40 protein-coding genes and 1 pseudogene are annotated in these 43988 nt (G+C 65.3%); 17 read left to right on the forward strand and 24 right to left on the reverse strand.

Annotated features, from left to right (window positions below):
* Window positions 1–161: 161 nt before the first annotated feature.
* The 4 genes from EF294_RS20165 to EF294_RS20180 all read right to left on the reverse strand — a co-directional run bounded on the left by EF294_RS20165 (window position 162) and on the right by EF294_RS20180 (window position 3501).
* On the reverse strand, window positions 162–449 hold the full coding sequence (locus EF294_RS20165) for a YciI family protein (protein ID WP_123932832.1): 288 nt from the start codon (window positions 447–449) through the stop codon (window positions 162–164).
* Between the two features lie 47 nt (window positions 450–496).
* On the reverse strand, window positions 497–1069 hold the full coding sequence (locus EF294_RS20170; protein ID WP_123932834.1) for a TetR/AcrR family transcriptional regulator: 573 nt from the start codon (window positions 1067–1069) through the stop codon (window positions 497–499).
* A gap of 114 nt (window positions 1070–1183) precedes the next feature.
* A complete protein-coding gene (locus EF294_RS20175; protein WP_123932836.1) occupies window positions 1184–2320 on the reverse strand; it encodes a CaiB/BaiF CoA transferase family protein in 1137 nt (378 codons plus the stop codon).
* Window positions 2317–3501, reverse strand: coding sequence for an acyl-CoA dehydrogenase family protein (locus tag EF294_RS20180; protein WP_425459455.1), 1185 nt, complete (start codon window positions 3499–3501; stop codon window positions 2317–2319). Before EF294_RS20180 ends, EF294_RS20175 begins: the two co-directional genes overlap by 4 nt.
* Before the next feature lie 140 nt (window positions 3502–3641).
* Between EF294_RS20180 and EF294_RS20185 the strand changes: the two genes are divergently transcribed.
* Window positions 3642–4673, forward strand: coding sequence for a LacI family DNA-binding transcriptional regulator (locus tag EF294_RS20185; protein WP_123932840.1), 1032 nt, complete (start codon window positions 3642–3644; stop codon window positions 4671–4673).
* Here EF294_RS20185 and EF294_RS20190 read toward each other — a convergent pair.
* Window positions 4670–5434 (reverse strand): hypothetical protein, encoded by a 765-nt coding sequence (locus tag EF294_RS20190; RefSeq protein ID WP_123932842.1) that lies wholly within the window; start codon window positions 5432–5434, stop codon window positions 4670–4672. The two genes, EF294_RS20185 and EF294_RS20190, sit on opposite strands and share 4 nt — an antisense overlap.
* Before the next feature lie 131 nt (window positions 5435–5565).
* On the reverse strand, window positions 5566–6240 hold the full coding sequence (locus EF294_RS20195) for a carbonic anhydrase (protein WP_123932844.1): 675 nt from the start codon (window positions 6238–6240) through the stop codon (window positions 5566–5568).
* Between EF294_RS20195 and EF294_RS20200 the strand changes: the two genes are divergently transcribed.
* Window positions 6239–7201 carry an HhH-GPD family protein gene (locus tag EF294_RS20200; RefSeq protein ID WP_246007992.1) on the forward strand — a complete coding sequence of 321 codons (963 nt, stop codon included), beginning with the start codon at window positions 6239–6241 and terminating at the stop codon, window positions 7199–7201. The two genes, EF294_RS20195 and EF294_RS20200, sit on opposite strands and share 2 nt — an antisense overlap.
* A 54-nt stretch (window positions 7202–7255) precedes the next feature.
* Complete coding sequence (locus tag EF294_RS20205; protein ID WP_246007993.1) at window positions 7256–8296, forward strand: DUF2189 domain-containing protein; 1041 nt, start codon at window positions 7256–7258, stop codon at window positions 8294–8296.
* A 233-nt stretch (window positions 8297–8529) separates the two neighbouring features.
* On the opposite strand, the gene EF294_RS20210 is transcribed toward EF294_RS20205, so the two are convergent.
* Together EF294_RS20210 and EF294_RS20215 are read right to left on the reverse strand one after the other, a co-directional pair.
* Window positions 8530–9336, reverse strand: a complete 807-nt coding sequence (locus EF294_RS20210) for an alpha/beta fold hydrolase (RefSeq protein WP_123932904.1) — start codon at window positions 9334–9336, stop codon at window positions 8530–8532.
* Window positions 9337–9371: 35 nt separating this feature from the next.
* Window positions 9372–10145, reverse strand: a complete 774-nt coding sequence (locus EF294_RS20215) for a glucose 1-dehydrogenase (RefSeq protein ID WP_342774374.1) — start codon at window positions 10143–10145, stop codon at window positions 9372–9374.
* Between the two features lie 283 nt (window positions 10146–10428).
* On the opposite strand from EF294_RS20215, the gene mhuD reads away from it, so the two are divergent.
* The 3 genes from mhuD (at window position 10429) to EF294_RS20230 (ending at window position 13050) form a co-directional block, all read left to right on the forward strand.
* Complete coding sequence (mhuD, locus tag EF294_RS20220) at window positions 10429–10737, forward strand: mycobilin-forming heme oxygenase MhuD (RefSeq protein ID WP_123932848.1); 309 nt, start codon at window positions 10429–10431, stop codon at window positions 10735–10737.
* Between the two features lie 50 nt (window positions 10738–10787).
* Window positions 10788–11429: an LON peptidase substrate-binding domain-containing protein gene (locus EF294_RS20225; RefSeq protein WP_123932850.1), complete on the forward strand. Its 642-nt coding sequence runs from the start codon at window positions 10788–10790 to the stop codon at window positions 11427–11429.
* Between the two features lie 136 nt (window positions 11430–11565).
* A complete protein-coding gene (locus EF294_RS20230; RefSeq protein WP_123932852.1) occupies window positions 11566–13050 on the forward strand; it encodes an aldehyde dehydrogenase in 1485 nt (494 codons plus the stop codon).
* Window positions 13051–13083: 33 nt separating this feature from the next.
* Here the strand turns inward: EF294_RS20230 and EF294_RS20235 are convergent, their stop codons facing one another.
* The 13 genes from EF294_RS20235 to EF294_RS20295 all read right to left on the reverse strand — a co-directional run bounded on the left by EF294_RS20235 (window position 13084) and on the right by EF294_RS20295 (window position 25473).
* Window positions 13084–13638 (reverse strand): hypothetical protein, encoded by a 555-nt coding sequence (locus EF294_RS20235; RefSeq protein ID WP_123932854.1) that lies wholly within the window; start codon window positions 13636–13638, stop codon window positions 13084–13086.
* Window positions 13639–13656: 18 nt separating this feature from the next.
* The gene (locus tag EF294_RS20240; protein WP_185091175.1) at window positions 13657–14343 is read right to left on the reverse strand and encodes a hypothetical protein; all 687 of its coding nucleotides are present in this window, start codon (window positions 14341–14343) and stop codon (window positions 13657–13659) included.
* A complete protein-coding gene (locus tag EF294_RS20245; RefSeq protein ID WP_123932858.1) occupies window positions 14343–15146 on the reverse strand; it encodes a hypothetical protein in 804 nt (267 codons plus the stop codon). Before EF294_RS20245 ends, EF294_RS20240 begins: the two co-directional genes overlap by 1 nt.
* Window positions 15143–16573: an MCE family protein gene (locus EF294_RS20250; protein ID WP_123932860.1), complete on the reverse strand. Its 1431-nt coding sequence runs from the start codon at window positions 16571–16573 to the stop codon at window positions 15143–15145. The genes EF294_RS20245 and EF294_RS20250 overlap by 4 nt, the downstream gene beginning before the upstream one ends.
* Window positions 16573–17832 carry an MlaD family protein gene (locus tag EF294_RS20255; RefSeq protein ID WP_123932862.1) on the reverse strand — a complete coding sequence of 420 codons (1260 nt, stop codon included), beginning with the start codon at window positions 17830–17832 and terminating at the stop codon, window positions 16573–16575. The genes EF294_RS20250 and EF294_RS20255 overlap by 1 nt, the downstream gene beginning before the upstream one ends.
* Window positions 17832–19103: an MCE family protein gene (locus EF294_RS20260; RefSeq protein ID WP_123932864.1), complete on the reverse strand. Its 1272-nt coding sequence runs from the start codon at window positions 19101–19103 to the stop codon at window positions 17832–17834. Before EF294_RS20260 ends, EF294_RS20255 begins: the two co-directional genes overlap by 1 nt.
* A gap of 1 nt (window position 19104) precedes the next feature.
* Complete coding sequence (locus tag EF294_RS20265; protein WP_185091176.1) at window positions 19105–20352, reverse strand: MCE family protein; 1248 nt, start codon at window positions 20350–20352, stop codon at window positions 19105–19107.
* A complete protein-coding gene (locus tag EF294_RS20270) occupies window positions 20349–21410 on the reverse strand; it encodes an MCE family protein (RefSeq protein ID WP_123932868.1) in 1062 nt (353 codons plus the stop codon). Before EF294_RS20270 ends, EF294_RS20265 begins: the two co-directional genes overlap by 4 nt.
* The gene (locus tag EF294_RS20275; protein ID WP_123932870.1) at window positions 21403–22584 is read right to left on the reverse strand and encodes an MCE family protein; all 1182 of its coding nucleotides are present in this window, start codon (window positions 22582–22584) and stop codon (window positions 21403–21405) included. The genes EF294_RS20270 and EF294_RS20275 overlap by 8 nt, the downstream gene beginning before the upstream one ends.
* Window positions 22585–22587: 3 nt before the next feature.
* On the reverse strand, window positions 22588–23439 hold the full coding sequence (locus EF294_RS20280; RefSeq protein ID WP_123932872.1) for an MlaE family ABC transporter permease: 852 nt from the start codon (window positions 23437–23439) through the stop codon (window positions 22588–22590).
* A 4-nt stretch (window positions 23440–23443) separates the two neighbouring features.
* Window positions 23444–24208 carry an MlaE family ABC transporter permease gene (locus tag EF294_RS20285; RefSeq protein ID WP_006371995.1) on the reverse strand — a complete coding sequence of 255 codons (765 nt, stop codon included), beginning with the start codon at window positions 24206–24208 and terminating at the stop codon, window positions 23444–23446.
* A gap of 82 nt (window positions 24209–24290) precedes the next feature.
* Window positions 24291–25184: a 3-oxoacyl-ACP reductase gene (locus tag EF294_RS20290; protein ID WP_123932874.1), complete on the reverse strand. Its 894-nt coding sequence runs from the start codon at window positions 25182–25184 to the stop codon at window positions 24291–24293.
* Window positions 25185–25281: 97 nt separating this feature from the next.
* Window positions 25282–25473: a ferredoxin gene (locus EF294_RS20295; RefSeq protein ID WP_123932876.1), complete on the reverse strand. Its 192-nt coding sequence runs from the start codon at window positions 25471–25473 to the stop codon at window positions 25282–25284.
* A 113-nt stretch (window positions 25474–25586) separates the two neighbouring features.
* Here EF294_RS20295 and EF294_RS20300 point away from each other — a divergent pair, with 113 nt between their 5' ends.
* The 4 genes and pseudogenes from EF294_RS20300 to EF294_RS20315 all read left to right on the forward strand — a co-directional run.
* A complete protein-coding gene (locus EF294_RS20300; protein ID WP_123932878.1) occupies window positions 25587–26804 on the forward strand; it encodes an acyl-CoA dehydrogenase family protein in 1218 nt (405 codons plus the stop codon).
* A gap of 35 nt (window positions 26805–26839) precedes the next feature.
* Window positions 26840–27982 (forward strand): acyl-CoA dehydrogenase family protein, encoded by a 1143-nt coding sequence (locus EF294_RS20305; protein ID WP_123932880.1) that lies wholly within the window; start codon window positions 26840–26842, stop codon window positions 27980–27982.
* A 16-nt stretch (window positions 27983–27998) separates the two neighbouring features.
* Window positions 27999–29534 carry an AMP-binding protein gene (locus EF294_RS20310; protein ID WP_123932882.1) on the forward strand — a complete coding sequence of 512 codons (1536 nt, stop codon included), beginning with the start codon at window positions 27999–28001 and terminating at the stop codon, window positions 29532–29534.
* A 134-nt stretch (window positions 29535–29668) separates the two neighbouring features.
* Window positions 29669–29920: pseudogene (locus tag EF294_RS20315) on the forward strand (HNH endonuclease); the annotation flags it as partial.
* Window positions 29921–30229: 309 nt separating this feature from the next.
* On the opposite strand, the gene EF294_RS20320 reads toward EF294_RS20315, so the two are convergent.
* On the reverse strand, window positions 30230–31369 hold the full coding sequence (locus tag EF294_RS20320) for an NAD(P)H-dependent flavin oxidoreductase (RefSeq protein WP_123932884.1): 1140 nt from the start codon (window positions 31367–31369) through the stop codon (window positions 30230–30232).
* Window positions 31366–33030 (reverse strand): acyl-CoA synthetase, encoded by a 1665-nt coding sequence (locus tag EF294_RS20325; RefSeq protein WP_123932886.1) that lies wholly within the window; start codon window positions 33028–33030, stop codon window positions 31366–31368. The genes EF294_RS20320 and EF294_RS20325 overlap by 4 nt, the downstream gene beginning before the upstream one ends.
* A gap of 81 nt (window positions 33031–33111) precedes the next feature.
* Here EF294_RS20325 and EF294_RS20330 point away from each other — a divergent pair, with 81 nt between their 5' ends.
* Together EF294_RS20330 and EF294_RS20335 are read left to right on the forward strand one after the other, a co-directional pair.
* Window positions 33112–33933 (forward strand): crotonase/enoyl-CoA hydratase family protein, encoded by an 822-nt coding sequence (locus EF294_RS20330; protein WP_123932888.1) that lies wholly within the window; start codon window positions 33112–33114, stop codon window positions 33931–33933.
* A 75-nt stretch (window positions 33934–34008) separates the two neighbouring features.
* Window positions 34009–35424 (forward strand): cytochrome P450, encoded by a 1416-nt coding sequence (locus EF294_RS20335; protein WP_425459456.1) that lies wholly within the window; start codon window positions 34009–34011, stop codon window positions 35422–35424.
* 7 nt (window positions 35425–35431) lie between these two features.
* On the opposite strand, the gene EF294_RS20340 is transcribed toward EF294_RS20335, so the two are convergent.
* Window positions 35432–36469, reverse strand: coding sequence for an LLM class F420-dependent oxidoreductase (locus EF294_RS20340; RefSeq protein ID WP_123932892.1), 1038 nt, complete (start codon window positions 36467–36469; stop codon window positions 35432–35434).
* A 133-nt stretch (window positions 36470–36602) separates the two neighbouring features.
* Here EF294_RS20340 and EF294_RS20345 point away from each other — a divergent pair, with 133 nt between their 5' ends.
* From EF294_RS20345 to EF294_RS20365, 5 genes are all read left to right on the forward strand, one after another.
* Entirely contained in the window at window positions 36603–37592 is a 990-nt protein-coding gene (locus EF294_RS20345; RefSeq protein ID WP_123932906.1) for a Zn-ribbon domain-containing OB-fold protein, read from the forward strand.
* 40 nt (window positions 37593–37632) lie between these two features.
* Window positions 37633–38679, forward strand: a complete 1047-nt coding sequence (locus EF294_RS20350) for a thiolase domain-containing protein (protein WP_123932894.1) — start codon at window positions 37633–37635, stop codon at window positions 38677–38679.
* The gene (locus EF294_RS20355; RefSeq protein ID WP_123932896.1) at window positions 38679–39857 is read left to right on the forward strand and encodes a thiolase domain-containing protein; all 1179 of its coding nucleotides are present in this window, start codon (window positions 38679–38681) and stop codon (window positions 39855–39857) included. The genes EF294_RS20350 and EF294_RS20355 overlap by 1 nt, the downstream gene beginning before the upstream one ends.
* A gap of 382 nt (window positions 39858–40239) precedes the next feature.
* Window positions 40240–41085 (forward strand): hypothetical protein, encoded by an 846-nt coding sequence (locus tag EF294_RS21620; protein WP_185091178.1) that lies wholly within the window; start codon window positions 40240–40242, stop codon window positions 41083–41085.
* A 788-nt stretch (window positions 41086–41873) separates the two neighbouring features.
* Window positions 41874–42125, forward strand: coding sequence for a hypothetical protein (locus EF294_RS20365; RefSeq protein ID WP_123932898.1), 252 nt, complete (start codon window positions 41874–41876; stop codon window positions 42123–42125).
* Window positions 42126–43988 lie beyond the last annotated feature (1863 nt).

The following is a 43988-nucleotide window of genomic DNA, read 5'->3' on the forward strand; positions in this document are numbered from 1 at the left end:
CCGCAGAATCCATCATCGAGAAAGTCCAACGCGGACGCGACGCCCTCAACCAGATCAAATCCCAGACAGACCACTAGGGTGTGTCTCCCAATTCCCTTTGCGGGTCTTGGCGGCCCGTTTGCGCCAATCCCTCGCAGAAGAATTGGGAGACACACGATAGCTCACTGCGCGAGAAACGCCAGCCGCGGATCGGTCGTGTTCGGTTCGATGTCGATGATCTCGGCAGCGACGACGCCGTGAATGACGAAGGGGTCCTGGGCAACTCGCGCCTGGATCTGTTCGCGCGTACCACCGGCGGCAACCAGCGCGCCACCCAATCCAGGACGGATGCTGCCGACCAGCACGAAGATACCTTCGGCGACACCGCGTTGCACCCATGCCTGGTGCGCGGGCAGGTGGTCTGCGGCGGCGGACTTGTTGTCAGAGAAGCGGAGAATGATGACGAACATGCGAACTCCTTTGTTAAAGCAGCGGTCAGGCCAGCGGGCCGAATTGGTCAGGCCGCGGCGATCTCGTCGCTGAGCCATTGTTCGAATCGATCGACCTCGCGGCGAGTCCACGCCGGGTCGCGAAACGCGTGGGATACAACTGCTGTGCCCTGGCTGAACATCAGCGTGTGCAGCGCAAGGTCCTCAGCATCGGCTCCGCGGCCGAGTAGACCGAATTGCACTGCCAGCCAATCGCGGAACATCGCAAAGATACGCACCGCCTGCGGACGCGCCCGGTGGTCGAGCTTGCCCAACTCGCTCACGAGGGTTCCGGCGGGACATCCATGCTGGGTAATCGCAGCCTCGTTACGGATCACGATCTCCACGAATTGTCGAATGCGAACTGCCGGATCGGTTGACGCGGCTTCCCACTCGTCGAGCATGGCACGCGTTCGCGCGGCACGATGGTCGGTGACCGCGCGGAGGATCTCGTCCTTGGTCTTGAAGTGGTGATAAAAGTTGCCCCGCGAGATCCCGACTGCCGAGGCGACCATGGCGAAAGACGTATGCTCAAAACCGTTCTCATAGAACAACTGATCGGCGGTCTCGACGATCCGATCTCTGGTCAATTGCGCCGACATCGTCCGATGAACCTCCTCACGCGCGCCCTAGGACATTCGTCCTAGCGACTGCACATGAGATTAGGACACGCGTCCCAGGTACGCAAGCCCCACACCGGGCTCACCATCCACCGATCAGCGCGACCCCTCGGCCAGCGACCGGTCGTTCTCCCCAAGTCCGGGCGGCGCGGTGCGGTAGGTCGGTGGGGTTACGCTCATCCGAATCGGGTTCGCGATCTGCTTGATCGGAGCCTCACGCCGCGGATCGTCGATCTCGACGACTGGGTCGAGTTCGAGCCTCTCGGCCAGCGCTATCGCGTCGGCGACGTCATTGAGCGGCCCGCACGGCACCCCGCGCGCGGTGAGCGCGGTGAACCACGCGTCGGCAGTGTCTCGGGCCAGCGCCTCGTTGAGTAGCCCGACCAGTTCGTCGCGGTGCGCCACCCGCGCGGTGTTGGTCGAATAGCGTTCATCTACAGCCACATCGGGCCGCCCGAGTACATCGACCAGCGCCGCGAACTGCCGGTCATTACCGACCGCGAGAACCAGTGGCCGGTCGGCCGCCGAGAACACCTCGTACGGCGTGATGCTCGGGTGCCGATTCCCCATGGCATGCGGCACCACACCCGCGGCCACGTACGCCGACGACTGGTTGACCAGGGCCGAAAGCAACGACGACAGCAGGTTCACCTCGATGCGCTGGCCCTGGCCGGTCATGTCCCGATGACGCAGCGCGGCAAGGATACCCACCGCAGCGTGCAGGCCGGTGATGACGTCGACCATCGCGACGCCGACCTTGGTCGGGGTGTCGGCGTCGGGTCCGGTGATGCTCATCAGGCCGCCAACCGCCTGAATCAGCAGATCATAACCCGGTAGCTGATTGTTGCCTCCGAAGCCGGTGACTGAGCAGTACACGATATCCGGATTGCTTTGCGCGACAGCGTCATATCCGAGACCCAAGCGATCCAGAGTGCCGGGCAAGAAGTTCTCGACAACGACGTCGGCCCGATCGGTCAGCTCGCGGGCGGCGGCCAGTCCGGCGGGATCGGCGAGGTCCAGGGCCACCGACTCCTTGTTGCGATTGACCGACAAGAAGTACGACGAGTCCTCGCCAACCCACGGCGGACCCCAACTGCGGGTGTCGTCGCCGGTGCCGGGTCGCTCGACCTTGATGACCTCGGCGCCGAGGTCGGCGAGCAGCATCGTGGCGTACGGACCGGCCAGTACCCGACCGAAGTCGGCGATGACCAGCCCGTCCAGGGCGCCCGTCACCGGAACGCGCCCTCCCCGGTCAGTGCTTTGCCGATGGTCAGTTGATGCACCTCCGAGGTGCCCTCGTAGGTCAGTACCGATTCGAGGTTGTTGGCGTGCCGGATCACCGGATATTCCAAGGTGATCCCGTTGGCGCCCAGAATGGTTCGGCACTCACGAGCGATCGCGATCGCCTCACGCACATTGTTGAGCTTGCCGGTGCTGACCTGTTCCGGGCGGAGTTCGCCACGGTCCTTGAGCTGGCCGAGGTGATAGGCGAGCAGATGCCCCTTGCCCACCTCGAGCGCCATGTCGGCGATCTTGGTCTGCGTGATCTGGTATGCCGCAAGCGGTTTGTCGAATACAGCGCGTGACTGCGCGTATTCGACGGCCGTTTCCAGGCAGTCGCGGGCGGCACCGATCGCACCGAAGATGATGCCGAAACGCGCCTCGCCCAGGCTCGTCAGCGGCCCACGGAGTCCGGCGGCCTCCGGCAGAATCGCCGACGCCGGCAACCGCACGTCGTCGAGCACCAACTCGGAGGTGACCGAGGCCCGCAGCGACATCTTCTTCGTGATCTCCGGTGCCGAGAACCCCGGGGTATCGGTCGGGACGACGAATCCCCGGATGCCGCGCGGAGATTCCTCGAGATCGGTCTGCGCCCACACCACCGCGACATCGGCGATCGACCCGTTGGTGATCCACATCTTGGTGCCGTTCAGTATCCAGTCGTCGCCGTCGCGTTTGGCGTTGGTGCGCATCCCCGCGGGATTCGACCCGAAGTCCGGCTCGGTCAGCCCGAAGCATCCGATGGCATCGCCGGCGGCCATGCGCGGCAACCACTCCTGCTTCTGCTCCTCGCTGCCCCAGTGGTGGATCGAGAACATCGCCAGCGATCCCTGAACCGACACCAGACTACGGATACCCGAGTCGACGGCCTCGAGTTCGAGGCAGGCCAGTCCGTAGGCGGTCGCACTGGTCCCCGGGCAACCGTATCCCTCCAGGTGCATGCCGAGGGCGCCGAGCGCGCCGAGTTCCTTCGCCAGTTCACGGGCCGGGAGCGACCCTTTCTCGAACCAGTCACCGATGTGCGGCCGCAGCCGCTCCCGACCGAACTTGCCGACGGTGTCGCGGATGGCGATCTCGTCGGCGTCGAGCAGCGAGTCGAGGGCGAACAGTTGCGTGAGGTCCTGAGCGGGCATGGGCATCCTCCTGGCGGGTGCGAGAACCGTGTGCAATCGTTTGTGAGAACGTTTGCACGATCGTTTGCATCACGTAGGCTATGGCGCATCGCCGCATTCGTCAACAAGCGCGCCGACCCGAGGAAGGACCACCACCGCCGATGCCAGGACAGTCGTCAGACAGCCGGCCGACGCGTGGCCAGCGGGCACCGACGCTCAAGGAGATCGCCGAGCACGCCGGGGTCCACGTGTCGACGGCGTCGCGGGTATTGCGGCAGCCCGAGCCGGTCGACGGCTGGTCACCCTCGGCCCAGCGGGTGCGTCACGCAGCCGAGGAACTCGGCTACCGCCGCAACGTCTGGGCGGCCAGCCTGCGGACCCGCAAGACGACGACTCTCGGGGTCGTGATGACCCGCCTGACCGATGGCGTCGTCGCCACCACTTATCAGGGCATCGACGAAGCCGCCACGCGCGCAGGCTATTCGGTGTTGTTGGCGAGCCCACCCGACGACGCCGCCGCCCAACGTGACGCGATCGAGTTGCTCGTCGGCCGCCGGGTCGACGGTCTGCTCCTGGGCGGATTACACGCTCCGGCAGCCGAATTCATCGAGTCGCTGACGGTGAACGTACCGATGCTGACAGTCACCAGGCATGCCGACGCCGGCCTGCCCTTCGTCGGTGGTGATGACCGCGGGGGAGGCCGGCTCGCGGCACGGTATCTGATCGATCGCGGGTATACCGACCTCGCCGTCATCGGCGGACCCGCACACGCCACCACCGCCACCGACCGACTCGCCGGATTCCTCAACGGTCTCGGCGAGGCGGGAATCGAGTTGGCGCCCAGCAGGATCGTGACGTCGGCTTTCGACGTCGACGGCGGTATCGTGGCCGGTCGTCAACTGCTCGACGGTCCCGACCGGCCACGCGCGATCTTCACCGTCTCCGACACCATCGCCATCGGTGTGCTCGGCGTGGCCCGCGACCTCGGCCTGCACATACCGGCCGACCTCGCGCTCGTCGGCTACAACGACATACCCATCGCGGCCCAGCTGCCGGTGCCACTGACAACAGTCGCGTCCCCGGCACGCCGGATCGGTGAGACGGCGGCTCGTGGCCTGCTCGATCTCATCGAAGGGCGCGACGTTGTATCGGCGCTCCTACCCGTCGAATTGATGGTGCGCGGGACCGGTTAGGGCTGGGCCGGCGCCACGAAATTGAACGTGATCGGCGCCGACTCCTTCTCGCCGAGCTTTCCGATGGCCTGATAAGAGCCGGCGGGCACCGGGTTACGTGGCTTGTCGCAGCCCGGGTTACTGGTGGTGCCGGACCACGTGATGGTGTCCTTGACCTGCTGCTGCGGCGCCAGCACCTGGTTGTTGACGGTATTGATCTGCGAGCAGTCGCTGGCGGTCCACAGCGTGCGGGTGCCGTCGAGGGTGCGCACGATCACGTTTTGAGCGGCCTTGCCGACATCGCGGGCACATGCGGACAGTCCCGCATTGGTGACGACAATGGTGAACACCGGCTGACTACCGGTGGTGTAGGTCGGCTTGTCGGTGTAGAGCACGACGGCGATCGAATTGTCCGGGCACAGCGGCATGTTCGCGTCGGCGGCCGCGGGATTGCCTCCCGGCGCCGGTGCGACCGCCGAGCCCGACGGCGACGCGCTCGGGTTGGCACTGCTGTGGCCGGGCGCACCCCCGCCACCACCGCCGGTGCCGCCACCGGACGGCGCCTGCGACGGATCGACCGAGGCATTGGTCGTCGCGGTCGACGGTGTCGTCGATGAGGGGGTCGCCGTGGACGCGGTATTCGACGTGTCGTCACCGCCACCCGATTGCGCCCACACGACCAACCCGACCACCAGGGCGAGCACAGCCACCAGCACTCCACCGGCGACGATGCGTCGTCGCCAATAGATCTCAGGTGGGAGTGGCCCTTGCGGTTCGATCACGCCCCAACGCTAACGGCCGCGCCGACCACCCTCGGCGAGGCCGGTCGGCGTGTCGCATGAAACGTGCGGGGCCGGTAAGGTAACGGGGCCTGTGAGGCAGGGGGCCATCACGCGCGCCGCCGCCACGGTGCCTAAGCCGATTCGGCGTCGGGGAGTTCGGTGTGCGCCACCGGCAGGACGGCCTGACCACTCACGCCGATATCGCCGTATACCCCGCGCAGCTGAACAGCGCCCTCGCTCAGGGCGTAGGTCAGCCCGACGATGGCCAGCTTTCCCGCGGCGACACGGTCGGCGATGATCCGACTGCGCTGCATCAGCAGCTGACCGGTCTCCACGACGTGGCGTGCCTCGAACTCGTCGACGCGCGTCAGGCCCTCGCTGCGACCGGCCAGGATGCTGGGCGTCACCCGTTCGACGACGTCGCGGATGTAGCCGCCGGGGATCTGCAGGTCGTCGAGCGCGTCGAGGGTCGCCTTGACCGCACCGCAACTGTCGTGACCGAGGATCACGATCAGCGGGACCTCGAGCACCTCCGCCGCGTACTCGAGCGAGCCGAGGACCGCGGAGTCGAGGACATGACCGGCGGTGCGAACGACGAACATGTCGCCGAGGCCCTGATCGAAGATGATCTCGGCGGCCAGGCGTGAGTCCGCGCATCCGAACAGCACGACGTGCGGGTTCTGCCCGGCGGCGAGGCGGTGACGGTCCTCGATACCCTGGCTGGGATGTTGCGATTCTCCGGCGACGAAGCGCCGGTTGCCCTCCAGGAGTACCTGCCATGCACGTTTCGGGGTGAGTCCGATCATGGGAACCAGTCTGCCACCTACCACCGTTCTCGCATGGTTCGATCGCCATGAACGCGATCTGCCCTGGCGTGCGCCCGGGCTGCCGGCCTGGCAGATCCTCATCAGCGAGATCATGTTGCAGCAGACCCCGGTGTCCCGGGTGATCGGCCCGTGGACCGAATGGGTGCAGCGCTGGCCCACGCCCTCGGCGATGGCGGCGTCGACTCCGGCCGAGGTGCTGCGCGCCTGGGGCAAGCTCGGCTATCCCCGGCGCGCGCTGCGTCTGCACGAATGCGCCAAGGTGCTGGCCGCCGACCACGGTGACCGGGTCCCCGAGGACGTCGCGACAATGTTGAGCCTGCCGGGCATCGGCGACTACACCGCACGCGCGGTCGCCTGCTTCGCCTACGGACAGGCGGTGCCCGTCGTCGACACCAATGTGCGACGAGTGATCGCGCGGGCGGTGCACGGCCGGGCCGAGCCCGGCAATCCGTCCCGCTCGGATCTCGACGACGCCGACGCACTACTCCCGCGGACGCCGCGTGGATCGTTCGCCCACTCCGCGCCCCGCTATTCAGCGGCGCTGATGGAGCTGGGCGCGTTGGTGTGTACGGCGCGCAACCCGCGATGTGACGACTGTCCCATCAGCGATTGTGCATGGGTGACGCTGGGTCGGCCCGCCCACGTGGGACCGCGGCGACGGGTGCAGAAGTTCGCCGGTACCGACCGCCAGGTTCGCGGGCTACTCCTGGACGTATTGCGTGACAACGACTTTCCAGTCGATCGGACACGTCTGGACGCGGTGTGGACCACTGATGCGGCGCAGCGCGACCGTGCGCTGGACTCATTGCTCACCGACGGGCTCGTCGAACTCACCGCCGACGGTCGGTACTGCCTGGCGGGTGAGGGGTCGCCAGAGGCCGATTCCGACGTCGGCGAGCCTCTGCACCCATCGGAGGACAGATCTCTACAGGCCAGATGACACCGTAGGCGCAACTTCACCCGATTGCGGCTTTCACCTGCTAACTTGTCCCCCATGACAGAGCCGCCCAACGAAGGTCCCGACTTCAGCAAGCCGCAGCAGCCCGGATACGGTCCGCCGAATCCGCAGGGCCCGGGAACCCCCGATCCCTACGGCTCCACCCAGTACGGGCAGACACCACCCCCGCAGCAGCCGCCGGGCTACGGCCAGCAGCCCCCGTCGTATGGACAGCAGCCTCCCGGATACGGTCAGCAGCCGGGCTATGGCGCACCCGAATCCGGTGCTCCGGCAGGCGGATACGGCGCGGTGCCGCCCGGCGCCACGCCCCCGCCGTACGGCGCACCCGGGGCCGGAGTACCCGGGGCACCGACGGGCGCTCCGCAGCAGGTCAACATCGGTGAGGCGCTGAGCTGGGCGTGGGCCCAGTTCAAGGCCAACCCCGGACCGATGATCGTGCCGGGACTGATCATGTTCCTCATCGGCGGTGTCATGGTGGGCGTGTACTTCGCGATCATCGCGCTGTCCACGTCGACGACCACCAAGACCTTCGACAACGGGTACGGCGGTACCTACAGCTACGACGTGCAGACGAGCAGTCTGGGCATCGGCGCCGTCCTGCTCGGAATTCTGCTGTACGTCCTCGTATTCGTCGCCGTCATATACCTGTCGGCGTCGATGATCACCGGGGCACTGCGCGTCGCCGACGGTCAACCGGTCACCGTGGCGACATTCCTCAAGCCGGACCGCCTCGGTCCGGTCGTCGGCACGGCCATCGTCGTGGGCCTGATCACCGCGGTCGGCCTGGTGCTCTGCATCATCCCCGGCCTGATCGCAATCTTCCTACTGCAGTTCTCGATCTTCCTCGTCATCGACAGGAAGCTCGGACTCGGTGCTGCGCTGAGCGCGTCGAGCAACCTCGCACGCTCGTCGGTGTCGAATGCATTGCTGACCCTTGTGGTTGCCTACGTGCTCTCCTACATCGGCACCATCCTCTGCTACATCGGCCTGATCGTGACATGGCCGCTCGGACAACTGTTCTACGCACACTGCTACCGGCGGCTGACCGGCGGCTACGTCGCGCCGGCGCCCGTCTAGGGTGTGTCTCCCAATTCTTCTGCGAGGGATTGGCGCGAACGATTGCGTTCCGGCAAGGCGGAGGAGGAAGCGATAGCGGCAGCTATCGTGACCGACGACAACGCGGCCAGGGCGCAATCGGGCCGCCAAGACCCGCAAGGGAATTGGGAGAAACACCCCTAGGCCAGGCCCTCTCAACGAACGCCGGCGCCCGTCGTCCCCTTCACGGTGGCGGCGGGCGTCGGCGTCGGGCCTCACCGCAAGCGCGACGACAAGCCCGAGAGGAACGCCTCGACCGCCCCCCGGTAGAAGTCGGGCGCGTCGTCGTGGATGAGATGACCGGCTCCGGCGGCGAGTAGGTACGTCGCGAAGTCATTTCCCGAGGCCATCTTTCGCATGTGGCCGGGCGGGGTGACCCCGGCCTGGGCTTCCATCACCAGACTAGGTACACCGACTTTCCACCACTGCGCCCAGAACTCCCGCCGACCCCACTCGTCGGCGATCGCGGCCCAGGTGGTGAGGTCGCCGTGCAGCCGTCCGTCGTCGAAGGCCTCATAGAAGTATCGACCCGCGACCGGGCCGAACATCGCGACCGTCTCGGCGAGCGAGTCGAACCGCTCCGGCCAGGACGAGAACCACGGTGTCCAGTTCTCGGTGGTTCGGCCGCGGAAATCCGGGGCCATGTCCTCCACCACGAGCGCCGACACCAATTCCGGGTACCGGGCGGCTACACACCACGAGTGCAGCGCGCCCATCGAATGACCAACCAGCACAGCAGGACCCAGGTCGATCCAGGTGAGAATCTCGGCGAGGTCGGCGGCAAACCGCTCGGTCGACACCTGACCCGGATCGGTGAGAACGGCATCGGGCGCACCAGTGTGGAACGCCGCGTCGAAGGTGAAGACCCGACCGTAGCGCCGTAGCCACGGCACCTGTCGACGCCAGGTACGGCCCCGGCCCATCAGACCGTGGACGAGCACGATCGGACCCACTCCCTGGGCCGGGTCATCGGCGCCGAGTCCGCCGTAGTCGAGCAACCCCCGATCGGGCGCACCTCGCATCACAACCGACGAGGTTACCCGGCACCGACCGCCGACTAGAGCAAGGACGCCACCATTCCGCCGTCAAGGACCAGACTGCTTCCGGTACACCACGAGGCCTGCTCCGACGCGAAGAATGTCACTGCTGCGGCAACCTCTTCCGGCGTGCCATATCGGCCTTGCTTTTCGGCGATGAACGGCCCAAATCCGCCATCGGGAAGTCCGAGTGCGGCTTCGAAGTGCGGCGCGGCAGCAGTGACCAAGTGAGTGTCGATGAACCCGGGCAGTACTGCGTTGATACGGATACCGTGTTCGCGGAACTCGATGGCTGCGGTCTCGGTTAGATTGCGCACTGCAGCCTTGGCGGCAGCATAGGCTGCGATGAGCGGCGAACCTGCAGTCGAGGTGATGGAGCTGATCGTCACGATGGCTCCGCCGCCGGATTCAATGATCGCGGGAGCCGCATAGCGAATGGACAAAAACACTCCGTCGAGATTTACTGCCGTCGTCCGCCGCCAATCCGCCAGGGACATTTCGGCGATCGGCTGGACGAAGCCGACTCCCGCATTCGGCACCATGATGTGGAGGTCGCCCAAACGCTGCTTGGTCTGATTGACCAGCTCTTGAACCTGCTGTTCGTCGGTGACATCGGCAGGAATGCAGATGGCGCCGTCGATCGTCCCCGACACACGTTCCGCAGCTGCTGGATCGATGTCAGAGACCACAACCCGGGCTCCTTCTGCTGCGAACCGTCTCGCTATGGCCTCGCCGAGGCCGTTTCCCGAGCCGGTAACAATCGCCACTTTATCGGTGAGCGCTTTCGACATCATTCGTCCTTACATCCGCAGTTGGCTACGTGACTTGATCCGATTACCCGACATGGATCTGGCCCGGCCCGCCGACCTCGGGGCCGTGACTCTCGTCACAGTATTCAGGTGAATGGAATGTACACATGGCCGCAGGAGACCAAATTTTGATAGTCCGTTGTGCCACAGTAACAATCGCGTGAGACCCAAGCCCGATCCGCTTGAGACCGCGCCGCTGCGGCGCAATCCGGGAGGCGTGGTCGCGGTAGGGTTCCGACTCGATATCAGGGGGTCTAGGCTCGATGCCATGGCTGTCGTGAAGATCAATGCAATCCACGTCCCCGAAGGGGCCGGCCCCGAACTCGAGAAGCGCTTCGCCCACCGGGCCCACGCGGTCGACGGTTCGAAAGGCTTCCTCGGGTTCCAGTTGCTGCGCCCGGTCAAGGGTGACCAACGGTACTTCGTGGTCACCCAGTGGGAATCCGAAGAGGACTTCCAGGCGTGGGCGGCCGGGCCGGCTCGCGAGGCACACGCCGGCGAGCGTGCCAACCCCGTCGCCTCCGGAGCCGACCTCCTCGAGTTCGAGGTGGTCCTCGACGCCAAACCGAGCTCCTGACGCCCTCCGGTCCCGAACACTTCGCCGACGCGCAACTGCGCCCGGCGCCGATGTTCCCACTCGGGTCGGCCCTGCTCCCGGGAGAAAGCCTGCCGCTGCGCATCTTCGAGCCGCGCTACCGGCAGATGCTGCGCGACTGTCTCGCCGGTGACGCATCGCCGGGCGGATCGAACGCCGACGACCCACCGCCGTCTGGTTTCGGTGTCGTGCTAATCGCACGCGGCCGTGAGGTCGGCGGCGGCGACGTCCGGCATGACGTCGGCACCTTCGCCAACATCGACACCGCCGTCACCCAATCCGACGGTCAAGCACTGCTCTCGTGCACCGGAACCTGGCGGTTCCGGGTCGTCGACTGGCTCTCTGACGATCCGTATCCGCGAGCCCTCATCCGCCCGCTGTCGGAACCGTCGCTCGACGACGCGTCGGTTCAGCGCCTCATCGGAATCGGCGCGCGCGTGCGCCAACTGGTCGAGGAGTCGTTCGCCGCGCGCGGGGTTCCCCTCGACGACGACGTCCCGCTCTTCGACGCCGCCGACCTGGCCACCGTCGGTATCTTCGGCTGGGCGGGGCGGCTACCCATCGGGCCGGCTGACCGCCAGGAACTGCTCGAGGCTGCCGACTATCCCGCCCGATGCCACGTGTTCGACGAGGCCGTGGTGACCATGGAAGCCCGAATCCGCTTCGGCGCCTGAGCCGGTTGGTCGCAACCATTGGCGGCGATCGAGACGTAGATAATTAGAACGTGTTCTAGAATCGGCTGTGAAGGCATTTCACACGCGAGCCTCGCCATGCCCGGCGATGCGCCCGCAGGACCGAGGAGCAACTTTCATGACCGAGACCGCCGAGGCCGACACCCGCGTCGGGGGCGACCAGACCAGCCTGTACCTGGGAGGCACCTGGGTCGCACCGCATTCCACCGAGACCCTGGAGGTCTACTCCCCTGCCACCAGCGAACGCGTCGGATCGGTACCGCTGGCCGACGAGACCGATGTGGACACCGCCGTACGCACGGCGCGCGCCGCATTCGACTCGGGTGTGTGGTCGGCGCGACCGGCCGCCGAGCGTGCCGAGGTTCTCGAGCGCGTCGCCGACCTGATCGACGCCCGCTTCGACGAGATCGGCGCCGTGGTCTCCGCCGAGATGGGCGCCCCGCCGAGCGCCATCGACATGCTCCAGAAGCTGCCCGGAACTGGCGTGCTGCGGGCCTACGCCGACGCCGCGCGCAACTACCCGTGGCAGGAGTACCGCACCGGACTGTTCGGCACCACGCTGGTCACCCGTGAACCCGTCGGCGTGGTCGGTGCTATCACCGCGTGGAACGTCCCATTGTTCCTGGTATGCAACAAGTTCGGGGCAGCACTGGCCGCCGGTTGTTCGGTGGTGCTCAAACCGGCACCGGAGACACCGATGACGGCCAACCTGCTCGCGGAGATCTTCACCGAGGCCGGCGTACCCGAGGGCGTCATCTCGGTGGTACCCGGAGCGACCGTGACCGGCGAAGCCCTGGTGAATCACCCCGACGTCGACAAGATCACCTTCACCGGTTCGACCGCGGCGGGCAAGGCGATCGGCGCGGCCTGCGCGCAGAGCCTCAAACGCTGCTCCCTCGAGCTCGGCGGCAAGTCGGCGGCCATCGTCCTCGACGACGTCGACCTCGCCAACATCGGCATGTTGGTGTTCCTGGGGCTGTTCAACACCGGACAGGCGTGCGTCGCGCAGACGCGTGTCCTGGTGCCGCGCAGTCGCCATGACGAGATCGTCTCGGCGATGGTCGAGGCGGCCAAGGCGATGAAGGTCGGGTTGCCGACCGATCCGGAGGTCCAGCTCGGCCCGGTCATCAGTGAGCGCCAACGACAACGCATCGAAGCGTACATCGAGGCCGGCAAGAAGGCCGGGGCCACACCGGTATTGGAGAGCACCCGCCCAGCAGACCTGGATGGCGGCCACTTCATCACACCGACCATCTTCACCGGCGTCACCAACGACATGACCATCGCCCAGGAGGAGATCTTCGGCCCGGTGCTCTCGGTGATCAACTACGACGACGTCGACGAGGCCATCGCGATCGCCAACGACTCCGACTACGGATTGGCCGGGTCGGTGTGGACCTCCGACGTCGAACGCGGCATCGAGATCTCCGGCAAGATCCGCACCGGAACCTTCGGCATCAACTTCTACGCCATCGATCCCGGATCACCGTTCGGCGGCTACAAGAACTCCGGTATCGGTCGCGAATGCGGGCCGGAGGGACTCGAGTCCTTCGTCGAGCACAAGTCGACGATGCTGCCGATGGGGTACGAACCCGCGCAGTAGTGGCCGGTGACGCCTGGGTTGCCCGCGCGCAACTCAGGTGAACAGCATCGGCAGATGCCACAGCCGGGCGTGCGGCTCGATGAGCCAGAGTCGCACCCCGGTCAGGCGGATCAGTCGCGTGGTGCCGACGATCAGTAGGGCCGCCAAGGGGAGTTCGCCGAAGGCCGCGGTCAGCAGCGAGATCCAGCGGTCCGCGGGCGCGGCGGTCATGATGTCGAACCACACATCGCAGATCAGCAGGACACCGGTGGCAAAGCCGGCGAGCACCAGCAACTGCCGGCGCTGCCACGCCAGGACGGCGGTGGTCGCCATCATCACGACAAGCATGACGTCGAAACCAACCCAGGTGGTCGACCAGTTGTGGGCGACATAGTCGACCGGAAGGCTCAACCCCAAGAAGACGATCCACGGGATCAGGCCGATCGCACCACCGGCCATGAGCCCGATACGGGCACGACGAATTCGAGAGCGCTTCAACGGATCCGGCAACACGTCGTCGAGCGGGCGGGCCAGGCGGACGATCAGATCACGGCGCTCCTCGGAGGTCAGGGCGGCGATCTGATCATCGGTCAGAATGTGATCGCTCATCGCGTCGCCTCCCTCAGGTTACGGGGTTGGCACCACCGATGGCGCGGGTGCACTCGATGGAGGTGCCGGGGATGCCGGAGCCGAGGATTCCGGGCCCAGGGACTCCGGGGTGGACGTATCGCTCGGCCCAGGCAACGGTACCGCTCCGGGCGGCGGGGTCGACACCTGCTGAATCCGGCTGCGGAACGAGTCGTCGGTGATGATGTCGATGTTCTGGATCATCCAGCGGCCGTCCTGCTTGACCATCGCAAACGTCAACCGACTCGGATCGACGCGCACCAGATCCTTGCCGCCACGGCTGACCGACTGATTCATGAAGATCAGGACCGTCGAGGAGTCGCGGGTGTTGGTGACCACCCCGGCGTCCTGGATGACGGCCTGAGAGACCACCTGCTGCTTCTTCACACCCTCGACGAAGTCGATGTCCTGTCCCTGAACGGGATTGGTGATCAGCTTGTCGTACTGGGACTTCGCGGGACCGGTGACCACCGCCTGAGAACTCTTGACGTGGGCTTCGACGTTGCCCGGGTCGTAGCCGAACATCGTCGTGGCATACGACTTCGCCGCATCCAGCGACGAGTCCCGGGCCTGTTCGGTCCATCGGGCATCGAGGTACCGGTAGCCGAGCACCCCGGCGAGCGCCACCGATGCCACGACCAGCAACGCGAGAACACCCGCGAGGACCTGCGCAATCGAGATCCGCATTACGTCACCCACTCAAAATCGGTCATCTTCAGCTCACCGTTGATCCGAGTGATGTCGACCCGCCACCGGAAGGTCTGGACGATGGTCTGCTCCTTGGGATCCGTCGGCTTCATCTGCCAGCCGTAAACGACGATCACTGTGCCCTCGTCGGCGTCGGCCTTGGTCACGGCGTCGCTGATGACGGTGGACTGCACGTCGAGTTTCTGGTCCCGGATGAGCGAGACCGCTTGCCCCATGGACTCGTTGAGTCGCTGCTGGGCGGTGCCACTGGTCTTGTCCGACATGGTCTTCATGGCGGCATCGACGTTGCCCGGATTGAGACTGGTCATCGTGACCGTCATCTGCTGGGCAAACGAGGAGTACTCCGCGCGCAGATCCCGCTGATGGTCGATGCGTCCGAGTGCGATCGCGAACACCGCCGAGGCGACGAGGCATCCGACGATGACGATCACCGCGAGTCCCGTCGCGACCCACGCCAGGATCGAGCGATCCGACCGCGCCCGCAGCGCGGACACCTTGGTGACCGGTGCGGCATCGGCGCCACCTGAGGTGGCAGCCAACCTGCGTTGACGCCGCTCGCGATAGCTCAAGGAGGAAACCAACTCGTCCGGGTCGGCCACCGGACCGGTGCGCTCGGATGTGGTCGGGTCCCCCGCAGGCTGCTCGGGCGTCGCGGGAAGAGTCGGCGCGGTGTCAAGCGGTGGTGCCTCGACCGGTGGCGCCACGTCGGGCTTGGTCGGCCTACGACGTCGGCGCAGCGGCGCCGATCGGACCGGGGTCCGGGCCTGCGAAGCCGGCGTCACTGGGCGTCCACCGCTCCGGTGATCAGGCTCTGCCATGTGCTGCCTTGTCCTTGCTGATTGTTGTCGGTGCCGGTGCCGGCGTTGTACGTCCGTCCGTCGGGGCCGATGAAGTCACCCGACGCAGGATCGTACGTGGCGCCGTAGACCGCGGGGCCGTCCTCTGGCTCGGTCGGCGTCCCCTGCGTGACGTATCCGGCGGGCGCGGGCAGGACGCCCGGAATGCCGTTGGGGAACGGCACCACCCGATTACTGAGCGGCTTGTACCCGGTGCGGCATTCCTCGGGGGTCGGGGCCCGCCGGCCGGGGAATTCCACACACGGATAGTTGCGTGCGCCGCGCACGGCGATCTGCGAATTCTGCGGCACCCGGCACAGCAGGCCCGGCGGCAGCTCACGCGCGGTCTGCACTGCGGGGCTGCGCCACTGTGACGGCGGCAGGTAGCCGATGGTACAGGGCGGCGGATCCTGGAAACCCAGCGAGAACTCGACGCTCGGGCCGTACCGCGGGTCACCGGCGTTCAATGCGGTCAGCAGGGTGTCGATCAGCCGCGGATAGATCACCAGGACCTGTTGCAGGTTCGGCAGGTACACCGCTGTCGTCTTCGACACCGTGTTGAGGTTGGCCAGCAACAGGGGCAACGACTGGTCCATCGAGGCGAACAGCTTCTGCGCCGACGACGCCACCGAAGGCCCCTTCTGAAGCAGGTCGGTGATCTCGGGATTGTTGGCGCGCAACTGATCTGTCACCTTGACCGCGTCGGCGGTCCACGCCCGGATCGCCTCGGCGGTGGCCGACTGGGTCGCCATCAACGGTCCCGCCTGTTTGACGAGATCGATGGTCACATCCGAGTTCTTGTCGGCGTCGTCGACGAGCAGGATCATCGAGTCCATCAGCCGCCGCAGATCCTCGGCGGTGCCGTTGAACGCGTCGAAGGCCTCGTCGATGAGTGAGCGCAGATTGGCGTCGCCGACGCGGTTGAGTAATGCGGTTGCCTGGTCGAGGACCGACGAGATCTCCACCGGCACATCGGTAGTCGATACCGTTGTACCGTCGGCGAGGTAGTCCGAGCTGGAATCTCCGGTGGGCGGGGTGAATTCAACGTACTGTTCGCCGACCGCGGACACACTGTGCACCGACGCGGCAGAATTCGTGGGGATCTTTGCGCCACTGTCGATGGACAGGGTCGCCGCCACCCCGTTCTCGGTGAGTCGGACCGAGGTGACCTTGCCGACGTTGGCGCCGCGAAAAGCCACGTTGGCGTTCTCATACAGCCCACCGGTGTTGGGCAACTGGAGGGTCACCGCATACCGCCCGACCCCGAACATCGCCGGAATGCGCACGTAGAACAAGGCCATCGCGACGATCGCGATCACGGTGACGATCGCGAAGATGATCAGCTGAATCCGGACGAAACGGGTGATCTTCATCAGTTGCCGCCTCCGTTCGATCCCGGGGTGTTCTGGGTGGCCGGAATGGGAGGGTCGTTCTCCGAACGGGTTTCGTCACCCGGTTGCAGCGGCGAGGTGAACGGGTTGAGGCCACGTCCGGCTGCGCCGGCGGGCCGGCCGGTGACGCCCTCCGGGCCGACGACGCCGACCGACCGCAGGATGCTGCGCTGTAGCTTGGGGATCGTGAGGTCGAGGACGAGATCGGAGTTGATGTAGTCGCCCTTGACCATCGTCGGGATCTCCTCCTCCAGGAACGGGAAGGTCAGGAGCAGGCGCAGCGAGCCCGGCAGCGCCGGACCGGCAGCGGCGAGCCCACCGAAGGCCTTGGCCATGTTGGCCACAATCGTCTTGATGTCCTGCGCATTCGCATCGAGGACATCGTTGGTCGTCGACGACAGACGCCCGACCGCGTCGAGAGCGTTGACCAACTGCTGACGTTGGTCGTTGAGGAGCTTGAGGATCTGCGGGCCGTCACGCAACGCCTTCTGCAGCGTCGGGGTCTGCTGATTGACCGCGACGGTGAGCCGGTCGAGACCCTCACCCGCGCGAATGATGTTGTCGGTCTGGTTATTCAGGTCGCCGACGAGCGTGGTCAGCTGCGGGATCAGGGCCCGGATCTGCTGGTTGTGGCCATCGAAGATCTGGCTCATCTCACCGACGATGTCGCCGAACTGCGACAGCCCACCACCATTGAGCACCACCGACAACGCGCTGAGGACCTGCTCGGTGGTCGGATAGTTGCAGCCGACCACCTGTTGGGCCGAATTGATGTCGGCGACAGCGGCTTCGGTCGGCTGAGCGATGTTGTCGACCTTCGGGCATCTCGGCAGCGGGATCTGATCGCCGGCCCGCATGTAGCCCGTGGCGGTACCCGTCGGCTCCACGAGCTCGAGGTGGGTCGATCCGAGCACGCTGGTCATCCCGACCATCACGTGCGATCCGTCGGCCACCTTCACACCCGGGTTGAGCCGGATGTCGACCTTGGCGTTCCATCCGGGTGCGACGCTGATCGACCCGACGCTGCCGACCGTGGCGTCGTCGATGAGCACGGGAGCGTTGTTGGTCAGGCCCGCAGCACTCGGGATGACAGCACTGATCGTGTACGAACCGTCACCGGTGCCCTGTGCACCGGGTACCGGCAGGCTGTTGACGCCGTTGAAGCCGCACGCCGAAGCCAGCACCGTCACCGTGGCGACGAGCAGGGTCAGGCGTAGATCACGCCACCGCAGCCGGCGCATCAGCCCGCACCGCCCCACGGGACGAGCAGGTCGGCGAGCGGCCCGCCGCCGTCGGCGCGTCGGGTTGCCGCGTCCTGGTTGCGGATGCCCTGCCGAGCGCGCGCGGCCACGTCGGCGTCCTGGTAGGTCACCTGGCCGGGTGTCGCGTTGATGCCGTTGACCGGGTTGGACATAAACGGCGGGTAGGCGACGGCGATGGACTGCAACACCGGAGCCAGGGTGTCGACGCACTTGTCGATGTCGACCTGGCTCTGGCCGGGCCGGTTGTTGGCCTCCATCGTCCCGCACAGCAGCGTGATCAGGTTGTTGCCCATCCCGAGTCCGAACACCCCGGACAACGATCCGGTCAGTGGGTTGTAGATGTTGTAGAAGTTGGCGAGCTGGTTGGGCGCCGAATGCAGCAGCCCGCGCATCTGTTCGTCCTTGGCTGCGAGGATGCCGGTGGTCTGCGCCAGCCGCGACACCGCGCCGGTCAACGAGTTCTGATTGGTGTTGATGAAGTTCTGGACGTCGGTCATCGCCGAATCCAGGTTGTGCAGAGCGTCGTTGAGTTGATCGGTGTTGTCGGCGAGCACACTCGAGACCGATGCGATACGTCCGTTGAACTGCATCATCTGCTCGTGGCTCGACGAGAGCGCATCGGTGAGCTTCTGCAGGTTGCGGATGGTGGTGAACAGATCATCACGCCCCGATGCCAGCGTGCCCATCACATCGGAGAGCTGGGTGATCGAGTTGTTGATGGATTGCCCAGCGCCGTCGAGGTTCTGCGCGCCGACATCGATGGCGCGCGCCGCGGCGCCCGGATCGGCGCCGTTGGGGCCGACCGCATCGGTCAGTCGCTGCAGTTGTTGTTTGACCTGATCCCACTCCATCGGGACGGCGGTCCGCTCCATCGGGATGTCGGTGCCGTCGGTCATCTGCGGGCCCGACGAGTACACCGGGGTCAGCTGGATGAAGCGGCCCGACACCAGGCTCTGGGCGACGACGACCGCGCGCGCGTCGGCGGGGATCTTGACGCTGCGATCGACATCCATCTCGACCTTGACGTCACCGCTGCGCGGGGTGATCGAGGTGACGTGACCGACGTTGACGCCGAGCACCCGCACCGGGTCGCCGTTGTAGAGGCCGGTAGTGGTGGCGAAGTACGCGGTCAGCCGCGTGTTGGTGACCCGGTGGTAGCCGAAATACCCGGCCACCACGAGCAGAACGAGCAATACCAGCAGCGCGATGATCTGCCATGCGCGCTTGCCGATTCCGAGACGTCCGGTCATCTCAACCACCCGGCCTGGTCGTCGGGGTCGAGGGCGGCGGGGTGGGAATCGTCGGCGAGGGCACCGGCGTGCGCGGCGGGGGGTTGGCGCCCGGTGCCTGGCTCCACGCGTTGGGCAGCAACGGGAATCCCGAATACGAGAAGGCTTGCGCGACTTCGGGATACTTCTGCTGCAACACCTTCATGAATGTGGCGGTGTAGTCGCCGAAGGTGCTGACGCCGACCAGCGAGTCGAAGTTGGGTCCGTTGGCGACCGATTCGCCGAGGGCGTTGGCGAACGGCCCGAGCCGGTCGACGGTCTCCTTGAGGTTGTTCTCGTTGTCGTTGAGGATGTCGAGCACCTTGTTGAACTTGTCGAGCACCGGCGTCAGCTGGGTGTTGTTGTCGTTGATGAAACCGCTGATCTGCGCGGCGACGTCGCGTGTGCCGCTGATGAGCTGGGCGATCGCGGCACGCCGGAACTGCAATTCGCCGAGCAGCATGTTGGCGTCGAGGAGTAGTTGGTTGAGCTGCTTGCTGCGATCACCGATGACCTGGGTGACCCCGGAGGCCTTCGCGAGCAGCTCACGTAGCGCGTTGTCACGGTCGGCGACCGCCTTGGACAGCTTCGCGACACCGTCGACGGCTCCCTGCACCTGATCCGGGGTGGCCGAGAACGTCACCGACAGCGTGTCGAGGGCTTTGTTGAGTTCGGCGGTGTTGGTCTGCGAGAGGGTGTCGGTCGCATTGTCGAGGGCGTCGGTCAACGAGTACGGCGCGACGGTATTGCGGTTGGGGATCTCCCCTCCCGGCCCGATCCGCCCGATCCCGTGCGGCAGAATCGTCAGATTCCGTCGGCCCAGCACGGTTTCGGTCTTGATCGCGGCCTGGGTGTCGGTACCCATCGAGACCGTGTCGTTCATCCGGAAGCTGACGGCGGCCTTGGTTCCGGCGTCGGTGGACGCCAGGCGAATACCCTCCACGGTACCCACATTCACCCCGGCGACGGTCACGATGTCGCCGGCGACCAGGCCGCCCGCGTCGTCGAAGTAGGCGGTGTAGGTGCTGATCGGCGAGATCAGCGGTAGCTTGTCCATCTGTAGGGCCACCACAACCACCATCGCGGTCACCACGATGCCGATCACACCGATCTGCCTGCGGGTCCGCCCACCACGCTTGTTCTCGCGGGCCACATCGGCCTCGTCCGAACCGGATCGTTTGCTGCGAAACAAATGTCCGAACCGAACCCTACTCGTTCTCGGCGTACTCATGATTGCGACGAACACCTCCCCCCGGCCTTCGTGGTATCACCCATGACGTCGTTGGAGGTAAAGAAGTACTGTTTGCCGTCCGGACCACTGAGTAGCAGGCGAATCCTGCAGAAATATATCTGCAACCAGGCGCCATAGCTGCCGAGATTCGAGAGCGTCTTGTAGTCGTTGGGCAGGCGCGGCAGCAGCGACCGCAGGAACGGTTCGGCCGCAAGCACATTGTCCGACGCGACGCCGATGCTGGTCAGGGTGGACTTGAGTCCGGGGCGGGTCGAGGACAACAGATCGGCGAGTCCGTCGGTCACCTGCGCGGTCTGGGTCAGCGAGTTGCCGATGGTGCCGCGCTGTGCCGACAACCCGGTGATGAGCATCTGCATCTGGTCGATGCTGGTGTCGAGGCCACCGCGGTCACCGTCGAGAGTGCCGAGCATCTGATTCAGGTTGTCGATGACACTGTCGATCAACTGATCCCGGTCACCGAGCGCGCTGGTGAACGAGGCGGTGTCGGCGAGCAGTGTGTTCAGCGCCGGGCCCTGACCCTGGAAGACGGCCACCAGGGAGGTCGACAGTTCGTTGACCTCGTTGGCGTCGAGAGTGCGGAACAACGGTTTGAATCCGCCGAGGAGCTTGTCGAGGTCGAGGGCCGGTTCGGTCTGTGAGGTGGGGATCGTCTCCGACGGCGCGAGGGTGTGGTCGGGGTCGCCGGGTCCCTGCTGCAACTCGAGATACCGGTCGCCGGTGAGGTTTTCGTAGCGGATCAGCGCACGCACCGACGTGGGCAGCGTGTACTGGTCATCGACGGAGAACCTCACCAGAGCCTCGTTGTCGGGGGTCAACGAGACGTTGTCGACAGAGCCCACCTCAACGCCGGCGATCTTGACCTTGCTACCCGACTTGATCTGCGAGGCGCTGGTGAACAGCGCCCGGTAGTCGTCGGAGCTGCCGGACCGGTAGTTGCTGAACACCACGACGAGTCCGATGAACACCAGCACCATCACGATGGCGAAGGCACCTAGTTTGATGACGGTCGCGCGGAACGCGCGTGCGCGGTTATCCAAGATCGGGCTCCCCGAACAAGAGCTGGAAGAGCTTCTCCCGATTGACCTTCGGCGTCATCCGCGGCTGGTAGGGCACTGGCGCGTTGTCGGTCACATAGAACTTCGAATGCTCGGTCGTGTTGGGATTGCTCAGCCCGCCCGCGCAGGTCGGGGCCCCCTGGGCGTCGACCCGCGGCAGGCTGTTCGGATAGGTGTAGGGCTCCTTGCCCGGCAGCAGTCCAGCGTAGAGCTTCAACATGCCATTTTCGCCGCCCTCATAGGGTTTGGCCATGTCGGCGCCGATCGCCGTGGTACGCAGGAAGCACGAGATACCCGGTGACTGATATCCGAGAAGCTGTGACACCGGGTCGAATTGGGACAACGTCGCCATCAGGTCGGCCTTCGACGGGGCCAGGACGTCGTTGTTGATCGTGTTGGCCATGCCAGTCACGTTGATCAACAACGCATCGAAGTTGGAGGCGTTGTCGCGCAACGTGTTCCCCGTGTACACCGCGTTGTCGATGGTGCGCATGAGGTCACCCATCACATCGCCGTAGACATTGGTCACCGTGGCGGTCTGGCGGATCAGCTCGTCGAGTTCGGACAGATGCGGATTGGTCTTGCCGAGCAACCCCGACAGCGTGCCCAGCGAATTGCCGATGTCGGCGCCACGCCCGGACAGCGCTGTGTTGACCGCGCCGACGGTGGCGTTGAGTTTGTCAGGCTGGATCTCGGCGAGTACCGCGACCAACTGCTGATAGACGGTGTTGAGTTCGACGACGACGTGCTGGGCATCGATGTTCTGGCCGGGCTGCAATTGTCCGCTCGGCCCCGTCGGCGGCACCTCGAAGTACACCGACTTGGCCCCAAAAACGGTGTTGGACTTGATCTGTGCGGTCACGTTGCCTGGGATGTGTGACATCTGATCGGAGTTGATGTCGAGCGCGAGCACCGCGTGGTCACCGGTCTCGGTGATCGACTTGACGGTGCCCACCTGCACCCCGCGCAGGCGCACCTTGGCGTCGGGGCTCATCACCAGGCCGGCTCGCGGCGCCTGCAGGGTGATCTGTTCGGTTGAGGCGAACCAACCGAGGAACGACCCGGAAGCGGCAGCGATGATCGCGATCAGCCCGCCCACCAGGATGACCGCGGCCAGCTTGCGTACCCAGCTACTTCGTCCCTGTCGACTCGCCATCACTCAGCCCGCCAGATTGAACTTGCCGTCGGACCCATAGATGGCCAACGAGGTGAGCAGGGTGATGACGACGACCACGACCAGCGACGCGCGCACCGCGTTACCGACCGCCACGCCGACGCCGACGGGACCGCCGGTCGCATTGTAGCCATAGTAGGTGTGGATGAGCATGACCGAGATCGCCATGCAGATAGCCTGCACGAATGACCACAGGATGTCCGACGGGATGAGAAAGGTGTCGAAGTAGTGGTCGTAGACGCCCGGTGACTGTCCGTAGAGGAATACCGTCGCAAACCGACTGGCGAGGAAGGAAGCCAACGAGGCCAGCGAATAGAGCGGGATGATCGCGATCATCCCGGCGACGATGCGGGTGCTCACCAGGTATGGGATCGACGCGATGGCCATGGTCTCAAGGGCGTCGATCTCCTCACTGACCCGCATCGCACCCAACTGTGCTGTGGCGCCGGCGCCGATCGTCGCGGCCAGGGCGATTCCGGAGATCACCGGGACCGCGATGCGCACATTGATGAAAGCCGAGAAGAAGCCGGTGAGCGCCTCGACACCGATGTTGGCCAGCGAGCTGTAGCCCTGCACGGCGATGGTGCCGCCGGTGAACAGGGTGAGAAAACCGACGACCACCACAGTGCCACCGATCATCGCGAGAGCGCCCGTACCCATGGAGATCTCGGCTATCAGCCGCAGCGTCTCCTTCTTGTAGAGGCGAACCGCGCGGGGGATCGAGACGACACTGTCCCAGTAGAACAACGCCTGATCGCCGATCTGGTTCCAGTCCTCGCCTGCGCGTTTGACCGCAACGCGCGCGGTGCGCAGCCGGGTGGTGAACGGAAGGACCATCGATTTACCCCGCCGTCGCCTTCAGACCGACCGCAGTGACCACGACGTTCACAACGAACAGCGCCATGAAGGAGTACACGACGGTCTCGTTGACCGCGTCGCCGACACCCTTCGCGCCACCCTTGACGTTGAGTCCCTGATAACACCCGACCATGCCGGCGAACAGGCCGAACAGCGCCGCCTTGACCATCGAGATCATCAGCTCGCCGAATCCGGTGAGCAGCGTCAGATTCGCGATGAACGCACCGGGATTGACGTCCTGCAGGTACACCGAGAAGACGAACCCGCCGCCAATGCCGATGGTGCACACCAGGCTGTTGAGCAGAATGGCGACACCGGTCGAGGCGATGATGCGGGGCACGACGAGGCGGTGCACCGGGTTGATGCCGAGCACCTTCATCGCGTCGATCTCCTCGCGGATGGTGCGGGCACCGAGGTCGGCACATATCGCTGTCGCCCCGGCTCCGGCGACGATGAGCACCGTGACGATGGGGCCGATCTGGGTAATCGTGCCCAGAGCGGCACCCGCGCCCGAGAGATCCTGCGCGCCGATCTCGCGCAGCAGGATGTTGAGGGTGAAGCTCACCAGCACGGTGAAGGGGATCGCGACGAGCAGCGTCGGCACCATCGACACACGGGCGATGGCCCAGGACTGTTCGACCGTTTCCCGCCATTGGAATGGCCGACGGAACAGTTCCCGGACCGAGTCGACTCCGAGTGCGACGAAGTCGCCCACCCCATCAAGGGGTCCCGCCAGCCTGCTCAGCACAGCACTCCTCAAGCCTTGGAACTCACGCGCAAAATATCACTGGGTCCGGTTAATTCTAGGACGCTTGACCCACACCACCCCGTCAGGACATCAGGTCGCGGGCCGAGAACGTACGATGCGGGTCGCGGTCGGCGAAGTAGCTGCTCAGCGTCGTGGCGAGATCCTCGTCGTCCCATCTATCCCCCTCCGCGATGAAGACCTCATCCACAGTGGGCGCGGCCATCACCATGACTCGGGGACCGTACACGACGAATACCTGCCCCGTGACCGAATCGGCGTCCGGGCCGGCGAGGTAGGTGACGAGTCGGACGACGTGATCGGGCGAGAGCGGATCGACGCCGTCACCGGGTACGTCACCGAAGACCGCCGCGGTCATCGCGGTGCGCGCCCGCGGGCAGATCGCATTGGCGCGAACCCCGTAGCGGGCCAACGCCCGCGACGCCGACATGGTCAGCGCGGTGATGCCGGCCTTGGCCGCGGCGTAGTTCGCCTGGCCCTCCGGCCCCAGCAATCCGGCCTCGCTGGAGGTGTTGACGATGCGCCCGTAGACGGGACCGCCGGCCGCCTTGGATTCGGCTCGCCAGTGGGCGGCGGCGTTGCGGGTGAGCAGGAAGTGGCCGCGCAGGTGGACCCGGATGACCAGATCCCAGTCGTCGTCGGTGAGGTTGAACAGCATCTTGTCGCGAACGACCCCGGCATTGTTCACCACGATGTGTAGCCCGCCGAGTTCGGCGGTGGCCGTGCGCATGAGCTCGGCGGCGGTGGCCGAGTCCGAGATGTCGCCGGGTACCGGTATCGCGGTGCCCCCGGACGCGGCGATCTCGTCGATCACATCGCTCGCGTCAAGCGCGCTCGCAAGATCGTTGACGATGACCGTCGCGCCGTGGCCGGCGAGTCCGAGCGCCTCGGCGCGACCCAAACCGGCACCCGCGCCGGTGACCACCGCAACGCGCCCCTCCAACGATCCAGCAGCCACTGCCAACCCCTCCAGCCGAACGCGGTGTGAAAAAACTAGAACCTGTTCTAACACGCTAACCGGTCCAGTCGTCAAGCCGGGGCGGTTTCGGCGAAATTCACTCCTCGATCGACAGCGCCGACTTGGGGCAGTTCGCGACGACTTGACGCAGCTCCTCTTCGCGACCCACTGGTACCTCGTCTTCCAGAATGACCAGGTAGTCATCGTCATCGAGATCGAAGATGTCGGGTGCCATTCCGACACAGATCGCGTTCGATTCGCACAGGTCGAAATCTGCCTTTATATGCATCGACTCGCTCCTCCTTAGCGTGCCCGCTGGTTGACGGGCTGTGTCAAACAGGTTAGAACGTGTTGCAGATATTGGCGAGTCCCCCACCGATAGATCCACGACGGAGTCCATCCATGCGCATTGCCTACACCGACGAGCAATCGGCGCTGCGGCGCGAATTGCGCGCCTACTTCACCGATCTGATGACCGAGGACCGGCGGGCGGCACTCACCGGCGGTGACGGTGAACTCGGCGAGGGGGACGCCTATCGCGACGTGGTACGTCAGATGGGTGCCGACGGCTGGCTCGCACTTGGGTGGCCTACCGAGTACGGCGGCCAGAACCGCTCAATGATGGATCAACTGATCTTCACCGACGAGGCAGCGATCGCCGGGGCGCCGGTGCCCTTCCTGACCATCAACTCGGTGGCACCGACAATCATGCACTACGGCACCGACGAGCAGAAGGCGTTCTTCTTGCCGCGCATCGCCGCGGGCGAATTGCATTTCTCCATCGGCTATTCCGAGCCCGGCGCCGGAACCGACCTCGCCGGTCTACGGACCACCGCAGTTCGCGACGGTGACGACTACGTCATCAACGGGCAGAAGATGTGGACGTCGTTGATCGCCTACGCCGACTACATCTGGCTCGCGTGTCGCACCGACCCGGCGACCCTCACCGACGAGGGGCGAGCCCGCGGACTCAAACGCCACCAAGGCATCTCGGTGCTGATCGTGCCCGCCAACGCCGATGGATTCTCCTACACCCCGGTGCACACCATGGCCGGTGTCGACACCAGCGCCACCTACTACTCCGACGTCCGGGTGCCGGTGAGTTCGCGGGTAGGCGAAGAGGGCCGGGGCTGGTCGCTGGTCACCAATCAGCTCAATAACGAACGGGTGGCTCTGTGCAGCGCCGCCCCGATCCAGACCGCGCTGCGGGAAACACTGGCCTGGGCGCAGCAGACGAAAACCGCCGACGGACAACGCCTGGTCGACACCGAGTGGGTTCGCCAGAACCTGGCGCGGGTACACGCCAAGGTCGAGTTCCTCAAACTGCTCAACTGGAAGATCGCCTCGGCGGCCAGCTCCGGTGGCGCGCCGAGCCCCGCCGACGCCTCGGCCACCAAGGTCTACGGTACCGAGTTCGCCACCGAGGCCTACCGATTGCTGATGGAGGTCCTCGGTCCCGCCGCAACCATCCGGGCGGGCAGTCCGCGAGCGCACCTGCTCGGTCGCCTCGAACGGTTCCAGCGCACCTCGCTGATCCTCACCTTCGGTGGCGGTACCAACGAGGTCCAGCGCGACATCATCGCGATGACCGCCCTCGGCCTGCCCCGTCAGCGACGCTGATCGCCGCCCATCCATCCCGACGCGAGAGCTGCACAATGGATTTCACACTCCCCGAAGTGACCGAGGACCTACGCGGGCTCGCCCGTGACATCACCGAGAAGGTGAGCACCGACGAGCGGGTAGCACTGCTCGAGTCCGACGACGCCGCACTCGACGATGCGCTGTGGCGCGAACTCGGCGCGGCCGGACTCCTCGGCCTCGAGGTGGGGCCGGAGGTCGCTGGCGACGCCGGCGCCGGTCAGTCGATCCTCGAATCGATCACCGTCGCCGAGCAATTGGGTCGCGGGCTCGCCCGGGTGCCGTACGGACTGCACGCCATCGCCGCACTTCCTGCAATCGCCACGCACGGTTCGGCAACGCTTCGGGATCGTCTCGTCGACGATGCCGCGAGGGGCACGGCCGTGCTCACCGTCGCCCTCGAAGAGGACCTCGGGACCGGCTCTGATCATCCGCAGACCCTGCTGAATCGCACCGAATACGGCTGGTCCCTCACCGGATCCAAGGTCAACGTTGCCTATGCCGGCGCCGCCACGGCGATCGTGGTCAACGCGATGTCGCCAGACGGGGTTCGCGCGGTGGTCGTCGACACCCACGCCGCGGGGATCGGCCTCACCCCTACTCCGTCCACCGGGAAGACGCCGACCTTCGTCGTGGATTTCGACGGCGTGGTCGTCGACGACGACCAGGTATTGGATGGTGGCGCGGACACCGTCGCCGACATCGTTGATCGCGCAACCCTGGCGGTGTGTGCCGATCAGTCCGGAACGCTCTCCCGTGCACTGGAACTCACCGCCACCTATGCTGTCGAACGGGAGCAATTCGGTAAGCCGATCGGAACGTTCCAGGCGGTCGCTCAACGACTCGCCGACGGCTACATCGACACCCAGGGACTGTCGCTGACCACGCTCGCCGCGGCGTGGCAATTCACCCGGATCGCCGACGAGGACAGCGACGACGGTGGATTGCACGTCTCGGTGCAGACCGCCAAGTTCTGGGCATGCGACGCCGGACATCGAGTGGCGCACACCGCGGTCCACGTCCATGGGGGCGTCGGCCTGGACACTACCCACCCGGTACACCGGTATTTCCTGCGCGCCAAGCAGAACGAGTACACCCTCGGGTCCGCACCGATCACACTCGTAGCCATCGGCACCGCACTGGCAGCGGCACCGGCCTGATGACCGGGCCACGTCCATGACCGAACCGTCGACAGCGGTAGCCCTTGGGTCGTCCACCGCGACAATCACCTCCCTGTTGTCGGCGCTGACCGATGTCGACGACCGTGGTATCGAGCACGAGGGCGGCTTCCTCTCGTATGCCGAGCACCTACGGCAATCGGCGAACTGTGCTCGGCGTCTGCGCGAGCAGTTGGGCGACACCACGACGCCCCATATCGGGGTGCTGCTGGACAACGTTGTGGAGTTCAGCATCCTGGTGGCCGCAGCCGCGCTCGACGGCCTGGTGATCGTCGGTCTCAACACGACGCGGCGCGGTGCCGCGCTGGCCGCCGACATCACCCGCGCCGACTGTCGGTTCGTGCTCGTCGACGACCACACCGCACCGTTGTTGGCCGACGTACCGCTCGATGTCCCGGTGCACCGGGTGAGCCGCTACACCGAGCCCGATTCCGTGGCGGCGCCGACAATTGCCCGAGAGTCATCCCCGGACGAGTTGCTGATGCTGATCTTCACCTCGGGGACCACGGGCGACCCCAAGGCCGTGCGGTGCACCCAACGCACCTTTGCCGCGGCCGGGGTGATGCTCGCCGAACGGTTCGGGATCGGCGCCGACGACGTCGTCGGACTGTCGATGCCGATGTTCCATTCCAATGCGATGATCGCCGGGTGGTCGGTGGCGCTGGCCGGTGGTGCGTCGATGGTGTTGCGCCGCAAGTTCTCCGCGAGCGGATTCGTGGCCGACGTCAGACATCGCGGGGTCACCTACGCCAACTATGTCGGTAAGCCGCTCAACTACATCCTCGCCACCCCGGAGTCCCCCGACGATGCGACGTCGAGTCTGCGCATCATGTACGGAAACGAGGCCACGGCGGCCGATCGGGAACGCTTCGCCGCGCGGTTCGGCTGCCGGGTGGTCGACGGCTTCGGTTCCACCGAGGGAGGCGTCGCCATCACCCGAACCCCCGACACTCCCGTGGATGCGTTGGGCCCCATGCTCCCTCCGGTCGCGGTAGTCAACCTGGACTCCGGTACGCCGACGCGCATCGGGGAAATCGGCGAGATCGTGAACACCTCGGGACCAGGCCTGTTCAGCGGCTACTACAACAGCCCGGAGGCGACCGCCGAGCGGATGCGCGGCGGCATCTACCACACCGGCGACCTGGCCTGGGTCGACGACGCCGGTTACCTCCACTTCGCCGGCCGCCTCGGCGACTGGATGCGCGTCGACGGTGAGAACCTGGGAACCGGACCGATCGAACGAATTCTGCTGCGGCATCCAAGCGTCCGCCAGGTTGCCGTCTTCGGCGTCGGTGTCGAAATCGGCGATGAGATCGAAGCCGTGCTGGTGACCGACGGCGATCTCGACCCGGCCGAGTTGACCGATTTCCTCTCTGCCCAAGACGATCTCGGACCGAAGCAATGGCCGCACCGGATTCGCGTCGTCGATGCCCTACCGGAGACGGCCACCTTCAAAACCCTCAAGCACCGGCTACGGGAAGCCGCCGAGCCGCCGACCTGGGTCCGGGTCGGCGGGCGATACCGACGGCCCTGACGTCCGAGCTGGACGACAACACCGTCGGCACAGCAGGCCTCGAAGCTCCTCGCTATCGCCCCTGGGCACCTCGACCACCGGGGGTTGGGACGGGTGAGCATCATCTATCGATGGTCGAGGCGCGTGCGGCGAGCCTCGAGCATTGGGCAGATGGTGGTCCCACCGACCTCGACAACGGCTGCCTCCTCTGCACCAGCTGCCACGACGACGTCCACCACCACGCCGACGCCGGGAGCGCAGCGAGCGGGCCGAATCAGCACTGGGACATCATCATGGGATTCGACCGACACCCCTGGCTGATCCCGCCCGCCAGCATCGACCCGATACGCCGGCCGGTGCCGCCGTATCACCGACGAACCATGCGACTCGACGACGTAGCAGCCTGACCTACCCTGCCCCACAACCTGATTCCCCGCACCCGGAACGGCCGGGACCGCATCTGTTGTTTGAGAAATCCCCGTCCCGATGGTCGAGGTACGTCGTGCCCGTGGCCCAGAAGCCCTTCGGCACAGGAGGTCTCGAGGCCCTTCGCTAGCTCTTCTCGGCACCTCGACCATCGCGATGGGACGGCTCACCAGGCGGGAGAAGTGTCAGCATCCGTCGATGGCATGCGTCATCCCCGGCTAGTCGAGGTGCGGGCCGCGTGCGGCGAGCCTCAAGACCACCTGCACCAGCACTGGTTTCGTTCCGAAACGCTACCCCTTCAGCGTCTTGTGCATCCGGACGACGGCTTGCTTATATTCGGCGACCATGTCGTCGATCAGCTCGGCGACCGGGGTGATCGTGTTCAGGCGTCCGACGATCTGACCGGCGGGCATCGCCACAACCCCGGGGTCGCTCGACGAGGAAAGCCGGGCGTGCGCCTCGGAGACGAGGATATTCTGCAGCGGCATCGGCAGCGGCTCCGGTGCGCCCTGGGCGTCCCACGCATCGGTCCACTTGGTCTTGAGCAGTCGAGCGGGCTTGCCGGAATAGATCCGGCGCCGCACGGTATCCCGCGAGCTGGCGTCGAGCAGCGCCTGCTGCACGGTCGACGGCCCCTCATGCCCCTCGGGCGCACCTAGTTTGTACTCGGCGGCGGTGAGCCAGTAGGTCCCCATCCAGACACCTTGTGCGCCCAGGGCAATCGCGGCAGCGATCTGTCGGCCGCTACCGACGCCGCCCGCCGCCAACACCGGCGCCCGGTCGCCGACGGCATCGACGAGTTCGGGCCACAGGATCATCGACGTCACCTCACCGGTGTGACCGCCACCCTCGTACCCCTGGGCGATGACGATGTCGACTCCGGCGTCGACGTGATGCAGCGCATGGTCTTTCGCACCCGCCAGAGCGGCCACCAACACACCGTGGTCGTGGGCGGTGGCGATGACATCGGAGGGGGGTGATCCGAGGGCATTGGCGATGAGCGCGATCTGGCCGTACTTGTCGGCGTGCGTCATCGCGACGTCGACGTGCGAACGCGCCACCGAATGCAGCCATCCAAGTACTCCGGCATTGACCCGGTCGCCGTCGGGCAGTGGCGGCACACCGAGGTCGTCGAGTGTGCGTTCGACGAACGCACGATGCTCGGGCGGGATCATCGAGTCCAGATCGGTGTGGCTGCCCTCGGTGGGGATCTTCGCGGGCATCACGATATCGACGCCGAACGGCTTGCCGTCGGTGTTGTCGTGCATCCACTCGAGGACCTCGTCGAGTTCTTCCGGATCATTGAACCGCACACACCCCAGAACACCGAGGCCGCCGGCCCGGCTGATCGCCGCGGCCACATGTTGGCTCGGCGTGAATCCGAAGATCGGATAGTCGATCCCGAATTGTGTTGCCAGTGCTGTCTTCATCGAGTGGCCCCTTTGACCTCGGTGTCTGCTATTTCATCGGCCGGGCGGCTGTCGGTAACCGACGCCGCCCACCGGTAGTCGGGCTTGCCCGCGGGTGATCGTTTGATCTCATCGACAAACCACACGCTGCGCGGTGTCTTGTAGCCCGCCAGTTCTTTGCGCACCGCAGCGGCGAGATCTTCGAGGGTGGGCCGCGTCGAGTCTCGCGCGGCGATCACCGCGGCGACGCGCTGCCCGAACCGATCGTCGGCAACCCCGACGACGACGGTGTCAAAGACGTCGGGATGTCCTTTGAGCGCCGCTTCTACCTCTTCGGGATAGACCTTCTCGCCACCGGTGTTGATCGACATCGATCCGCGGCCCAGCATGGTGATGGTGCCGTCTGCCTCAACCCGGGCGAAATCCCCCGGGATCGAGTAACGAATCCCGTTGAATTCCTTGAACGTCTTCGCCGACTTCTCCGGATCGTTGTGATAGTGCAGCGGGATGTGACCGGCGCGTGCGAGCACCCCGACCTCACCGGTGCCAGGCTCGACCTGGGTACCATCCTCGCGCAGCACATGGGTGTGCTTGTCGGCGTTGACCCGTGGCGCGCCGACGTGTGACTCGCCCTTGACCACGGCGGCCATCCCGCCGAATCCGGTCTCCGACGACCCGATCGCGTCGATGATGATGACGTTCGGGAAGCGTTCGAGGAACTGCTCTTTGATACTCGGCGAGAACAGACACGCAGACGACGCCACGGAAACGAGGGTTGAGGTGTCATAGTCGCGCTGACCGAGTGCCTCGATCATTGGGCGCCCCATGGCATCTCCGGTGATGAACATGACGTTCACTCCGTGCCGGCCGACCGCCTCCCAGACGGCACGCGCGTCAAAATCGGGATACACTACCGCTTTTCCGCCGCTGAAGAGCGCCTGGAACACCGCCCACTGCGAGCCGCCGTGGATGAACGGCGGGATCGGGAATCGGACGAGCTGCCCACCGGCGGCGCCGGTACGCGCATGCTCCCACTCGTCGGTGACCGGCTCACCGGTGTACCAGTCGATGCCGCCACCGAGAACCCGCCAGACGTCGGCCTGCCGCCACACCACCCCCTTGGGTTTGCCGGTCGTGCCGCCGGTGTAGAGCATGTAGAGGTCATCGTCGGAGCGCGCCTCGAAGTCACGCTCTATCGACTCGCCTTCGATCGCATCGTCATAGGAGACAGGCGCGGCGAGCGTTCCGATCTCGACGTCACTGCCGTCGGGAATGACGACCCGGTGGGCGACGACCGGCCGCACCCCACCGCCGTCGTCGCGATTCGACAACACGTTGCACACCCGCGTCGAATACTGGCGTTCGTGAATGAGCACGGTCATCCCGGAATCGGAGAAGATGTGGTCGAGTTCGCCCTCGACGTAGCGGTAGTTGACGTTGACCATTACCGCCCGCGCTTTGAAAATCGCGACCATCGCCTCGACGGATTCGATCGTGTTTCGGCTGTACAAGCCGACTCGATCACCGGGCTGCACACCCAGCGACCGGAGGTGGTGCGCGAGGGCGTTGCTGCGGGCCTCGAGTTCGGCATAGGTACGCGAACGGTCGCCGGATTCGACGGCGGTGCGGTCCGGCATGAGGTCGACCGCATGCTCGACGAGGTCCCCGATCGTGAAAGCCATGACACGAAACTAGAACGTGTTATCGTTTCCGGCAAGAGCCTGTTCCGCCCACATGCCACTTCCACCGATCTGGGGGTCGAGATGACCACGATGTCGCATGCCGAATTCGCCACCGACGAGGCGCCACACTGTCTGGTCGAGCAACGCGGACACGTGCTGATCGTCACCATGAATCGTCCGGCCGCCCGCAACGCGCTCTCCTCGGAGATGATGGCGATCATGACCGAGGCCTGGGACCGGGTCGACTCCGATCCCGAGATCCGGGCAGCGATCCTCACCGGCGCGGGAGGCGCGTTCTGCGCAGGCATGGACCTCAAAGCCATGTCACGCAACGCTCCCGGCGACACAGTCACACAGGGCACCTGGGACCCGGCGTCACTGCCCGCCCTGCTCAAGGGCCGCCGCCTGAGAAAACCTCTCATCGCCGCCGTGGAGGGCCCGGCGATCGCCGGCGGTACCGAGATCCTGCAGGGCACCGACATCCGAGTGGCCGGCCGAAGTGCCATATTCGGTGTATCCGAAGCACGTTGGGGACTGTTCCCACTCGGCGGCAGCGCGGTCCGGCTGGTGCGGCAGATCCCCTACACCGTCGCCTGTGACATTCTCTTGACGGGCCGTCACATCACCGCCGACGAGGCCAGGGACTACGGCTTGATCGGCCACGTGGTCGACGACGGCGCCGCCCTCGACAAGGCGCTCGAACTCGCCGATGCGATCTGCGCCAACGGTCCGCTCGCAGTGCAGGCGATCCTGCGGACCATCCGCGAGACCGAGGGCATGCACGAACTCGACGCCTTCGCCATCGAGGCGCCGATCGGCATCTCGGTGTTCCAGAGCAAGGACGCCAAAGTCGGCCCGAAAGCGTTCGCCGCCAGGGAAAAGCCGATCTTCACCGGCGAGTGAGGCCGGGCGCGCGGAGAGCCGCGGGCTCCGGGCGCGTTGACAGCTCCGCTCCCGACGAGGATCGTCGGGGATGTGTTGCGACGCCCGCTGAAGAACGACTGGTCCGGCCAACGATTCCCGCATGCCGGCACCCGGCGCCCGCTCATCGGTGACCTCGGGGTCTCCGATCCACGAAATCCGGTGCTGAGCATCCTCGAGTGGGGCCCACGCCTCGGGCCGATCTTCGAGATGCAGATCTTCCGGCAGAAGTTCGTGTTCGTCGCGTCGGCGGAGCTCACCGCCGAACTCTGCGACGAGAACCGTTTCTGCAAGGCGTTGCCACCGGCGATCACCGCGCTGCGCCAGTACGCCGGCGACGGATTGTTCACCGCGCGCAACGACGAACCCAATTGGCAACTGGCGCACGAGTTGTTGATCCCCGCATTTACCAAGTCGGCGATCCGCTCCTACCACCCGACGATGATCGCCACCGCGAGCGAACTCTTCGACTACTGGGACCGTCGCGGCGGCGACAACGATGTCACCCGGGACATGACCAAGCTGACCCTGGAGACGCTGACGCGCACCGCCTTCAGTCAGGATTTCGGTTCGTTCTCCTCAGCGCAGCCGCATCCGTTCATCGGTGCGATGATCCGCGCTCTTGAGACCGGGCGGCGCAAGGGCGGATTGGCTACCGCTCCGGGCGGCCGATTCTTGATGCGCTATCTCGACCGTCGCAATGCCGAGCACCAGGAGTACGTCGATTCGCTACTCGACGAGGTGATCGCCTCCCGCGCGGGCGATCCGAACCGCGATGACCTCCTCGGCATCATGCTCAACGTCGCCCACCCCGAGACCGGCGAGCAGCTCTCGATGCTCAACATCCGCTACCAGATCCTCACCTTCCTGGTCGCCGGGCACGAAACCACCTCCGGGGCACTGTCATTCACCCTGTACTACCTCTCCCAGAACCCGGAGTGCCTCGCGCGCGCCCAGGCCGAGGCCGACGAGATCCTCGGCGCGGACCCCACGGCGATGCCGGAGTTCGAGCAGGTGCCGAAGTTCCGCTACATCCGACGCTGCCTCGACGAGGCGCTGCGAATCTGGCCGACCGTCCCCGCCTTCGCCCGCAGCCCGCGGGAGGACACCGTGATCGGCGGTGACCACCGGATGCGGACGCAGGACTGGGCGATAGTGCTACTGGGCCTGGTACACCGCGATCCGCAGGTGTGGACCGACCCCGACGTCTACGACCCGGACCGGTTTCTCTCGGCGAACATCAAGAAGCGGCCCGCCCACACCTACCAGCCGTTCGGCACCGGGGTGCGCTCCTGCATCGGACGCCAGTTCGCCCTGCACGAGGCAGTGCTGGTGCTTGCGAGCCTGCTGCACCGATACGACCTGCACGCCGACCCCGACTACCAGCTGGCCGTCGACGAGCGTCTGACCATGGTGCCCAAGAATTTCTACTTGTCACTGAGTGAGCGCCGGGTGACGGCGACCGCAGGTTGAGCGCGGTTCACACCAGCCCGGCCAGGGTCTCGATGGTCTCGACGTCACGCGCGGTGACCATCAGCATGTCGACCCCGGCGGCCTCCCACAAAGCGATCTGCGCGCGTACCTCGTCGGTGGTACCGGCGATCAGGGTTTCGCGGACCATCTCGTCGGGCACCGCCGCGATCGCCTCCTCCCTGCGGCCCGCACGAAACAGTCGGCCGATCTCCTCGACGGCGTCGCCGTAGCCCATCCGCGTGTAGAGCTCGGCGTGAAAGTTTTTCCGCTCGGCCCCCATTCCGCCGACGTACAGCGCTGTCGACGGTCGATACCGGTCGACGGCCGAGGCGACGTCGTCGGTGACGACGACCTGAACGGTCGCCGCCACTTCGAAGTCCTCACGCGTTCGTCGCGCCCCGGGTCGGGCGAAGCCCTCGGCCAACCACTGCTCGTACTGGTCGGCCAGGGCGAGACTGTAGAAGATGGCGAGCCAGCCATCGGCAATCTCCGCGGTCTGCGCCACGTTGCGCGGACCCTCGGCACCGAGCCAGATGGGGATGTCGGCCCGCAGCGGATGAGTGATCGGCTTCAGTGACTTGCCCAATCCGGTCGATCTGGGCGCGTCCGTCGGGTACGGCAACGGGTAGTGCGGCCCATCGCTGCGCACCGGCGCCTCGCGCGCCAGCACCGCACGGACAATCTCAACGTATTCGCGGGTCCGGGCAAGAGGTTTGGCGAATGGCGCGCCATACCAGCCCTCCACTACCTGCGGCCCCGACACCCCGAGCCCGATGATGTGGCGGCCGCCGGAGAGATGGTCGAGGGTGAGCGCGGCCATCGCCAGGGAAGTTGGCGGTCGCGCCGAGAGCTGGGAGACCGCCGTACCCAGGCGAACACGGGACGTGGCCGATCCCCACCATGCCAGCGGCGTGTAGGTGTCCGAACCCCACGATTCGGCGGTGAACACGGCGTCGAAGCCGTTGGTCTCGGCGGCCGCGATGAGTTCGGCCGCACCGGCGATGGGACCGGCTCCCCAATATCCCAGTTGCAAAGCAAGTTTCACGGTCGATGCCGTCCTCTCGGGGTCGTCCATCCTCGGCGTGCCGACGTGCACCTTGTGCCCAATACTAGAACGTGTTCTACTCGATTGTGTGAGCAGCATCGCAACTGGCGACCGTCCCGGAGTCCCCGACCCGGTGGCGGTCGTTCCCGAACCCGAGACCCCTATTCTCACCGCACCGCTGACCAACGCCTTCGGATACACCAGGTCGCTGGGTCCGGTGCTGTCGCAGTTCGCGCTCGGCCTGCGCGACGGCCGGATCGTCGGCTCACGCGCCGCGGACGGTACCGTCTCGGTACCCCCGGTCGAGTTCGACCCCGGATCCGGCGCCCCGACTACCGATCTCGTCGACGTCCTCGACACCGGCACTGTCGTCTCATGGACATGGGTCGACCAACCGGCCGCACCCCAACCGCTCGACGTGCCGTTCGCCTGGGCGCTGATCCGTCTCGACGGCGCCGACACCGCACTCCTGCACGCCCTACTGGTGGATTCGGCCGACGAGGTGACGACCGGGCTGCGCGTGCACGCCGTCTGGCGCGCCGCACGGACCGGCCGGATCGACGACATCAGCCATTTCGCACCAGGTGAGACCGCAGCGCCGGCCGAGCCGAATACCGCCGAGCTCGACACCGGCGAGCCGGTCGTCATCACCACACCGATCACCACCACGATCACCCACTCGGCCACCGAGGAGGAGTCCTGGTACCTGGAGGGACTCAAGGCCGGCAAACTCTACGGCTCCCGGATCGGTTCGGGCGTCGACGCCGGTCGCGTGTACTTCCCACCGCGCAAGGTCAGTCCATCCGACGGTGCACCTGCGGTGGAGCGGGTCGAGTTGGCCGACACCGGGATCGTCACCACCTTTTGCATCGTCAACGTCCCCTTCCAGGGACAACGCATCTCACCGCCGTATGTGGCCGCCTACGTGCTGCTCGACGGCACCGACATCCCCTTCCTGCATCTGATCCTCGACTGCCCGGCAGACGAGGTCCGAATGGGCATGCGCGTGCAGGCAGCGTGGGTCCCCGAGGACGAGCGCGAACTCTCGCTTGGCAGCATCAGCCACTTCCGTCCGACCGGTGAGCCGGACGCCGACTACGCCTCTTACCGCGAATTTCTCTGAGCCCTAACCCTCTTTCGCCCATCACAAAGGACATGTCGTCATGACCCTTCCCCGGATCGCGATCGTCGGGTTCGCCCACAGCCCGAATGTCGTCGGGACCCACGGCACCACCAATGGCGTGGAAATGCTGATCCCCTGCTTCTCCAAGCTCTACGCCGAGCTCGGGATCAGCCGGACCGATATCGGTTTCTGGTGTAGTGGATCGTCGGATTACCTCGCTGGACGGGCCTTCTCGTTTATCTCGGCCATCGACTCGATCGGCGCGATGCCGCCGATCAACGAGTCGCACGTCGAAATGGACGGGGCGTGGGCCCTCTACGAGGCCTGGGTGAAGATCGCCACCGGCGAGGTCGATCTGGCCCTGGCCTACGGCTTCGGCAAGTCAACCGCCGGCGACCTGGATCTGACCCTGGCGCTGCAAACCGACCCGTACACGGTGGCACCGCTGTGGCCGCAGGCCCGCTCGCTCGCCGCACTACAGGCCCGCGCGGGACTCGATGCCCGAACCTGGACCGAAGCCGAGATGGCAGAGGTGGCCGCTCGGACCACCGGCGCCTCGGTGGACGATCTCTTGGGTGCGGACTACGTCGCGAACCCCTTGCGCGCACACGACATCGCGCCCTACACCGATGCCGCGGCAGCGGTGATCATCGCATCCGAGCGTCGGGCACGTGAGCTGGTGGCCAATCCCGCGTTTATCACCGGGTGGGATCATCGCATCGACACCCCGAATTTCGGCGCGCGGGACCTGACGGTGTCGCCGTCGACGGCCCTGGCCGGCGATACCGCGTTCGGCGAGCGGAGCCGCGCCGTTGACGTCGCCGAGATCGCGGCACCCTACACACACCAAGAACTGATCGTGCGCAACGCGTTACGCCTGCCGGAGTCGGTGCACATCAATCCGTCCGGCGGTGTCCTCGCCGGGAACTCGCTGTTCTCGGCCGGATTGCAACGGATCGGTTACGCCGCGAACGAGATCCTTGGCGGCAACGCGCAGACCGCGCTCGCGCACGCGACGAGCGGTCCACTGCTGCAACAGAACATGGTGGTCACCTTGGGCGCCGACACCGCGGGAGACGGGAACTGATGGCACACAACAACCGGGCGGCGGTTCTGGGCACCGGCCAGACACACTATGTCGCCAAACGGCACGACGTGACGATGGCCGGGATGTGCCGGGAGGCGATCGACGCAGCGCTGGCCGACGCGAAGGTCTCGATCGACGACATCGACGCCATCGTCATCGGCAAGGCCCCGGATCTCTTCGAGGGCACCATGATGCCCGAGTTGGCGATGGCGGAGGCGCTCGGCGCAGTCGGCAAACGACTGATCCGGGTACACACCGCGGGCTCGGTCGGTGGTTCCACCGCCAACGTCGCGGCATCACTGGTATTCGCCGGGGTGCACCGTCGGGTACTGGCCGTCGCGTGGGAGAAGCAGTCGGAGTCGAACGCCATGTGGGCGTTGTCGATTCCGGTGCCGTTCACCAAGCCGGTGGGCGCAGGCGCGGGCGGATTCTTCGCGCCCCACGTGCGCGCCTACATCCGGCAGTCCGGTGCCCCCGAGCACATCGGTGCGATGGTCGCGGCCAAGGATCGTCGCAACGGCGCCCTCAATCCGTTGGCACACCTGCATCAGCCCGACATCACCACCGAGTCGGTCATGGCGTCGCAGATGCTCTGGGACCCGATCCGCTACGACGAGACGTGCCCGTCGTCGGACGGGGCGTGCGCCGTGGTTATCGGCGATGAGCAGATTGCCGATGACACTGTGGCACAGGGAGCTCCGGTCGCGTGGATTCACGCGACCGCGATGCGGACCGAGCCGTTGGCCTTCGCGCACCGCAACGTGGTCAGCCCACAGGCCGGTCGGGACGCCGCCGCGGCACTGTGGAAGGCCGGCGGGATCGACAACCCCGTCGAGGAGATCGACGCCGCCGAGATCTACGTGCCCTTCTCCTGGTTCGAGCCAATGTGGTTGGAAAACCTGGGTTTCGCGCCGGAGAACCAGGGCTGGAAGCTGACCGAGGCGGGCGAGACCGAGATCGCCGGACGCATCCCACTCAACGCCTCCGGCGGCGTGCTGTCGTCGAATCCCATCGGCGCGTCCGGCATGATCCGATTCGCCGAGGCCGCGATCCAGGTGATGGGCAAGGCCGGGGCGCACCAGGTGCCCGACGCCCGCAAGGCCCTCGGCCACGCGTATGGCGGTGGATCACAATACTTCTCGATGTGGCTCGTGGGGGCTGACAAACCGCAGCACTGACGTGTGTCTCGGTTCTTCCCCAAGGAGTTTCGTTGTTCCCCTGAAAATGGTCAGAGGAGGAATGGGCTTCTTGGGGAAGAACAGGTGCCGGTAGCGGTGGCAGACCGGTTGTCCACACCTGTGGATGAGCGCGGCGGCAGGTGACTTGCGGCCGGCATGCTCGTCGCCATGCACTCCGACGACCGTCTGATCCTGCGGCGCAACGCACTCTCACAAGGCGTCACCGACGCCGACATCACACGGGCGCTTCGAGACGGCGCCCTCGAGCGCGTAGGGAGGGTTGCTACGTTCCGGCGCCCGGTGACGGTGAGCTCGACGTGTTCGCGGCCCGAGAGCGGCGGTACCGCGATTCGGTCCTCGCGGCAGTTCTGATCGGGGGCGAGTGTCGTTCCCCAAGCCATCGGTCAGCGGCGATGCTGCTCGGGCTTCCGCTGCTGCCCACGGCGCCACCGACATCCCTGCGCGCGGAACGACCCCGATCGCCCCCACCCCGGGTAGCTCGACAGCCCCGCCGCCGGCCAGCAGCCCGTCGACGACCACGACGGTGCCGGTACCGTCTGCTCCGGCGGCGCCGTCGATTGCGCCGGCCGCGGTGCGTACGGTGCGGATTCCGACGTCGCTGGCGGGCCAGGACATTGCGCTGCGACTGCCAGCCGACACCGACCGGTCGGCGTTGTGGGTCTCGACGATGGGCCAGACCCAGATCATCGAGATCGCCCGCTATCAGGTGGGGGCACCCACCCGCTTCGAGTTCACCGCAAGCCTGCCGTTCGGGACCCGCTGGCATCGGCTGGGATCGGCGGACATGGCATTGGAAACGCTCACTGGTCAACGGGTTGCATTGCTCACCAACACCTTCGGCTACACCGGCACAGGCGACCCGGCAGGGTTCACCCTCACCAACTCCGGAACCACCCTGATCGGCACGTTCACGGTGTGGGGTGAGGCAATGGGTCATGGAGCGGCGTGTGGCCGTCCGGGTTTTCGAGACGGTCACCGCGGCGGCGGAGATCTGTTCGCCGTAGTCACGGAGTTCTGTGTGACGGTCCTCGGCGAGCTCCTCGATGTAGCCAGGCGAGGTGCTCCAGCGGAGACGCTGTACTCGTTCCCGCATCGGCAGACTCGCGTACTGATCGTGAAATCCTCTGGCGAAAAACACGATATCGACCCCGAATGCGTGGGCGAGCGCTTCTATCGCCCAAAGGCTGGGGTGGCGGGCCCCGCATGAGCGCAACTGCCTCAGATACAGGTGATCAATGGCGGAGTTGATCGCCCGTCGGCAAAAAATAGTGTCGCTTTTATGACCACTTCAGTTGGAGTCTCATTTGGCCGGGTGAGTATCCGACTTTTGCGGGGTCGGCGGGTGGGGCTTCGCCAGACGGTGTGTACCCCTTGAGGGTGAAGGATCCGACCGGTGAGACGGTGTAACTGTCACCAGGATAGCACTCGATACTGGCGGACAATCCGAGATCTGGTCCTGAAACCCTGTTCGCCACCGCGTTGAATCCCACGAACACTGAATATTCACCGTGAGAATTCTCCCCCAAATCACCGCCCACATTCAATGTTCCGGCCCAGAAGTTTCTGCTCAGCGGTATGGTCCACTCCTGAATTCCCGATGGTTTCGTTCGCGAGAAACTCTGACGTTGAGAACTCCCACTTTCCAGGAAAATGCCCTCCGAATTTGGGGCGGAAATCCCCAACGTTACGACTCTCTGAGTGCCGGAACTGCGTGTGCCGTCGAGGAGTAGCGACGCTCTACCGCCGAGGTCGGAGGGCATTGTGTCGGCATCCACTCTCTGGTAGGAGCGGAAACTGAATACGTCCCCGTTTGCGAAAGTGACAGTGAGATCAACCCAATGTCGACCATGCGCCTCGCCAATAGCTTTGGGAGTGACTATATACTCTTTCTCACCTTCGTATCCTGGTAGGATATACGGTTGTCCGACATGAAGCTCGTAGCGAGGATAAGTCAGGTTGCTTATACGAATGGGGTCGCCGTGAGGAGTGGCCACCATGGGATTGCCTGTCAATGTGAAGGATGTCGACGATGCCGCGTCGCCCGGCTCGCTGGTCGCTGAACACCCCGTCATTCCCACGCCTACCAGGGCGGCGGCGGCGGAGATACCGGCAATCGTGCGTAGTCGGTACTTCGCTCTCATTGAAATCATTCAGAAACACCCCGAATCTGATATGGGTGCCGATATCGACACGTCAGTGAAGTCGTCATCTATTTGGTCTTTCGGTATAAAGAACTCGGTGTCATGATCTAGTTTGTTGTCCGGGCCCCAAGGGTTTTTCACCCAGGTCCCGTCAGATGAGGCTCTCGTGACGGCGTAGGCGTGGCCAACTATAGGGGTGTAGGTTAGTCCGTCTTTGCCTTTGCCCCTTTTAGGCCATGCTGGTACTACTTTTCCTGTCTTCCTCGCTTTTATGACCACCTCAGTTGAACCCTCATTTGGCCGGGTGAGTATCCGACCTTTGCGGGGTCGGTGGGTGGGGCTTCGCCAGACGGTGTGTACCCCTTGAGGGTGAAGGTTCCGACCGGTGAGACGGTGTAACTGTCACCGGGATAGCAATCAATTGAGGCGGATAGGCCAAGATTTGCGTCGGACGAGGTCCTACTGGACGCCGCATTCATTGCCACGGCCACAGAAAAATCCCCATCTGACTGGTCTCCCAATCCGCCGCTGACGGTGAGCGTTCCCGACCAGAAGTTCCTGTTGAGAGGTATGTCCCAGCTCTGTGTTCCATGCGGCTTTGTTCGGGCAAAGAGCTGGCGCTGAGGACTATCCCTATCTAAGGCTCCTGTTGGGTTTAACGTATATATTCCTAGTGTCACAGTCGCCTCGGGTCCGGAACCGTGTGTGGCGGCGAGGAGGATGGAGGTCCTACCACCGAGAGTCGCGGACGCAGTTTCGGAGTCGATTTTCTGGTATGCGCGATAGGCGAATACATCTCCGTTGGAGAACGTGACAGTGAGGTCGGCCCATTGACGATTGTGTGCCACTCCCAGGGCTTTCGGTGTGACCGTATAGTCGCCCATTGTACTGTTTTTGTAACCGGGAATTATATACGACTGTCCAATATGCAGCTCGTAACGAGGGTAGTTGCCGCCGTCTGCCTGTATAGGGTCGCCGTGAGGTGTGGCGGAGATGGGATTTCCTGTCAGTGTGAAAGAAGGCTGAGTAGAGGTGCTATCTGACTCCGTGCTGGCTGTCGAGCACCCCGTGATGCCTATGTACGCGAGAGAGATTATGGCAGTAGCTACAGTTAGGTACGCGGCCGTCAGTTTCTTGGTCACTCTAGAAGCACCCCGAATCTGTTAGTGGTGCCGATATAGACACATCGGTGAAGTCGTCATCGATATTTTCTTTAGGGATCCAGAACACACTGCCCGTGTCGGCCGAGTTGGCCGGGCCCCAGGGGTTTTTCACCCAGATCCCGTCAGGTGCTGCCTTGACAACTACGTAGGCGTGAGCTCCCTTAATGGTGACCTTCTGGTTGTCCTTGGCCACTCCATTCTCCAGGATGTTGCGTGCGCTGCACCACCACCAACGCACAGCGCTGATACCGCCGCACACGCCGCGACGCCCTGAAACAGGCTGCGTGACAAGCGGTGGCGCGATCGACGGCGAACGAACGACACTTGACCACCCATGATGACCCCCAAGTCACTGCGTGTCGACGAGTACGGGGCCTCACCACGGATTGGCGAACGTGAGCCCCGACTTCACTACCGCAATGATTAGAACAGGAAACCAGACACGTGACAACCTGAACACCGGTGATCGGTGACACGGCACATCAACGTTCCCCAGAAACAGGGACACCCGCCGCGGCCGGAACCACCCACCCGGCAAACCCCCGAGAAAAGTAGCCGTGGCCCACGTCGAGACCGGGCCGCGGGCTTGTGCCCCGTCTCGGTGACGGATAACGCCGTAGTTGGTGGCGTTGAGGGGCATCTGGGACTCGGCGCCGTGCGGTGATTGTTGGGCGCCAGTCAACCTGTCTGACAGGTGATCTGAGACAAGATGGCCGGTGTGGCCGATTCCTAGTGGTGTGTCTCTTAATTAGTTCGCTACTTGTTCGAGTGTCTCGCGTGCGCGGGCAACCTTGGCCAGGATAGAT

The organism is Gordonia oryzae (assembly GCF_003797185.1).
Taxonomy (GTDB): domain Bacteria; phylum Actinomycetota; class Actinomycetes; order Mycobacteriales; family Mycobacteriaceae; genus Gordonia; species Gordonia oryzae.

Bases quoted from the DNA above. Each gene is read 5' to 3' on its own strand.
- EF294_RS20165 (WP_123932832.1), bottom strand. From the start codon at position 449: ATGTTCGTCATCATTCTCCGCTTCTCTGACAACAAGTCCGCCGCCGCA.
- EF294_RS20170 (WP_123932834.1), bottom strand. From the start codon at position 1,069: ATGTCGGCGCAATTGACCAGAGATCGGATCGTCGAGACCGCCGATCAG.
- EF294_RS20180 (WP_425459455.1), bottom strand. From the start codon at position 3,501: ATGCCCGCTCAGGACCTCACGCAACTGTTCGCCCTCGACTCGCTGCTC.
- EF294_RS20185 (WP_123932840.1), top strand. From the start codon at position 3,642: ATGCCAGGACAGTCGTCAGACAGCCGGCCGACGCGTGGCCAGCGGGCA.
- EF294_RS20200 (WP_246007992.1), top strand. From the start codon at position 6,239: ATGGGAACCAGTCTGCCACCTACCACCGTTCTCGCATGGTTCGATCGC.
- EF294_RS20195 (WP_123932844.1), bottom strand. From the start codon at position 6,240: ATGATCGGACTCACCCCGAAACGTGCATGGCAGGTACTCCTGGAGGGC.
- EF294_RS20205 (WP_246007993.1), top strand. From the start codon at position 7,256: ATGACAGAGCCGCCCAACGAAGGTCCCGACTTCAGCAAGCCGCAGCAG.
- EF294_RS20210 (WP_123932904.1), bottom strand. From the start codon at position 9,336: ATGCGAGGTGCGCCCGATCGGGGGTTGCTCGACTACGGCGGACTCGGC.
- EF294_RS20215 (WP_342774374.1), bottom strand. From the start codon at position 10,145: ATGATGTCGAAAGCGCTCACCGATAAAGTGGCGATTGTTACCGGCTCG.
- mhuD (WP_123932848.1), top strand. From the start codon at position 10,429: ATGGCTGTCGTGAAGATCAATGCAATCCACGTCCCCGAAGGGGCCGGC.
- EF294_RS20225 (WP_123932850.1), top strand. From the start codon at position 10,788: ATGTTCCCACTCGGGTCGGCCCTGCTCCCGGGAGAAAGCCTGCCGCTG.
- EF294_RS20230 (WP_123932852.1), top strand. From the start codon at position 11,566: ATGACCGAGACCGCCGAGGCCGACACCCGCGTCGGGGGCGACCAGACC.
- EF294_RS20235 (WP_123932854.1), bottom strand. From the start codon at position 13,638: ATGAGCGATCACATTCTGACCGATGATCAGATCGCCGCCCTGACCTCC.
- EF294_RS20240 (WP_185091175.1), bottom strand. From the start codon at position 14,343: ATGCGGATCTCGATTGCGCAGGTCCTCGCGGGTGTTCTCGCGTTGCTG.
- EF294_RS20250 (WP_123932860.1), bottom strand. From the start codon at position 16,573: ATGAAGATCACCCGTTTCGTCCGGATTCAGCTGATCATCTTCGCGATC.
- EF294_RS20255 (WP_123932862.1), bottom strand. From the start codon at position 17,832: ATGCGCCGGCTGCGGTGGCGTGATCTACGCCTGACCCTGCTCGTCGCC.
- EF294_RS20260 (WP_123932864.1), bottom strand. From the start codon at position 19,103: ATGACCGGACGTCTCGGAATCGGCAAGCGCGCATGGCAGATCATCGCG.
- EF294_RS20265 (WP_185091176.1), bottom strand. From the start codon at position 20,352: ATGAGTACGCCGAGAACGAGTAGGGTTCGGTTCGGACATTTGTTTCGC.
- EF294_RS20275 (WP_123932870.1), bottom strand. From the start codon at position 22,584: ATGGCGAGTCGACAGGGACGAAGTAGCTGGGTACGCAAGCTGGCCGCG.
- EF294_RS20280 (WP_123932872.1), bottom strand. From the start codon at position 23,439: ATGGTCCTTCCGTTCACCACCCGGCTGCGCACCGCGCGCGTTGCGGTC.
- EF294_RS20295 (WP_123932876.1), bottom strand. From the start codon at position 25,473: ATGCATATAAAGGCAGATTTCGACCTGTGCGAATCGAACGCGATCTGT.
- EF294_RS20300 (WP_123932878.1), top strand. From the start codon at position 25,587: ATGCGCATTGCCTACACCGACGAGCAATCGGCGCTGCGGCGCGAATTG.
- EF294_RS20305 (WP_123932880.1), top strand. From the start codon at position 26,840: ATGGATTTCACACTCCCCGAAGTGACCGAGGACCTACGCGGGCTCGCC.
- EF294_RS20310 (WP_123932882.1), top strand. From the start codon at position 27,999: ATGACCGAACCGTCGACAGCGGTAGCCCTTGGGTCGTCCACCGCGACA.
- EF294_RS20320 (WP_123932884.1), bottom strand. From the start codon at position 31,369: ATGAAGACAGCACTGGCAACACAATTCGGGATCGACTATCCGATCTTC.
- EF294_RS20325 (WP_123932886.1), bottom strand. From the start codon at position 33,030: ATGGCTTTCACGATCGGGGACCTCGTCGAGCATGCGGTCGACCTCATG.
- EF294_RS20330 (WP_123932888.1), top strand. From the start codon at position 33,112: ATGACCACGATGTCGCATGCCGAATTCGCCACCGACGAGGCGCCACAC.
- EF294_RS20350 (WP_123932894.1), top strand. From the start codon at position 37,633: ATGACCCTTCCCCGGATCGCGATCGTCGGGTTCGCCCACAGCCCGAAT.
- EF294_RS20355 (WP_123932896.1), top strand. From the start codon at position 38,679: ATGGCACACAACAACCGGGCGGCGGTTCTGGGCACCGGCCAGACACAC.
- EF294_RS20365 (WP_123932898.1), top strand. From the start codon at position 41,874: ATGGGATTGCCTGTCAATGTGAAGGATGTCGACGATGCCGCGTCGCCC.